The organism is Streptomyces sp. NPDC050264, from assembly GCF_040655895.1.
In the GTDB taxonomy this organism is placed as follows: domain Bacteria; phylum Actinomycetota; class Actinomycetes; order Streptomycetales; family Streptomycetaceae; genus Streptomyces.
In genome coordinates this window covers 179,610-220,418 of record NZ_JBFAKV010000014.1, presented here as the reverse complement: position 1 = coordinate 220,418, position 40,809 = coordinate 179,610, and the positions used below count along the sequence as shown (strand labels likewise).

Annotated in this window: 38 protein-coding genes, 1 pseudogene and 1 riboswitch; of the genes and pseudogenes, 22 read left to right on the top strand and 17 right to left on the bottom strand. The window is 70.0% G+C overall.

All coding sequences use genetic code 11. The features are described 5' to 3' along the window. The first annotated feature begins 666 nt into the window (after positions 1-666). The 9 genes from AB0J02_RS25450 (at position 667) to AB0J02_RS25410 (ending at position 9,891) form a co-directional block, all read left to right on the top strand. Complete coding sequence (locus AB0J02_RS25450) at positions 667-1,287, top strand: alpha/beta family hydrolase (protein WP_363196070.1); 621 nt, start codon at positions 667-669, stop codon at positions 1,285-1,287. A 243-nt stretch (positions 1,288-1,530) separates the two neighbouring features. After that, positions 1,531-2,196 (top strand): RNA polymerase sigma factor SigR, encoded by a 666-nt coding sequence (gene sigR, locus AB0J02_RS25445; protein WP_324771196.1) that lies wholly within the window; start codon positions 1,531-1,533, stop codon positions 2,194-2,196. Continuing rightward, positions 2,193-2,486 carry a mycothiol system anti-sigma-R factor gene (gene rsrA / locus AB0J02_RS25440; protein ID WP_363196055.1) on the top strand — a complete coding sequence of 98 codons (294 nt, stop codon included), beginning with the start codon at positions 2,193-2,195 and terminating at the stop codon, positions 2,484-2,486. Before sigR ends, rsrA begins: the two co-directional genes overlap by 4 nt. Before the next feature lie 175 nt (positions 2,487-2,661). Next, the gene (locus AB0J02_RS25435) at positions 2,662-3,996 is read left to right on the top strand and encodes an HD-GYP domain-containing protein (protein ID WP_363196054.1); all 1,335 of its coding nucleotides are present in this window, start codon (positions 2,662-2,664) and stop codon (positions 3,994-3,996) included. Between the two features lie 59 nt (positions 3,997-4,055). Further along, positions 4,056-5,294: an HD domain-containing protein gene (locus AB0J02_RS25430; RefSeq protein WP_363196053.1), complete on the top strand. Its 1,239-nt coding sequence runs from the start codon at positions 4,056-4,058 to the stop codon at positions 5,292-5,294. A gap of 96 nt (positions 5,295-5,390) precedes the next feature. Continuing rightward, complete coding sequence (locus AB0J02_RS25425; RefSeq protein ID WP_363196052.1) at positions 5,391-6,371, top strand: hypothetical protein; 981 nt, start codon at positions 5,391-5,393, stop codon at positions 6,369-6,371. Between the two features lie 116 nt (positions 6,372-6,487). After that, on the top strand, positions 6,488-7,138 hold the full coding sequence (def, locus tag AB0J02_RS25420) for a peptide deformylase (RefSeq protein WP_363196051.1): 651 nt from the start codon (positions 6,488-6,490) through the stop codon (positions 7,136-7,138). A 348-nt stretch (positions 7,139-7,486) separates the two neighbouring features. Then, positions 7,487-8,524, top strand: coding sequence for a multidrug MFS transporter (locus AB0J02_RS25415; RefSeq protein ID WP_363196050.1), 1,038 nt, complete (start codon positions 7,487-7,489; stop codon positions 8,522-8,524). Then, positions 8,521-9,891: a cytochrome P450 gene (locus AB0J02_RS25410; protein ID WP_363196049.1), complete on the top strand. Its 1,371-nt coding sequence runs from the start codon at positions 8,521-8,523 to the stop codon at positions 9,889-9,891. Before AB0J02_RS25415 ends, AB0J02_RS25410 begins: the two co-directional genes overlap by 4 nt. Positions 9,892-10,078: 187 nt before the next feature. Here AB0J02_RS25410 and AB0J02_RS25405 read toward each other — a convergent pair whose 3' ends face one another. Then, positions 10,079-11,041 (bottom strand): helix-turn-helix domain-containing protein, encoded by a 963-nt coding sequence (locus AB0J02_RS25405; protein WP_363196048.1) that lies wholly within the window; start codon positions 11,039-11,041, stop codon positions 10,079-10,081. A 94-nt stretch (positions 11,042-11,135) separates the two neighbouring features. Here AB0J02_RS25405 and AB0J02_RS25400 point away from each other — a divergent pair, with 94 nt between their 5' ends. After that, positions 11,136-11,321, top strand: a complete 186-nt coding sequence (locus AB0J02_RS25400) for a hypothetical protein (RefSeq protein ID WP_363196047.1) — start codon at positions 11,136-11,138, stop codon at positions 11,319-11,321. A gap of 11 nt (positions 11,322-11,332) precedes the next feature. Here AB0J02_RS25400 and AB0J02_RS25395 read toward each other — a convergent pair whose 3' ends face one another. From AB0J02_RS25395 to AB0J02_RS25370, 6 genes are all read right to left on the bottom strand, one after another. Continuing rightward, the gene (locus AB0J02_RS25395) at positions 11,333-12,358 is read right to left on the bottom strand and encodes a ribonucleotide-diphosphate reductase subunit beta (RefSeq protein ID WP_363196046.1); all 1,026 of its coding nucleotides are present in this window, start codon (positions 12,356-12,358) and stop codon (positions 11,333-11,335) included. Then, a complete protein-coding gene (locus AB0J02_RS25390) occupies positions 12,358-14,718 on the bottom strand; it encodes a ribonucleoside-diphosphate reductase subunit alpha (protein ID WP_363196045.1) in 2,361 nt (786 codons plus the stop codon). Before AB0J02_RS25390 ends, AB0J02_RS25395 begins: the two co-directional genes overlap by 1 nt. 118 nt (positions 14,719-14,836) lie before the next feature. Further along, positions 14,837-14,971: riboswitch (cobalamin riboswitch) on the bottom strand. Between the two features lie 57 nt (positions 14,972-15,028). Then, positions 15,029-16,009 carry a nucleoside hydrolase gene (locus AB0J02_RS25385; protein WP_363196044.1) on the bottom strand — a complete coding sequence of 327 codons (981 nt, stop codon included), beginning with the start codon at positions 16,007-16,009 and terminating at the stop codon, positions 15,029-15,031. Between the two features lie 102 nt (positions 16,010-16,111). Beyond that, on the bottom strand, positions 16,112-17,734 hold the full coding sequence (gene mctP, locus AB0J02_RS25380; protein WP_363196043.1) for a monocarboxylate uptake permease MctP: 1,623 nt from the start codon (positions 17,732-17,734) through the stop codon (positions 16,112-16,114). After that, positions 17,731-18,030, bottom strand: a complete 300-nt coding sequence (locus AB0J02_RS25375; protein ID WP_363196042.1) for a DUF3311 domain-containing protein — start codon at positions 18,028-18,030, stop codon at positions 17,731-17,733. The genes mctP and AB0J02_RS25375 overlap by 4 nt, the downstream gene beginning before the upstream one ends. A 130-nt stretch (positions 18,031-18,160) precedes the next feature. After that, entirely contained in the window at positions 18,161-18,925 is a 765-nt protein-coding gene (locus AB0J02_RS25370; RefSeq protein ID WP_363196041.1) for a GntR family transcriptional regulator, read from the bottom strand. A gap of 385 nt (positions 18,926-19,310) precedes the next feature. Between AB0J02_RS25370 and AB0J02_RS25365 the strand changes: the two genes are divergently transcribed. The 4 genes from AB0J02_RS25365 to AB0J02_RS25350 all read left to right on the top strand — a co-directional run bounded on the left by AB0J02_RS25365 (position 19,311) and on the right by AB0J02_RS25350 (position 24,076). Next, positions 19,311-20,591, top strand: coding sequence for an extracellular solute-binding protein (locus tag AB0J02_RS25365; protein WP_363196040.1), 1,281 nt, complete (start codon positions 19,311-19,313; stop codon positions 20,589-20,591). A gap of 96 nt (positions 20,592-20,687) precedes the next feature. Next, positions 20,688-21,683 carry a sugar ABC transporter permease gene (locus tag AB0J02_RS25360; protein WP_363196039.1) on the top strand — a complete coding sequence of 332 codons (996 nt, stop codon included), beginning with the start codon at positions 20,688-20,690 and terminating at the stop codon, positions 21,681-21,683. Between the two features lie 98 nt (positions 21,684-21,781). Next, complete coding sequence (locus AB0J02_RS25355) at positions 21,782-22,573, top strand: carbohydrate ABC transporter permease (protein ID WP_363196069.1); 792 nt, start codon at positions 21,782-21,784, stop codon at positions 22,571-22,573. Between the two features lie 9 nt (positions 22,574-22,582). Beyond that, positions 22,583-24,076: a glycoside hydrolase family 3 protein gene (locus AB0J02_RS25350; RefSeq protein ID WP_363196038.1), complete on the top strand. Its 1,494-nt coding sequence runs from the start codon at positions 22,583-22,585 to the stop codon at positions 24,074-24,076. A gap of 123 nt (positions 24,077-24,199) precedes the next feature. Here AB0J02_RS25350 and nagB read toward each other — a convergent pair whose 3' ends face one another. Beyond that, positions 24,200-24,985, bottom strand: a complete 786-nt coding sequence (nagB, locus tag AB0J02_RS25345) for a glucosamine-6-phosphate deaminase (RefSeq protein WP_363196037.1) — start codon at positions 24,983-24,985, stop codon at positions 24,200-24,202. Between the two features lie 339 nt (positions 24,986-25,324). Between nagB and AB0J02_RS25340 the strand changes: the two are divergent. Then, positions 25,325-25,597 (top strand): annotated as a pseudogene (locus AB0J02_RS25340) (glucosamine-6-phosphate deaminase); the annotation flags it as partial. 138 nt (positions 25,598-25,735) lie between these two features. On the opposite strand, the gene AB0J02_RS25335 reads toward AB0J02_RS25340, so the two are convergent. Then, positions 25,736-26,488 (bottom strand): SDR family oxidoreductase, encoded by a 753-nt coding sequence (locus tag AB0J02_RS25335; protein ID WP_363196036.1) that lies wholly within the window; start codon positions 26,486-26,488, stop codon positions 25,736-25,738. A 106-nt stretch (positions 26,489-26,594) separates the two neighbouring features. Here AB0J02_RS25335 and AB0J02_RS25330 point away from each other — a divergent pair, with 106 nt between their 5' ends. Continuing rightward, positions 26,595-27,218: a TetR/AcrR family transcriptional regulator gene (locus AB0J02_RS25330; protein WP_363196035.1), complete on the top strand. Its 624-nt coding sequence runs from the start codon at positions 26,595-26,597 to the stop codon at positions 27,216-27,218. Positions 27,219-27,552: 334 nt separating this feature from the next. Next, the gene (locus AB0J02_RS25325; RefSeq protein WP_363196068.1) at positions 27,553-29,019 is read left to right on the top strand and encodes a PAS domain-containing sensor histidine kinase; all 1,467 of its coding nucleotides are present in this window, start codon (positions 27,553-27,555) and stop codon (positions 29,017-29,019) included. Between the two features lie 212 nt (positions 29,020-29,231). On the opposite strand, the gene AB0J02_RS25320 is transcribed toward AB0J02_RS25325, so the two are convergent. Continuing rightward, a complete protein-coding gene (locus tag AB0J02_RS25320) occupies positions 29,232-29,489 on the bottom strand; it encodes a WhiB family transcriptional regulator (protein ID WP_016639615.1) in 258 nt (85 codons plus the stop codon). A gap of 319 nt (positions 29,490-29,808) precedes the next feature. Next, positions 29,809-30,777, bottom strand: a complete 969-nt coding sequence (locus AB0J02_RS25315) for a diacylglycerol kinase family protein (protein WP_363196034.1) — start codon at positions 30,775-30,777, stop codon at positions 29,809-29,811. A gap of 125 nt (positions 30,778-30,902) precedes the next feature. On the opposite strand from AB0J02_RS25315, the gene AB0J02_RS25310 reads away from it, so the two are divergent. Next, complete coding sequence (locus AB0J02_RS25310; RefSeq protein ID WP_363196033.1) at positions 30,903-31,355, top strand: hypothetical protein; 453 nt, start codon at positions 30,903-30,905, stop codon at positions 31,353-31,355. A 106-nt stretch (positions 31,356-31,461) separates the two neighbouring features. Here the strand turns inward: AB0J02_RS25310 and AB0J02_RS25305 are convergent, their stop codons facing one another. From AB0J02_RS25305 to AB0J02_RS25295, 3 genes are all read right to left on the bottom strand, one after another. Then, complete coding sequence (locus tag AB0J02_RS25305) at positions 31,462-32,487, bottom strand: RNA polymerase sigma factor SigF (RefSeq protein ID WP_363196032.1); 1,026 nt, start codon at positions 32,485-32,487, stop codon at positions 31,462-31,464. After that, the gene (locus tag AB0J02_RS25300) at positions 32,484-32,897 is read right to left on the bottom strand and encodes an anti-sigma regulatory factor (RefSeq protein WP_363196031.1); all 414 of its coding nucleotides are present in this window, start codon (positions 32,895-32,897) and stop codon (positions 32,484-32,486) included. The genes AB0J02_RS25305 and AB0J02_RS25300 overlap by 4 nt, the downstream gene beginning before the upstream one ends. 269 nt (positions 32,898-33,166) lie before the next feature. Next, positions 33,167-33,427, bottom strand: coding sequence for a UBP-type zinc finger domain-containing protein (locus AB0J02_RS25295; RefSeq protein WP_363196030.1), 261 nt, complete (start codon positions 33,425-33,427; stop codon positions 33,167-33,169). Positions 33,428-33,478: 51 nt separating this feature from the next. On the opposite strand from AB0J02_RS25295, the gene AB0J02_RS25290 reads away from it, so the two are divergent. Next, positions 33,479-35,077, top strand: coding sequence for a Na+/H+ antiporter (locus AB0J02_RS25290; RefSeq protein ID WP_363196029.1), 1,599 nt, complete (start codon positions 33,479-33,481; stop codon positions 35,075-35,077). Here the strand turns inward: AB0J02_RS25290 and AB0J02_RS25285 are convergent. The 3 genes from AB0J02_RS25285 to AB0J02_RS25275 form a co-directional block, all read right to left on the bottom strand. Next, positions 35,056-35,997, bottom strand: a complete 942-nt coding sequence (locus AB0J02_RS25285; RefSeq protein WP_363196028.1) for a pyridoxal-phosphate dependent enzyme — start codon at positions 35,995-35,997, stop codon at positions 35,056-35,058. The genes AB0J02_RS25290 and AB0J02_RS25285 overlap by 22 nt on opposite strands. Positions 35,998-36,034: 37 nt before the next feature. Further along, the gene (locus tag AB0J02_RS25280) at positions 36,035-36,625 is read right to left on the bottom strand and encodes an N-acetylmuramoyl-L-alanine amidase (RefSeq protein ID WP_363196027.1); all 591 of its coding nucleotides are present in this window, start codon (positions 36,623-36,625) and stop codon (positions 36,035-36,037) included. A gap of 145 nt (positions 36,626-36,770) precedes the next feature. Next, the gene (locus AB0J02_RS25275; protein WP_363196026.1) at positions 36,771-37,004 is read right to left on the bottom strand and encodes a hypothetical protein; all 234 of its coding nucleotides are present in this window, start codon (positions 37,002-37,004) and stop codon (positions 36,771-36,773) included. A 189-nt stretch (positions 37,005-37,193) separates the two neighbouring features. Between AB0J02_RS25275 and AB0J02_RS25270 the strand changes: the two genes are divergently transcribed. The 3 genes from AB0J02_RS25270 to AB0J02_RS25260 all read left to right on the top strand — a co-directional run. Continuing rightward, positions 37,194-38,600: a family 2B encapsulin nanocompartment shell protein gene (locus AB0J02_RS25270; RefSeq protein WP_363196025.1), complete on the top strand. Its 1,407-nt coding sequence runs from the start codon at positions 37,194-37,196 to the stop codon at positions 38,598-38,600. Positions 38,601-38,712: 112 nt separating this feature from the next. Beyond that, on the top strand, positions 38,713-39,909 hold the full coding sequence (locus tag AB0J02_RS25265; protein WP_363196024.1) for a family 2 encapsulin nanocompartment cargo protein polyprenyl transferase: 1,197 nt from the start codon (positions 38,713-38,715) through the stop codon (positions 39,907-39,909). Positions 39,910-40,229: 320 nt separating this feature from the next. After that, on the top strand, positions 40,230-40,809 hold a 580-nt coding region (locus tag AB0J02_RS25260; RefSeq protein WP_363196023.1), incomplete at its 3' end, for a GNAT family N-acetyltransferase.

Genomic DNA, 40,809 nt, shown 5'->3' with positions numbered 1-40,809 from the left:
GTGGCGGGGTACCTCCTTGGCCGGATCGGTGTCGTCGTTTGTTGTATGCCGTAGGCGGGTCGTCCGGCGTGTCGTTCTTGCGGTGTCCTGCGGTGCGCCTGGTCACGTGCTCGCCGTGTTGTGTCGTGGGGCGGGGGCTGTGGCGGGGTACCTCCTCGGCCGGATCGGTGTCGTCGTTTCTTGTACGCCGTAGGCGAGTCGTCCGGCGGGTCGTTCCCGTGATGCCTTGCGGTGCGCCTGGTCACGTGCTCGCCGTGTTGTGTCGTGGGGCGGGGGCTGTGGCGGGGTACCTCCTCGGCCGGATCGGTGTCGTCGTTTCTTGTACGCCGTAGGCGAGTCGTCCGGCGGGTCGTTCCCGTGATGCCTTGCGGTGCGCCTCGTCACGTGCTCGCCGTGTTGTGTCGTGGGGCGGGGCCGTGGCGGGGTACCTCCTCGGCCGGATCGGTCTCGTCGTCTCTTGTACGCCGTAGGCGGGTCATCCTGCGCGAAGTGCCTGCGGTGTCCTGCGGGGGCACCCCGCCACGTCCCCTCCCGTCGTATTGCGGCCGCGAGTGCGTGGGACGTCCGGTTCGGGTGCAGCGCCGTCGGGTGACGCCGCGCCATCCCTGTCGGCCGGCTTCGCCGCCCCGCCCCGCGGGCGTGGGGCAACATGAGCGGGTGAATGTCATCGTGCCTACCGATATCGGCGACGCCCGCGTCACCTGGTGCCCCGCAGAGCAGCCCCGGCTGGTCCTGGCGGTGAGTCACGGTGCGGGTGGGGGGATCGAGGCGAGGGATCTGCAGGCTCTGGGGCGCGTGCTGCCCGGGCACGGAGTGACCGTGGCCCTCGTGGAGCAGCCCTGGCGGGTCGCCGGAAAGAAGGTGGCGCCCGCTCCGAAGACGCTGGATGCCGGGTGGCGCGGCGTCTGGCCCGCGCTGACCGGGCCCGGGCTGCCCGTCGTCGCCGGCGGCAGAAGCGCAGGGGCCCGCGTCGCCTGCCGGACGGCGAAGGAGCTGGGCGCCGCCGCCGTGCTCGCGCTCAGTTTCCCGCTGCATCCGCCCGGTAAGCCGGAGAAGTCGCGCGCCGACGAGCTGCTGGGCGCGGGGGTGCCCACGCTGGTTGTCCAGGGCGGCAACGATCCGTTCGGCAAGCCGGCCGAGTTCCCGGCGGGCGGCGCGTACGAACTCGTCGAAGTTCCTTACGGGGACCATGGGTTCGCTGTTCCGAAGCGCGCCGGGATCGGGCAGGAGGAGACCCTCGGCGTCATCACGGATGCCGTGGTTGCGTGGACTCGGTCACTCGGCTAGCGGGCGGGAATGTTGAGTGCGGGGCGACTGTTGAGCCAAACGTCGGTGACACAGTTCGTACGAGAGGAAGTCCGCCGCATGGGTTCGACCATCTGCCCGAGCCGCGCCACCACTCCTGACCTGGAGTGGAGCGTGCTGAGCGCGGCCAAGACCGCTCCTATTCGGGCGGCGGGCGGACCGGATCGTCGTCTATCCTCCGATTCGAGTGGGATCTCTTTGGGTCCCGCGACGTCGTTGGAGGAGGTGGGTCCGGTCACAGGGACCGACGCAGGGACCGAACACGGCCAGGCGGACGAGCGCCCGGAGAGCGCCGCGGAGCGCAGCGCGCGCTTCGAGCGGGACGCTCTGGAGTTCCTCGACCAGATGTACTCCGCCGCGCTGCGCATGACGCGCAACCCGGCCGACGCCGAGGATCTGGTGCAGGAGACGTATGCGAAGGCGTACGCGTCCTTCCACCAGTTCCGCGAGGGGACCAACCTCAAGGCGTGGCTGTACCGCATTCTGACGAACACCTTCATCAACTCGTACCGCAAGAAGCAGCGCGAGCCCCAGCGCAGTGCCGCCGAGGAGATCGAGGACTGGCAGCTGGCGCGCGCCGAGTCGCACATGTCGACCGGTCTGCGCTCCGCCGAGTCGCAGGCGCTCGACCACCTGCCCGATTCGGACGTGAAGCGTGCGCTCCAGGCGATCCCCGAGGAATTCCGCATCGCGGTCTACCTCGCCGACGTAGAGGGCTTTGCGTACAAGGAGATCGCGGACATCATGGGAACACCCATCGGTACGGTGATGTCCCGGCTGCACAGGGGCCGTCGCCAGCTGCGCGGCATGCTCGAGGACTACGCCCGTGACCGCGGGCTCGTCCCGGCCGGCGCCGGAGAGTCGAACGAAGCGAAAGGCTCGGGCTCATGAGCTGCGGAGAGCCGCACGAGACGGACTGCAGTGAGGTCCTCGACCATCTCTATGAGTTTCTTGATCATGAGATGCCGGACTCCGACTGCACCAAGTTCGAGGTGCACTTCGAGGAGTGCTCCCCGTGCCTGGAGAAGTACGGCCTTGAGCAGGCCGTGAAGAAGCTGGTCAAGCGCTGCTGCGGGCATGACGACGTGCCGACCGATCTGCGGGCCAAGGTCATGGGGCGGATCGATCTGATCCGTTCCGGCCAGGCCACGCCCGACGAGGGCACTTCGCCTCTCGCCTGAGGCGCCGTCGCGGCCTGCGGGCAACTCCCGGACGTTACGCGGGAGTTCGCCGCCCGGTTCACCCGATCGTGCTAATCCGGGGCCTTGCGCCCCGGCAATCCCCGTGATGCCGCCCGGACGGCGCGGACCGCGTCCTATTCTCCGTGAACTGAACGCCACGGGGAGGGAGTCGGGCATGCGGTCGGTACCGCCGGTGGCCTGGGTCTATGTACTCCTGACGGTCGGCGGCGCCCTTGTGTGCGCCGCGCCCGCGGTGTCGCCGGACACCTCATGGCCCGCGGTGGCGCTGCTCGCGTGCGTGTACGCGGGCTGCGAGCAGGTCGGCCGCTGCCGGATCGTCGGCCGGCGTGCTCCCAAGGGCATGGGGACCTTCTTTCCCGTACTCCTTGCAGGAGCGTTTCTGCTGCCGCCCGCGGTCGCCGCGCTCGTCGCCGTGCCCGGCGCGCTGCTCGCCCGCGTCGAACAGCGGCCCGCGGGGCTGCGGAGGCTGTGGCGGGCGGCCCAGCTCGGTCTCGGCATCTGGGCGGCCGCGCGGGTCTTCGGCGCCCTCGGCGGCTCGGCCGCCGTCTCCGGGGCCCGTCTCCCGTACGCGCTCGTGCCCGCGGCCGCCGCCGTGCTCGCCTTCTGCGCCGTTCTCACCGTCCTCGACGGCGGCATCCTCGCCGTCGCCGAGCGCGTGCCGCTGCGGACCGCCTGGCGCGGCCTCTTCGTGCGGTCACTGGCGCCGGTGGCCGTGCACGGGCTCGCGGGGCTGCTGATGGCGGTCCTGTGGACGAGTACGTACGGGCCCGTCGCCTCGCTGCTCGTGCTGTTGCCGATGTACATCTCGTGCTGGGTGTTCGCCCAGTACCAGCGGGAGCGGGCCGCCCACCAGGCGACCATCCGGGCCCTCGTCCAGGCCGTCGACATCAAGGACGGGTACACGCGCGGGCACAGCGAGCGGGTCGGACAGGCCTCCATGATGATCGCCCGGGAGCTGGGGATGGCCGACGAGCGGGTGGAGGTCCTGCGGTTCGCCGGGATCCTGCACGACGTGGGCAAACTCGGGGTGCCGACACGGCTGTTGAGGAAGGACGGCCCCCTCACACCCGAGGAGCGCGAGATCATCCAGCTGCACCCCGAGTACGGGCACGAGATGGTCCGCGGGATCGGCTTCCTCGGCGAGGCCCGCGCGGCGATCCTCCACCACCACGAGCGGCTGGACGGGAGCGGATATCCCTACGGGCTCTCGGGGGCGCAGATCCCCGAGTTCGCGCGTGTGGTCGCGGTGGCGGACGCCTTCGACGCCATGACGTCCACCCGTACGTACTCGCGGGCCCGGCCGGTCGAGGTGGCCCTCGCGGAGCTGGAGCGGTGCGCCGGGTCGCAGTTCGACCCGGCGATGGTGACGGCGCTGGCCCGGGTCCTCGGGCGGGACGGCTGGCACCCCGTGGTCACCGCCGACGAGGCTGTCGTCCCCGTCGCCCGCCCGCAAGGCGTGGCGGCCGTTCCGGGGGCGGCCTCCCGGTGACGGGCTGGGCGCCCGACCCACCGGCACCCGCCGTCGCGGGGCCGGGAACGGCGGCGCGGATGCCCGCTGTCGTGCTCCTCGTCTACGTCGTCGCCGGCGCGGCCACCGTCCTCGCTCTCGGCGACACGGCACGGCACGGGCTCGACGACCGCGGGGTCGCGCTCGCCTTCGGGCTGCTCGTCGTCGTGGGAGAACTGGCCCGCTGGGGCGGCAGCGGGGACCGGGAGCCCGCGCCGCTGGGCGCCGCGGGGGCGCTCGCCTACGCGCTGCTCGGCGAGATGGCCGGGCACCCCACCCAGCACGGTGTGGGGCAGGTCGTCTCGGTCACCGTCGCGGGCGCGCTCATCGGGTGCGTCCCGCATGTGGCCCGCGGCAAGGGACCCCCGCTCGACCACATGGTGCGCCGGGTGCTGACGGTCTCCTTCGCCGCCGTCCTCTTCCAGCCGCTCTACAACCAGGGGAAGTTGGCGCAATGGTTCGGCGACGGGGCGTCCTACGCGCTGCTCGTCGCCGGACTGCTCGCGCTCACCGCGCTGTGCGACGCCGTGCTCGCCGCCGTCATGGCGCACGCCCGTACCCGCTGGCCGTTCGGCCCGCTGCTCCGCGACGAGCTGCGGGCGATGCTCGGGATCGGCTCCGCGGTCTGCGCGACCGGGGCCGTCATGGCGCTCGCCGTCGCCGTGGCCGGGCTGTGGGCGCTGCCCGTCATCAGCCTGCCGCTGCTCCTCACCCAACTGGCCTTCCGGCGGTACGCCGCCGTGCGGGCCACCTACCGGCAGACCATCGCCTCGCTGGCCCGCGCCACCGAGATCGCCGGTTACACCCCGCACGGGCACGCGCTGCGGGTGGCGGCGCTGAGCCGTTCGATCGGCCGGGACCTGGGGCTCTCCGAGCCGGATCTGACCGTTCTGGAGTACGCGGCGCTGATGCACGACATCGGGCAGCTCTCGCTCGTCGACCCGGTCGCCCAGGGCGCGACGGCGGCGCTGCCCACCGCCCAGCAGCGGCGCATCGCCCTGCTCGGCGGCGCCGTCGTACGGCAGACGGGGGTGGACGCCCAGGTCGCCGTGGTGGTCGAGCGGCAGGCCGACCCGTACCGGGAACAGCCGCTCACCGCGCGGATTGTGCGGACAGCGAACGCGTACGACGAGATGGCCAGGGAAGAGGGCCCCCAGGGACCGCTCGCGGCCCTGGAACGGCTGCGTCTGGGCACCGGCCGCGACTACCAGCCCGAGGTCGTCGAGGCGCTGGCCAGGGTGGTCGCGCACCCCGGTCTGAGCCTAGGGTCGGCTGGGTAACCCATGGGTAATGAGCGGGCGTCCGACCGTACGTGGTTGGATGCGAAGAAGAGGGTGTCCGGGGGCACGGGCCTCGAGTATCGGCAGGCGGGAATCGTGAGGATCTTCGGCAAGGGACGGCACCGGCCCTCCGCCTCCTGGCGGCAGGCCACGGATCGTGCGTTCACCCTGATCGGGGACGGTCGGTACGAGGACGCGGGAGCGCTGCTCACCCGCGCCGCCGACCTGGAACCCTGGCTCTCGGAGTCCTGGTTCAACCTCGCGCTGCTGCACAAGTTCCGGCACGACTGGGAGCAGGCGCGCGCCGCGGGGCTGCGCGCCGTCGCGCTGCTCGACCGGGAGACCGGCGCCCCGGACTGGTGGAACGTGGGGATCGCCGCCACCGCGCTGCAGGACTGGCCGCTGGCCCGGCGGGCCTGGCAGGCGTACGGGCTCAAGGTGCCGGGCGGTGCCACGACGGCCGGCGAGCCGACCGGGATGGATCTGGGCAGCGCCGCGGTGCGGCTCTCCCCGGAGGGCGAGGCCGAGGTCGTCTGGGGGCGCAGGCTCGACCCGGCGCGCATCGAGGTGCTGTCGATCCCGCTGCCCTCCTCCGGCCGGCGCTGGGGCGAGGTCGTACTGCACGACGGGGTGCCGCACGGGGAGCGGACGACCGCGGTCGGGAACTCCTACCCGGTCTTCGACGAGATCGAGCTGTGGGCGCCGTCGCCGGTGCCGACCTGGGTGGTGCTCCTCGAAGCCGCCACCGAGTCCGACCGGGACGCTCTGGAGCGGCTCGCGGCCGATGCCGGGTTCGCCGCCGAGGACTGGTCGTCGTCGGTGCGGCTGCTGTGCCGGATGTGCTCCGAGTCGCGGATGCCGTCCGACGAGGGTGACGGGGAGCATCTCGATCCGCACGATCACAGTGAGCCGGGGCATCCCGGTCCGCTGGGGCACCGGACGGACGGGCAGCTGTGGGTGCCGGAGCGGGAGTGCGGGGTGGCCGCGCCGGCCTCGCTGGTCCGGGGGCTGCTGGACGGGTGGGTCGCCGACAGCCCTGATTCCCGGGACTGGCGGGACCTTGAAGAGGTTTGTTAGGCGGGTGACGGTCGCCCGCGGCGGAGCCGCTGACGGGGCGCTCCTGGCGGGGTGCTCCTGACGTCCCCGTACCCTGTTAGCAGTTGCCCCGTTTCCCAGGAAGGCTCATCTCGGTCATGGCCCAGCAGGACACCGATCAGCAGCACGCGGGCGTGCTCCCCGTGGACGACGAGGGGTTCGTCGTCGACACCGAGGACTGCGAGGCGCGTGAGGCGGCCTACCGGGAGCGCGGGACGTCGCGGCCGATCACCGTCGTGGGCAACCCCGTCCTGCACAAGGAGTGCAAGGACGTGACCGAGTTCGACGAGGAGCTGGCCGCGCTCGTCGACGACATGTTCGCCAGCCAGCGCGCTGCCGAGGGTGTCGGCCTCGCCGCCAACCAGATCGGCGTCGACCGCAAGGTCTTCGTCTACGACTGCCCGGACGACGAGGGCGCGCGCCACACCGGCGTCGTCTGCAACCCGGTCCTGCGTGAGCTGCCCGCGGACCAGCGCCGGCTCGACGACTCGAACGAGGGCTGCCTGTCCGTGCCGACGGCGTACGCCGAACTCGCCCGCCCCGACTACGCGGTGGTCACCGGACAGGACGAGAAGGGCAACCCGATCACCGTGCGCGGCACCGGGTACTTCGCGCGCTGCCTGCAGCACGAGACGGACCACCTGTACGGCTACCTGTACATCGACCGGTTGTCGAAGCGTGAGCGCAAGGGTGCCTTGAAGCAGATGGAAGAGGGCACGCCGCGCTACCCCGTGGTCCCCAACGACTGAGCCCCCTGGGGCAGTTGAACGTCAGAGCGGCGCCTGGTCCGGATGTTTCCGGCCAGGCGCCGCTGGCATGTGCCCGCGCATATCCGCGTACGCCCATGTGTGCGAACAGGACCGGCCGCGCGTGAACCATATTCAGTCATGTAAGGGGACGATTCCGGCGGCCAGGGGTAGTGAGGGGAGCAAATCCGTTCCCAGAACGGTCAGTTGTAGTGCTGAATAGAAAGCGCGGGGATACGCAACGGCGCGCGCCCGGCACTACATGAGGGCGTACGTCATCAGGCGGCAGAGAGGGGTTTGTTCGTGCCTGCTTATCCACACACAGCGGTCCCACCGGCGCTGGCGCTTCCGGTGATCGAGGACGCGTTTCCTCGCAATCTGCATCCCTATTGGCCGGAGCTCCAGGAGAAGACGCGCTCCTGGCTGCTCGAAAAACGCCTGATGTCCCCGGACAGGGTGGAGAAATATGCCGATGGACTGTGCTACACGGACTTGATGGCGGGCTACTACATTGGGGCCCCCAACGACGTGCTGGCCGCGATTTGCGACTACAGCGCATGGTTTTTCGTCTGGGACGACCGGCATGACCGCGACGTGATCCACGGAAGGGCGGCCGGCTGGCGGCGGCTCGCCGTCCAGCTGCACGCGGCCACAGAGGCCCCAGAGCTCCACCTGGACCACAAGGATCCACTGGTCGCGGGCTTCGCGGAGAGCGTCGACCGGCTCTACGGCTCGCTGAGCCGGACGTGGAACGCCCGGTTCGCCCGCCACTTCCACGTGGTGATCGACGCGTACGACGAGGAGTTCCGCAACCGTATGACGGGGAAAATCCCGTCCGTCGACGAGTACATAGCGCTGCGCAGGAATACGTTCGCGCACTGGATATGGCTCGACCTGCTGGAGCTGACCGCCCAGCACGAACTCCCCGCATGGGTGCGGAAGAACGAGGCATTCGCGCGTGCGGCGCTCGCCTGCCAGGATTTCGCGGCCTGGTACAACGATCTGTGCTCATTGCCCAAGGAACTCGCGGGCGACGAATTGCACAATCTCGGGATCAGCCTCATCAAGCACGAAGGCTTTTCTCTCAGAGAAGCAATAGCGGAAGTCCGCCGAAGGGTCGAGGGAACCATCGAGGATTTCCTCGCCGCGGAGGCGGAGGTGGAACAGCTCGCGGTCGCCACGGAAAATGTCGGCCCGCACGGAGAGGAACTCGCGCAGGCCCTCAGGTCGTGCGTGGGCAATATGCGGAACTGGTTCAGTTCCGTGTACTGGTTCCACCACGAGTCCGGGCGCTACGCGGTGGACAGCTGGGACGACCGGGCGACGCCTCCCTACATCACCGACGACCAGACGACCGAACAGACGGACCAGGTAGGTGAGTGCGCATGACCGTGGAATCGACCCTGCCGGCCCCGGCACCCGGCACGGACCAGGAGCAGCCGCCGCTCGCCCCCGGAGGCGTGCCGCTGCTGGGCCACGCCTGGAACCTGCTGCGCGACCCGCTCGGCTTCCTCCCGCGGCTGCGGGACGGCGGCGACATCGTCCGGCTGAGGCTGGGTCCGAAAACGGCCTACGCGGTCTGTGACCCCGAACTGCTGGCCACCCTGCTCAAGAGCCCGGACTTCATCGTCGGAGGCCCGCTCTGGGACACGATGGGTGTGCTGCTCGGCAAGGGTGTGGCGACCAGCAACGGGCCGCTGCACCGGCGCCAGCGCCGGGCCATCCAGCCCGCGTTCAGGATGGACAAGATCCACGAGTACGCGACGGTGATGGAGGAGGAGGCGCGGGCGATGGCCGCGCGGTGGAGCGACGGGCAGACCGTCGACATCGCGGCCGAGGTGTTCCGCACGGCCACCCGGATCGTGGCCCGCTCCGTGCTCCAGGTCGAGTCCGCCGACGAGCGGGCCGACCGGCTGAGCGCGGCGCTGCACACCGTGTTCGAGGGGCTGTACCGAAGGATGATCCTGTCCTTCGGCCCGCTGTACCGGCTGCCGTCACCGGCCAATCGGCGATTCGGGAGCGCGTTGGCCGATTTGCATCGTCTCGTCGACGAGATCGTGGCCGAGCGAAGGGCCTCGGGAAGCAATCCGGACGACCTTCTCGCGACATTGCTCGACGACCGCGACGAGAATGGTGAAACCGTCAACGAACAGGAGGTGCACGACCAAGTCGTGTCCCTCGTCGTGGCCGGGGCCGAAAATGTCGCGAAGACCCTGACGTGGGTCTTCCAGCTTCTCGCCGAACACCCCGAAGAGGAAAGGCGGTTGCACACGGAGGTGGTATCCGTGACGGATGGTCGGCCGGTCGCTTTCGGTGACGTCAAAGAACTCGCATATATGCGGAATCTGCTCACCGAGTCGATGCGGATTCGGCCCGCTGTCTGGATATTGACGCGACTTGCCGCGGTCGACACGACACTCGGCGGCTATCGCATTCCGGCCGGTTCGGACATCGTCTACAGTCCGCTGGCGATGCAGCGCGACCCGCGCGCGTTCACCGACCATCTGGCGTTCGACCCCGACCGCTGGCTGCCCGAGCGCGCCGCGGACGTCACGCCGGCGGCGCACGCGCCGTTCAGCGTCGGCAACCGCAAGTGCCCCGGCGACCACTTCAGCATGGCCGAACTGGCGGTGATCCTGGGTACGGTCGTGTCCAGGTGGCGACTGGTGCCGACCCCGGAGACGGACGGCTCCGCGCGGATCGGGATCACGCTCCAGCCGAGGCGCGCCCTGCTGCGGGTGGAAGCGCGCGACTGAGGCCGAGGGCGGGACGGGCGTCCTAGGGTCCTTCCGACGGATCTCCGCGGCGTCGCGTCGCCCGGCACGCACCCTCGCCGCACGGGGCGAAGGGACAGGCGGCTCCGCCACATGACCCTTCGCACCGCACACCGAGGGCACGCACCGAACGCCGCTCCTTCTCCCACGGAGATCCGTCGGAAGGGCCCTAGCCGGCCAGCCGTACCCGGAAAGTCCTGCGGAAGGCGTTGGGTGTGGTGCCCAGCGCCTTCATGAACTGGTGGCGCATCGCCGGCGCGTTGCCGAACCCCGCGCGGTAGGCGATCGCGTCCACCGTCTCGTCGGTGCCCTCCAGCAACTCCTGGGCGAACAGCACGCGTTGGCGCAGAAGCCAGCGGTACGGCGTCGTGCCGGTCTCCTGCTGGAAGCGGCGCGCGAACGTGCGCGGTGACATGTGCGCCCGCGCCGCGAGTTCCTCCACGGTCACCGGCGCGTCCAGGTGCCGCTCCATCCATGCCAGGACACCGCCGACGGTGTCGCAGCGCGTCGCCGGCAGCGGTCGCTCCACGTACTGGGCCTGGCCGCCGTCGCGGTGCGGCGGCACGACCATGCGGCGGGCTATCGCGTTGGCCACCTCGGCGCCGTGCTCGGTGCGCACGATGTGCAGGCACGCGTCGATGCCCGCGGCCGTGCCCGCGGAGGTGATGACCGGGCCCTCGTCGACGTACAGGACATCGGGGTCGACCCGGGTGCGCGGATATCTGACGGCGAGATCGCGCGCGTACCGCCAGTGGACCGCGGTCCGGCGGCCGTCCAGCAGCCCGGCCTCGCCGAGCACGAACACCCCCGCGCACAGGCTGAGTACGCGCGCGCCCCGGTCTACCGCCCGGCGCAGCGCGTCGAGCAGCTCCGGCGGGTAGCTGTCGAACCGTCGCCCCGCCGAGGGGATCGTGATGAGGTCGGCCTCCTCCAGACGTTCCAGGCCGTACGGGGTGGAGACCGTCATACCTGGCACGTGGGTGGTGAGCGAGGGGCCCTCCACGGAGGCGACCGCGAAGTCGTACACCGGCAGGCCCGAGTCGCCCCGGTCGAGGCCGAACACCTCGCAGACGACGCCGAGTTCGAAGGGGTGCACACCGTCGAGCAGCACTGCGGCCACGTTCTTCAGCATGTCCGCCAGTGTGCCGCAGAACTGGCAGTAATTCGAGGGTCAGTGACAGGACTGCCACTGCCGGGCGGGGCCGGGCGGCGGGAGAGTAGAGGACATGAACGCAGCGATGAACTACCTCACCGTCCTCTTCGTCTTCCTTCTCCTGACCGCCCCGTCCCTGTACGGAGCCGCGCACGACCGCCGCGTCGACCGGCAGATCCGGCGGGCGGAGCAGGCACGGCAGGCACGGCAGGACACGGAACTCCGGTCCCGCCGCGCCGAGTTCACCAAGGTCGCCTAGGACTCGTCGTCCTAGAAGTCCTCGTCGAAGCCGACCGAGCCCTCGACCGCGACCTGGTACGCCGAGGGCCGCCGCTCGAAGAAGTTGGTCAGCTCCTGGACGCCCTGCAGCTCCATGAAGGAGAAGGGGTTCTCGGAGCCGTATACGGGCGCGAAGCCGAGCCGCTGCAGGCGCTGGTCGGCGACGCACTCCAGGTACTGCCGCATCGAGTCGGTGTTCATGCCCGGCAGCCCCTCCCCGCACAGGTCGCGCCCGAACTGCAGCTCGGCCTCGACCGCCTCCCGCAGCATGTCGGTGACCTGCTGCTGCAGCGCGTCGTCGAAGAGCTCGGGCTCCTCCTTGCGCACCGTGTCGACCACGTCGAAGGCGAAGCTCATGTGCATCGTCTCGTCACGGAAGACCCAGTTGGTGCCGGTCGCCAGGCCGTGCAGCAGGCCCCGCGAGCGGAACCAGTACACGTAGGCGAAGGCGCCGTAGAAGAACAGGCCCTCGATGCACGCCGCGAAGCAGATCAGGTTGAGCAGGAAGCGGCGGCGGTCCGCCTGGGTCTCCAGGCGGTCGAGCTTCTCGACCGAGTCCATCCATTTGAAGCAGAACTCGGCCTTCTCGCGGATGGAGGGGATCTCCTCGACCGCGTCGAAGGCCGCCGCGCGGTCCTCCGGGTCGGGCAGATAGGTGTCGAGCAGCGTCAGATAGAACTGGACGTGCACGGCCTCCTCGAAGAGCTGGCGGCTCAAGTAGAGCCGCGCCTCGGGGGAGTTGATGTGCTTGTAGAGCGTGAGCACCAGGTTGTTCGAGACGATCGAGTCGCCCGTCGCGAAGAACGCGACAAGCCGGCCGATCATGTGCTGCTCGCCCGGCGACAGCTTCGCGAGGTCGGTGACGTCCGAGTGGAGGTCGACCTCCTCGACGGTCCAGGTGTTCTTGATGGCGTCCCGGTAGCGCTCGTAGAAGTCCGGGTAGCGCATGGGGCGCAGGGTCAGTTCGAAGCCCGGGTCGAGGAGGTTCTTCCCGGTGGCGGGGGTGGTGTCGGACATTACTGGCAGGCCTCGCAGGACTCGGGGTTTTCCAGGGAGCAGGCGACCGCGTCGGTCTCGGGCACGGTCTGTACGGGGACGGTGGAGCGGCCCGCCGCGCGGGCGATGCGCGTCGCGGGGCGCGAACGCAGGTAGTACGTCGTCTTCAGGCCCGACTTCCAGGCGTACGCGTACATCGAGGAGAGCTTGCCGATGGTCGGCGTCTCCAGGAACAGGTTGAGGGACTGGGCCTGGTCGAGGAACGGGGTGCGCGCCGCCGCCATGTCGATGAGGCCGCGCTGCGGGATCTCCCACGCGGTGCGGTAGAGGTCACGGACGTCGTCCGGGATCCAGGTGAAGCCCTGCACCGAGCCGTTGGACTCGCGCAGCGCCTCCCGGGTCTGCGCGTCCCACACGCCGAGCCGCTTGAGCTCGTCGACCAGGTACGCGTTGACCTGGAGGAACTCGCCCGACAGCGTCTCGCGCTTGAACAGGTTGGAGACCTGCGGCTCGATGCACTCGTAGACGCCCGCGATCGAGGCGATCGTCGCGGTGGGCGCGATGGCGAGGAGCAGCGAGTTGCGCATGCCGACGGCGGCGATACGTTCCCGCAGCGCGGCCCACCGCTCCGGCCAGGTCAGCTGGGCGTCGGCGTAGTGGTCGGGGTGCAGGACGCCGCGCGCGGTGCGGGTCTTCTCCCAGGCGGGCAGCGGGCCGTTGCGCTCGGCGAGGTCCGCCGAGGCCTCGTACGCGGCGAGCATGATGCGCTCCTGGATCCGCGTCGAGAGCGCCCTGGCTTGCGGCGAGTCGAAGGGCAGGCGCAGCTTGAAGAAGACGTCCTGCAGGCCCATCGCGCCGAGGCCGACCGGCCGCCAACGGGCGTTGGAGCGGCCCGCCTGTTCGGTCGGGTAGAAGTTGATGTCGACGACGCGGTCCAGGAACGTGACGGCGGTGCGGACGGTCTCGTCGAGCCGCTCCCAGTCGATGTCGCCGGCGGCCGTGTCCACGAGGGCGCCGAGGTTGACCGAGCCCAGGTTGCAGACGGCGGTCTCGCCGTCGTCCGTCACCTCCAGGATCTCGGTGCACAGGTTCGAGGAGTGGACGGTGTGGCCGGGCTCCGCCGTCTGGTTGGCGGTGCGGTTCGCGGCGTCCTTGAACGTCAGCCAGCCGTTGCCGGTCTGTGCGAGCGTGCGCATCATGCGGCCGTACAGGTCACGGGCGGGGATGGTCTTCAGGGCCTTCCCGTCGGCCTCCGCCTTCTTGTACGCGGCCTCGAACTCCGCGCCCCACAGGTCCACGAACTCCGGCACGTCGGCCGGCGAGAACAGCGACCAGTCGGCGCCCTCGGCGACCCGGCGCATGAACTCGTCGGGGATCCAGTGCGCGAGGTTCAGGTTGTGGGTGCGGCGCGCGTCCTCGCCGGTGTTGTCGCGCAGCTCCAGGAACTCCTCGATGTCGGAGTGCCACGTCTCCAGGTAGACGGCGGCGGCGCCCTTGCGGCGGCCGCCCTGGTTCACGGCGGCGACCGACGCGTCCAGGGTCTTCAGGAACGGCACGATGCCGTTGGAGTGCCCGTTCGTCCCGCGGATCAGCGAACCCCGGCTGCGGATGCGGGAGTACGAGAGTCCGATGCCGCCGGCGTGCTTGGAGAGCCGGGCCACCTGGTGGTAGCGGTCGTAGATCGAGTCGAGCTCGTCCAGCGGGGAGTCGAGGAGGTAGCAGCTCGACATCTGCGGGTGCCGGGTGCCCGAGTTGAAGAGGGTGGGGGAGGAGGGCAGGTAGTCCAGGCGGCTCATCAGGCCGTACAGCGCGCTGACCTCGTCGACGGCGCGGGCGCTGTCGTCCTCCGCGAGACCCGACGCGACGCGCAGCATGAAGTGCTGCGGGGTCTCGATGACCGCGCGGGTGATCGGGTGGCGCAGCAGGTAGCGGCTGTGCAGGGTGCGCAGACCGAAGTAGCCGAAGCGGTCGTCGGCCGCGGTGTCGATGAGCGCGTCGAGGCGCGCGGCGTGTACGCGGACGAACTCCGCGGTGCGGTCGGCGATCAGGCCCTCGCGGTGGCCGACGGCGACGGACCCGGTGAAGGAGGTCACGCCCTGCGAGGCGGCCTCGGCGGCGATGGAGAGCGTGAGGAGCCGGGCGGCGAGCCGGGAGTAGACCGGGTCCTCGGAGATCAGCCCGGCCGCGGCCTCGGTGGCGAGTTCGCGCAGCTCGGCCTCGTCGGCGCGGGCGCTGCGGCCGCGCAGCGCTGCGGCGGCCACCCGGCCGGGGTCGGCGCCCCGGAGGTCGGCGGTCAGCTCGGTCAGGGTGCGCAGCAGCGCGGTGCCCGGAGCGTCTTGCGGTGCGGCTGAGACCGGTTCGGCGGGCGGCGCGATGGTCACGTGGGGCTCTCCCTCGCTCGGCTCGGGGCCTGCGGGAAGGAGTGGCTCCGGCGCGCACGGGGCGCCGTCGTCACCGGCCCATTCCGCGAGGCCCGGACGTCGTCGACACCCGGGCCGGACGGCCCGGGTGTGCTGCGGCAGGTCGTCGGACTCACGCGGGCGCCACTTTGGGCGCATACGTTCACCGTTGCGGGACAGTTCCGGATTTGCACCGGATTCCCCTGCGGCTGCAGCGAGAGCGAGCATACATGTTGTGCCGGGCCATCGCGGCAGGCCCACATCTTGTGTCGACCGGGCCCCACGGTGGGAGTCACACGGCCGCGGGCCGCTTCAGCAGCGTGGCCACGAAATCCTCTGTGAAGTTACGCGGGCCGGTGCCCAGGGCGACCCGGCCGCGATGCTTGGCGCGGGCGTTCACCAGGGGCGACTCCGTGTAGTACTCGCGGGGGTAATCGGAGTCGTAGGGGATGAACACCGTCTTGCCGCGGGTGAGTTCGCTCGCGCACTCCACCACGACGGTGCCCTCGGCCGCCGTGATGAACGACTCGTCCGCGCACACGCCGACGGCGAGCGGGTCGTGCAGGGGGGAGCCTCCGGCCTCCTCGTAGGCGCCGAGGTAGAAGCGCATCAGCCGTGCGGTCAGCTCCATGCCGGGACCGGCCGCCTCCAGCGTCGCCAGCTCCGCGGGCCCGAACCGCCAGCCGTGCGTCGCGTCGAGCCCGACCATCGTGTACGGAATGCCGGAGGAGACGACGAGGTCCGCCGCGTCGGGGTCCGCCCACGCGTTGAACTCGGCGACGGGCGTGATGTTCCCGGGTATCTCGGCCGCCCCGCCCATGAAGACGAGCCGCTTCACACGCCGGGCGAAGTCGGGGTCCTCGCTCAGGGCGAGCGCCACATTGGTGAGCGGGCCCGTCGCGCACACCGTCAGCTCGCCCTCGTACTCGCGCGAGAGCCGGAGCAGCGCCTGCGCCGAGGACTCGGTGTGCTCGGGCACGGCCGAGTCGGGCAGTCGCTCGGCGCCGAGTCCCGTGGAGCCGTGGAACTCGCCGGCGGCCGCGTACGGAAGGCGGGTCAGCGGGCGGCCCGCGCCCCGGTGCACGGTGATGTCGCCGTCGATGCCGAAGGCCCGGGCGAGCGCCCGCCCGTTGCGGAAGGTCTGCGTCGCGGGCACGTTGCCGCCGACGGTCGTGTAGGCCTTGAGGTCCCACAGCCCGGTGCCGAGCAGGTATTGCAGCGCGACGGCGTCGTCTATGCCGGGGTCGCTGTCGAGCACGATGGGGGCGGTCATGATTCCTCCGGGGCGGGTGGTGCGAAAGGTGCTGGGTCACGATAAAGGGACGGGCCCCTCCGCAAGGGAGGGGCCCGTCCTTCGGGAGGCGGGGGACGGCCGCTAGTGGCCGCCCGCTCCGACGGTGGGCAGTTCCACCTGTACTCCCTTGTCGCCGGCGTCGGCGGTGTAGTCCGCGGGCGACGTCTCGTCGACGCCCTCCGGAGCCTTCACGGCCTTCAGGACGAAGGTCAGGACCACGGTCACGATCACGTTCATCACGAACGCCGTCAGACCGATGTAGCCGATCTCCCCGATGCCGGGGATCTCGTCCGAGGAGCCGCCGAAGTGCTTCTGCGTCGGCGACGCGACCCCGTACGCGGCGAGCGTGCCGTAGACCATGCCGACCGCCCAGCCGGCGAGCAGCGCCCACCGGTGGAACCAGCGCGTGAACAGACCGCCCACCAGCGCCGGCATGGTCTGCAGGATCCAGATGCCGCCGAGCAGCTGGAAGTTGATGGCGACGGTCTTGTCCATGGTCAGGACGAAGGCGAGCGCGCCGACCTTCACGAGCAGCGACACGAGCTTGGAGACCTTGGTCTCCTGCGCGGGCGTCGCGTCGGGCTTGATGAAGTCCTTGTAGATGTTGCGGGTGAAGAGGTTCGCCGCGGCGATCGACATGATCGCCGCCGGGACCAGCGCGCCGATACCGATGGCGGCGAAGGCGACACCCGTGAACCAGTCGGGGAACATGTTCTCGAAGAGCTGCGGGATCGCCAACTGCCCGTTCTGCACCTTGATCCCGGCCGCGATCGCCATGAACCCGAGCAGCGCGAGCAGGCCCAGCATGAGCGAGTACAGCGGGAGGATCGTGGTGTTGCGGCGGATCACGTTGCGGCTCTTGGACGACAGGGTCGCCGTGATCGAGTGCGGGTACATGAACAGCGCGAGAGCCGAGCCGAGAGCCAGGGTCGCGTAGGTCCACGTGCCCGATTCACCGGGTGCGAGGGCCCCGACGGGTTTCCCTGTCGCGGGATTGAGCTGCTCGAACTTCTTGCCGGCCGCGGCGAAGATGTCGTCGAAGCCGCCCAGCTTGATCGGGATGTAGATGATGGCGACCAGGATCACGATGTAGATCAGGCCGTCCTTGACGAACGCGATCAGCGCGGGGGCCCGCAGGCCCGAGGAGTACGTGTACGCCGCGAGCACACCGAAGGCGATCAGCAGCGGCAGGTCCTTGATGAACCAGTTGGTGCCCTCGCCGCCGCCGACGCCCATCACGTCGAGCACGGCCTGGATGCCGACCAGTTGGAGCGCGATGTACGGCATCGTGGCCAGGATGCCGGTGATGGCGACGGCCAGCGAGAGGCCCTTCGAGCCGAAGCGGCCGCGCACGAAGTCCGACGTCGTGACGTACCCGTGCTTGTGCGAGACCGACCACAGGCGCGGCAGGAACGTGAAGATCAGCGGGTAGACCAGGATCGTGTACGGCACCGCGAAGAAGCCGGACGCGCCCGCCGCGTAGATCGCCGCGGGGACGGCGACGAAGGTGTACGCCGTGTAGAGGTCGCCACCGAGCAGGAACCAGGTGACCCAGGTGCCGAACGAGCGGCCGCCCAGGCCCCATTCGTCCAGCGAGTCGTTCTCGGACCGGCGCCAGCGCGCGGCGAGGAAGCCCATGACCGTGACGGCCACGAAGAAGATGATGAAGACGGTGAGCGCGACACCGTTGACGCCGCCGTTCATCGCTGGCTCCCCGAGGACGATGCGGATGCCGATGCCTTGCGGCCGCGCTGGTCACGCTGCCACAGCTTGTACGCGATCATCGTGAGCGCCGTCGAGATGAGCACCCAGAGCATCTGGTACCAGTAGAAGAACGGGATACCGATGAAGGTCGGGTCGATCTTGGCGTAGGAGCTGACCCAGAGCATCGCCACGAACGGCGCGACGAGGCACAGTCCGATGACGACGCGGACCGGTGTCACCACCGGTCTTCCCACTTCTTGCGCACCTTGTGGCGCGCTTTTCGGCGCATCGGACATTTCGCGGCTCCGTCCCCTCGCTGGCCCAGGTCCCACTTATCTCACGTTTAACGTGCGGGAAATCTAGGCGAGAGTCTTGATCTATGGAAGCCCCGTCCGGATAACGGACGTCAGCGAAATGGCTGACCGCTCAGTCCAGGGGGCGCTTCAGCCGCGCCACGAACTTGTACCGGTCGCCCCGGTACACCGAGCGCACCCACTCCACCGGCTGGCCGGAGCCGTCGATCGAGTGGCGGGAGAGCATCAGCATCGGCAGGCCCACGTCGGTGCCGAGCAGGCCGGCTTCGCGCGGCGTGGCCAGCGACGTCTCGATGGTCTCCTCGGCCTCGGCGAGCCGTACGTCGTAGACCTCGGCGAGGGCCGTGTAGAGGGACGTGTACTTGACGAGCGAGCGGCGCAGGGCCGGAAAGCGCTTGGCCGAAAGGTGTGTGGTCTCGATGGCCATCGGCTCGCCGCTGGCGAGGCGCAGCCGCTCGATGCGCAGCACGCGTCCACCGGCGGTGATGTCGAGCAGCCCGGCGAGCGTGTCGTCGGCGGTGACGTATCCGATGTCGAGCAGCTGCGAGGTCGGCTCGAGACCTTGCGCCCTCATGTCCTCGGTGTACGAGGTGAGTTGGAGCGCCTGCGACACCTTGGGCTTGGCGACGAACGTGCCCTTGCCCTGGATGCGCTCCAGGCGGCCCTCGACGACCAGCTCCTGCAGCGCCTGGCGGACGGTGGTGCGGGAGGTGTCGAACTCGGCGGCGAGCGTGCGCTCCGGCGGCACGGGCGTGCCCGGCGGCAGGGTCTCCGTCATGTCGAGCAGGTGCTTCTTCAGGCGGTAGTACTTGGGCACGCGTGCGGTACGGACGGGCGCCCCGCTCTCGTTCTCCGCACTGCTCACATCGGTGCTCATGCTCCGCCTTCCCGGCTCCTGTGCCGATGCGGCCGACGTACCCATCGGCCACGGCTCACATCGTGGCACGGCTCGCTCCGGGGGACTCCCCGTACGCTCCGTGATCCCTTCTTATACCGTCCGGTGACCGTCTGGTCTAGTCCACGCACCGGACGATGGGAGCGGTCCCGCGGGCGGCCCAACACCCTTGTGGCGCCCGGCGGGTGTCGTTCCGATAACGGACGCACAGACCTTTCTCGGCCACCCTTGACACCTCTATTGGTCTGGGCCAAGCTCCCGGTACTGGTCTACACCATTCACGACCAGGTCCCAGCCCCACAGGTCGTACTCGTCTCAAGTCACCGCGGTGGGCAGGGGGGTTGCTGGCATCCCTGAGGAGGGTGGCGTGAAGCGCAAGCTCATAGCGGCTATCGGTATCGCGGGCATGATGTTCTCGGTCGCGGCATGTGGCGACAGTGACGACAAGTCCGGCAACGCGGGGGCGGACGCCAAGGAGCTGACCGTCTGGCTGACGGTCGACGCCCAGAACAACTGGCCGGAGCTGGTCAAGGCCGCGGACGCCGCGATCGTGAAGAAGCACCCGGGCATCAAGATCAACCACGAGTACTACGGCTGGCCGGACAAGCCCGCCAAGCTCGACGCCGTGCTCGCCACCGACAAGGTGCCGGACGTGGTCGAGATGGGCAACACCGAGATGCTCAGCTACATGGTCAAGGGCGCCCTGGCTCCCGTCGACACGGCGAAGTTCGAGAACTCGGACCAGTGGCTCGACGGCCTCAAGGCCTCGGTGACGTACGACGGCAAGACCTACGGCGTGCCGTACTACGCCGGTGGCCGCATCGCGACCTGGCGCAAGGACATCGCGTCCGCGTCCGGGGTCAAGGCGACGCCGAAGACGTACAAGGAGCTCACCGGCGACCTGGACAAGATCCAGAAGAAGCAGGGTGACAAGTTCAACGCCTGGTTCCAGCCGACGCGCGACTGGTACGCGGCCATGTCCTTCGTCTACGACGCCGGCGGCTCCATCGCCAAGGAGGAGGGCGGGAAGTGGAAGTCCAACCTCTCCTCGCCGGAGTCCCAGAAGGGCCTCACCGAGTTCAAGAACGTCATCGACAAGTACATGCACGGTGACAAGACCAAGGACGAGTCCGACCGTTACATCGTCTACGGCCAGGGCAAGTCGAACATGATCTTCGGTGCGGCCTGGGAGGGCGCGACCTCCGCCGACCCGAAGAACGACAAGACCGGCAAGCTCAAGGACAACCTCGAGAACTTCGTGATGCCGGGTCCGTCCGGCAAGGCGATGCCGGTCTTCCTCGGCGGCTCCGACCTCGCGGTCCCGGTGAAGTCCGACGCGCAGGCCGTCGCCGGCGAGTGGATCAACGCCTTCACCGGCGCCAAGGGCCAGAAGGGCCTGATGGCCAAGGGCAACCTGCCGAACAACAAGACGGACCTCGCGACGATGAAGGCGGACCCCAAGACGGAGGTCCCCGCCACCGCCGCCGAGTCCAACTGGTTCGTCCCGATGGCCCCGGGCTGGGGCCAGGTCGAGAAGGCCCAGGTCCTGCAGACCATGCTGCAGGCGATCGGCACCGGCAAGAAGTCGGTCGCGGACGCCGCGAAGGAAGCGGACGCCAAGATCGACAAGGTCATCAACACCAAGTGACCTGAGCGCGGGACCCCGCCTTCGGGCAGGGTCCCGCCCGTTCGGCTTTGCACAACCGGCTTTGCACAACCTGAGGGACCGCTGAGGAGTGCGCGGATGAGTGCCGCAGACACGACGACCGCCAAGACGCCGCCATCGCGGCCGGCAGCGTCGCCAGAACGGGGAGGCGTGCCCCCGCAGTTGCCACGCAAGAAGCGGCAGAGTGCATCGGCCGCGACGCCATGGGCGCTGCTCGCGCCGTGTCTGCTGATCCTCGTGCTGGTCCTCGGTTACCCGCTGGTCCGCCTGGTCACGCTCTCCTTCCAGAAGTTCGGCCAGTCCCAGTTGTGGGGCTTCCAGGACCCCGAGTCGGTCGGCTTCGACAACTTCTCGGCGATCCTCGGCGACAGCCAGTTCTGGCAGGTCGTCGTCCGCACCATCGTCTTCGCCGCCGGCGCGGTGATCTTCACGATGGTCATCGGCATGCTGATCGCGCTGCTGCTGCAGAAGGTCTCCGGCTGGGTGAAGATGCTCATCAACGTCGCCCTGGTGGCGACCTGGGGCATGCCCATCATCGTGGCGACCACCGTCTTCAAGTGGCTCTTCGACTCCGACTACGGCGTGCTCAACGCCCTGCTGAGCAAGTTGCCCGGCGTCGAGATGGTCGGCCACAACTGGTTCGCCAGCGGCCCCCAGGGCCTCGCCGTGATCATGCTCCTGGTGATCTGGGGCGCCGTGCCCTTCGTCGTCATCACCCTCAGCGCGGGGCTGACCCAGGTGCCCAAGGAGCTGGAGGAGGCCGCGCGCCTCGACGGATCCGGCGCCTGGAAGGTCTTCCGCTACGTCACCCTGCCGATCCTCAAGCCCATCATCGTGATGCTCGCGACGCTCTCGGTGATCTGGGACATGGGCGTCTTCCCGCAGGTGTTCGTGATGCGCAACGGCCACCCCGAGGACGAGTTCCAGCTTCTCACCACCTACTCGTACGACCGGGCGTTCCAGGTCAACGACTACAGCCAGGGCTCGGCCATCGCGCTGCTCACGGTGATCCTGCTCCTTGGCGTCGTCGCCGTCTACATGCGCCAGATGCTCAAGATCGGAGAGGTCGAGTGAGCGCCCCCGCCACCACCGCCCCCGCCAAGGTCCCCGCCGCACCCTCCGCTCCCGCCGCGCCCCCGCGCCGGCGCGGGAAGTCCAAGTTCGGCTGGAACATCGTCGGTCTGCTCGTCTTCCTGATCGCCGGATTCCCCGTCTACTGGATGGTCAACACGGCGTTCAAACCCGCCAAGGACGCCATCGACCCGGACCCGAGCCTCTTCCCCACCGGGTTCACCCTCGACAACTTCCGGCGCGCCCTCGACATCGCGGACTTCTGGGGCCCGGTCATGCGCAGCCTCGTCGTCTCGCTGGTCGTCGTCGTGATCGGCATCGCCGTCGGGATGCTGGCGGCGCTCGCGATCTCCCGGTTCGCCTTCCGCGGCCGCAAGATCGTCATCGTCGCCATCCTCGCCGTGCAGATGGTGCCGCTCGTCGCCATGATCATCCCGGTCTTCCTGCTCCTGAACGACCTCGGTCAGTACGACAAGCTCACGGGCCTGATCATCACGTACCTGACCTTCATCCTCCCCTTCACCGTGTGGACGCTGCGCGGCTTCATCGTCAACATCCCGAAGGAACTGGAAGAAGCCGCACAGGTCGACGGCTGCACCCGCACCGGCGCCTTCATCCGCGTCGTCTTCCCGCTGCTCGCCCCCGGCATGGTCGCCACCTCGGTCTACGGCTTCATCCAGGCCTGGAACGAGTACCTGTACGCCCTCATGCTGATGAGCCAGAAGCACCAGACGGCCACCGTCTGGCTCGCCAACTTCACGACCAAGCACGGCACCGAGTACGCCCCGATGATGGCGGGCTCGACGATGATGGCCGTGCCGATCGTCGTCCTCTTCCTCTTCGTCCAGCGCAAGATGGCCGCGGGCCTGACCGCCGGCGCCGTGAAGGGATAACGCCACCCGATGACCACTGTCACCCGCGGCGTCGACACGCTCACCCGCGACGCGCTCACCGTCCTGCAGCCCGGCTTCGCCGGCACCACCGCCCCCGACTGGATCCTGCGCCGGCTCGGCGAAGGCCTCGCGTCGGTCGGCCTGTTCGGCCGCAACATCCAGACCCCCGACCAAGTAGCCGCGCTGACCGCCCAGTTGAAGGCGGAACGCGGCGACCTCCTCGTCGCCATCGACGAGGAGAGCGGCGACGTCACCCGCCTCGAAGTCCGTACGGGCTCCTCGTTCCCCGGCAACCACGCGCTCGGCGCGGTCGACGACGTGGAACTCACCAGGGGAGTCGCCTTCGAACTCGGCCGGCGGCTCGCCGAGTGCGGCGTCAACCTCAACTGGGCGCCGTCCGCCGACGTCAACGCCAACCCCGACAACCCGGTCATCGGCGTCCGCTCCTTCGGCGCCGACACCGCGCTCGTGGCCCGGCACACGGCCGCGTACGTCGAAGGCATGCAGGCGGCCGGCGTCGCCGCCTGCACCAAGCACTTCCCCGGACACGGCGACACCGGGGTCGACTCGCACCACGACATGCCGCTCATCGACGTCGGCCTCGACGTGCTGCACGCCCGCGACCTCGCCCCGTTCCGCGCGGCGATCGCGGCCGGCAGCCGGGCCGTGATGAGCGCCCACATCCTGGTCCCGGTCCTCGACCCGGACCGCCCCGCGACCCTCTCCCGCCGCATCCTCACAGGCCTGCTCCGCGAGGAACTCGGCTACGACGGCCTCATCGTCACCGACGGCATCGAGATGCAGGCCATCTCCTCGGCCTACGGCATCGAGCGCGGCAGCGTCCTCGCCATCGCCGCCGGGGCCGACGCGATCTGCGTGGGCGGCGGGCTCAACGACGAGGGAACGGTGACCGGACTGCGGGACGCCCTCGTCGCCGCCGTACGCTCCGGCGAACTCCCCGAGGAACGGCTCGCGGACGCCGCCGCCCGGGTGCGCGACCTCGCCGAATGGACCTCGGTCTCGGGCGCGGCCGCACGCGCCGCGGGGGGTGCGCCCCAGGCCGACATCGGCCTGGTCGCGGCCCGCCGTGCGATCACGGTCACGCGCGGCGAGTACGCCCCGCCGGTGACCGGCCCGGTGCACGTCGCCTCCTTCTCGCCCGACGCCAACATCGCGGTCGGCAACGAGACCCCCTGGGGCGTCGCCGCCGAACTCGAACGCCTCCTCCCCGGCACCACCACCGGCTCCTACACCGGCCCGGACGCGGGCGCGGCCGCGCTGGCCGCGGCGGGCGAGCGGCGCATCGTGGCCGTGGTCCGCGACGAACACCGGCACGCGTGGATGGCCGGGGCCCTGGACGCCCTGCTCGCCGCGCGCCCCGACACGGTGGTCGTGGAGATGGGCGTACCGGGGGCTCCGCCACGGGGCGCGCCGCACATCGCCACGCGTGGCGCGGCACGGGTGTGCGGGATCGCTGCCGCGGAGGTCATTGTCGCCGGGTAGCCGGGTAGCCGGGTAGCCGGGTAGCCGGGTAGCCGGTCGGCACGCGGCACAGGGCATACGGAAGGTGCCGGTCACCCCGAGCGGGGGCGACCGGCACCTTTCGTGTGTGCGTAAGCGATCGGCTTACAGTCCCTGCCACTCCGGCTTGTTGACGTACGTGTGCCGGAAGTAGTCCGCGAGCTTCAGCTCGGACGCGGCGGCCTCGTCCACGACGATCGTCGCGTGCGGGTGCAGCTGCAGCGCCGACGCCGGCACGACCGAGGCGATCGGCCCCTCGACGGTCGCGGCAACCGCGTCCGCCTTGCCCTCACCGGTGGCGAGCAGCACCAGGTGCCTGGCCTCCAGGATCGTGCCGATGCCCTGCGTGATGACGTGCCGCGGCACCTGGCTCAGGTCGCCGTCGAAGAACCGCGCGTTATCCGTGATCGTCTGCTCGGTCAGCGTCTTGATCCGGGTCCGCGAGGCGATCGACGAGCACGGCTCGTTGAACCCGATGTGCCCGTCGGTCCCGATCCCGAGCAGCTGCAGGTCGACCCCGCCCGCGCCGGCCAACGCCTTGTCGTACGCCTCGCACGCGGCCTGCACATCCGCGGCGCTGCCGTCCGGACCCATGAACGACTTCTCGTTCAGCCCGAGCGGCTCCACGACCTCGCGCAGCACCGTCGCGCGGTACGACTCGGGGTGCCCCGTCGGCAGCCCCACGTACTCGTCGAGCTGGGCGATACGGGCCTTGGTCGCATCGACCTCACCGGCGCGCACCTTGGCCGACAGGGCCTGGTAGATGGGCAGCGGGGTCGAGCCGGTGGCCACGCCGAGCAACGCGTCGGGCTTGCGCCGCAGCAGCTGGGCCATGGCCTCGGCGATCAGCTCGCCACCTGCCTTGGCGTCCGGAACGATCACAACTTCCACGCTGGGCCTGCCGTTCTGGTCAGAGGAGCCTGAGATGTATGTGGTATAGACCAATCTAGCAGAGCAGACCCACGCGGGTCAGTCCCTCCACGCCCCCGACAAGTCCATGCTCGGCGCTGGGTGGGGGGTCGGCATGTCGGGGGTGGTGTGGGCGGTGCGGGCGGTGTGGGTGATGCGAGTGGTGTGGGTGGGGGAGCGCCCGGGGTCGGGTGCCGGGCGGGGCCTTGATCGGAGGGGCGGGCGCACGATGTTCGGGGCTTGGACTTCGGGGTCCGGGGTCCGGGGACAGGTGCCCGGGGTCAGGGGTCAGGGGTCTGGGTTCGGGTCCGGGGGCGGGGCGCCGTGGTGACGGACGGCCAGGGCGGCCTTGCGCTCCAGCCCGTGCTCGACCGACTGCGCGGGCGCGGCGCCGACCTGATGGTGGTCGGCCCCCGGGCCCAGGTGGACCAGGCCTCCGCCGGATTCGTCCTGCCGACCTCCGAAGTGGCGGAGGAACTGCAGCCGGTCCTGGAAATCCTCCCGCTGCAGCTGCTCGCGTATGAGGTCACCATCGCCCGTGGCCAGGACCCGGACGCCCCGCGCGCCCTCGCGAAGGTCACGGAGACGCGGTAGAGCGCCCTGGCCGAGCGGCCCGGTGGTCCGGTGACCCGGTGACCCGGTGACCCGGTGACCCGGTGACCCGGTGACCCGGTGGTCCGGTGACCCGGTGGTCCGGTGGTCCGTGCGCGCAGGGCCTGGTCCGGCCGGCCGTCAGAGCAGCGAGCCGCCCGTCGCGTCCACCCACTGACCCGTCACCCACCGTCCGTCCGGCGACGCCAGGAACGCCACCACGTCGGCTATCTCCGCCGGCGTCCCCACTTTCCCCAGGACCGAGAGCGCCGCCGCGCCCGACCATGCCTCGTCGCTCGCGCGGAGCCACGGCGCGTTCACGTCCGTGTCGACGATGCCCGGTGCCACCGTGTTCGCCGTGATGCCGCGCGGCCCGAGCACCTTGGCCAGGTACTGGGTCAGCACATCGAGCGCGCCTTTCGTCATCGCGTACGGCATGAGCTCGGGCAGCATCGTCGTGCGCGCGGCGCCGGAGGAGATGTTGATGATGCGGCCGCCGTCGCGCAGCCTCGGTGCCGCGAGCTGGGCGAGGAAGAACGGTGACTTGGCATTGACCGTGAAGAGGCGGTCGAACTCCGACTCCTCGATGTCCTCGAAGGAGCTCGACGTACCGATCCCCGCGTTGTTCACCAGGATGTCCACGCCGTCCGCCTGTGCGTCGAACTTCTCCCACAGATCCCGCGCCGCGCCCGGCGATCCGAGCTCCGCCCCGACGGCGAACGCCGATCCGCCCGCCGCCTCGATCGCGGCCACCGTCTCCTTCGCCGCCGCGTGGTTCACCCCGTAGTGCACGGCGATCCGCGCGCCGTCCCGGCCGAGCCGCTCGGCGATGCCCCGACCGATACCCCGGCTCGCGCCCGTGACCAGTGCCGTCCTGCCCGTGAGTACGCCCATGGCGATGCCCTCCCCATTCCGTAGCAAAATCTGTAGCGGTCGTTATGGAAATGACCGTAGCGCACCGCCGTCCCAGTTTTCTAGTGGGCGCTATAGAATTCACCCCATGGCGACCAAGCAGCGCGGACGGCCCCGTTCCTTCGACCGGGAGACCGCCCTGGAGAAGGCCTTGCGGGCCTTCTGGGAGAACGGTTATGAGGGGACCTCGGTCTCCGATCTGACCCGTGAGATGGGCATCGGCGCCCCCAGCCTGTACGCCGCCTTCGGCGACAAGCGTTCGCTGTTCGAGGAGGTCGTGCGGGTCTACGGCATCACGCACGGTGCCGGGCCCGGCCGCGCTCTGACCGAGGAGTCCACCGCCCGCGGCGCTGTCGAGCGGCTGCTGCGGGAGGCGGCCGACGAGTTCACCGACCCCGACCATCCGCACGGCTGCCTCGTGATCCACGCCGCGACGAACTGCACGACACCCGAGGTCGAGCGGGCCCTGCGTGAGCAGCGCGGTGCCAGCCTTGCCGCGATCGAGGACCGGCTGCGGCGCGGTTCCGCCGCGGGGGAGTTGCCGGAAAGCGCGGACACCGCGGCGCTCGCCCGTTTCGTGGGCGCCGTCTTCCAGGGCATGTCGCAACAGTCGCGGGACGGTGCGAGCAGGGTCGAACTGGAGGCGATCGCCGGCCTCGCGATGGCCGCCTGGCCCGGAGGTGAACCGGCGGGCCCCGGCGCCCGTGAGTAAGGGTGGACACCGTTGTCGGAGGGGGTCCGGACTCGGAGGAAGAGACGACAACAAACCTCCGCCGACGCATAGACATAGGAGAATGGTCTAGTCCACAATGCCTAATGAAGACCTCCGTCCTCCCCGCACAGGAGGACGGACAGAGGACCCGCGCTCTCTGCCCTGACTGCGGCGGATCCTCGATCGGCAGCCGGGAACCGCACACCTGGAAGCCGATGCACCTGAAGGGCTGCGGTGCCAGGGAAAGGGTCGAGGGTCCCTCCCCCCGGCGCCGCGGCCCGTCGGTCTTTTCGGGGCCTTGCCGACCGGCGGGTACGCTCGCCTCGTGCCCTCCATGAACGATCTCGTACGCCAGCACACCGCCCTCGGTGACTCCGACCTCGAGTGGCTCCACCTGCTGGTCTCGGAGTGGCAGTTGCTCTCCGACCTCTCCTTCGCCGACCTCGTCCTGTGGGTGCCCACGCGCGACGGCACGCGCTACGTCTCCGTGGCGCAGATGCGTCCGAACACCGGTCCCACCTCCTACCAGGACGACATGGTCGGGCATCTGGTGCCGCGCGGCCGCCGCCCCATGCTGGACGCCGCGCTCGACGAGGGCCGCATCGTGCGCGAGGGCGACCCCGAGTGGCGCGAGGAGGTCCCGGTACGGGTCGAGTCCATCCCCGTCCGCAGGGAGGGCCGGGTCCTCGGCGTCATCGCCCGCAACACGAACCTGCTGAGCGTCCGCACGCCCTCCCGCCTGGAACTGACCTATCTGCAGTCGGCCTCCGACCTGGCGCAGATGATCGCAGCCGGCTCGTTCCCGTTCCTGGGACAGCAGGTGGACATGGACGCCTCCCCGCGCGTGGGCGACGGCCTGATCCGCCTCGACGCCGACGGAGTCGTCCAGTACGCGTCGCCCAACGCGCTGTCCGCGTATCACCGGCTGGGCTTCCAGGCCGACCTGGTCGGGCACCACCTGGGCAGGACCACGGCCGAACTCGCCCCGTCCCGCGGGCCGGTCGACGAGGCGCTCGCCAAGGTGGCCAGCGGATGGGCGCCGCGGGAGTTCGAGATCGAGGGCGAGGAGGGATCGATCCAGCTGCGCGCGATCCCGCTCAAGCCCAAGGGCGCGCGCATCGGCTCACTGGTCCTGCTCCGCGACGTCACCGAACTGCGGCGGCGCGAGCGGGAGTTGATCACCAAGGACGCGACCATCCGGGAGATCCACCACCGGGTGAAGAACAATCTGCAGACCGTGGCCGCGCTGCTCCGCCTCCAGGCCCGGCGCATTGAGTCGGACAGGGGGCGCGAGGCGCTCGAAGAAGCCGTCCGGCGCGTCGGTTCCATCGCGATCGTGCACGAGACGCTCTCCCAGAACCTGGACGAGCGCGTGGAGTTCGACGAGATCGCCGACCGGGTGCTCGCCATGGTCGCCGAGATTTCGCCGGGCCAGGTGACGGGCCGTCGCACCGGCCGCTTCGGCATCCTGGACGCGGAGGTGGCGACTCCGCTGTCGATGGTCCTGACCGAAGTGCTGCAGAACGCGCTGGAGCACGGCTACCGCCAGGGGGACACCGGCGCCGTGGAGGTCTCGGCCGTGCGCGGCGGCACCAGCAAGGATGCGCGCCTACTGATCACTGTTCAGGACGACGGGGTCGGCCTGCCCGAGAACTTCGATCCGAAACGGGCCGGCAACCTGGGGCTGCAGATCGTACGTACGTTGGTGGAGGGCGAGTTGGGCGGAACGTTCGACATGGTGCCCGCACCCGAGCGCGGCACGCGGGTCATCCTGGACATTCCGGTACCCCCTCACAAGTAGACCCGCGTACAGGCGCGTAGACGTCACGCAGACGCAAACAGCAGTGAGCCCCGGACCGTTGAACGGTCCGGGGCTCACTGCTCGAGTTACTCGGGTCATGTCCCGGGCTGAGCCTGGGGGAGCATCGGTGGTACTGCGCGCTGCGGCTCGGGGGCGGGAGATGCGTACTCGCTGTACGCGCCGCCGGGCTCAGGCTCGAACGGGGTGGGGAATCAGGCGGATGCCTGACGGGCCCGGTTGCGAGCGGCGCGGCGCTTCATTGCGCGGCGCTCGTCCTCGCTGAGGCCACCCCAGACGCCGGAGTCCTGGCCGGACTCGAGCGCCCACTGCAGGCACTGCTCCATGACGGGGCAGCGGCGGCAGACGGCCTTGGCTTCCTCGATCTGCAGCAGCGCGGGACCGGTGTTGCCGATGGGGAAGAACAGCTCGGGGTCTTCCTCGCGACAAACGGCGTTGTGACGCCAGTCCATGGCTGCTACCTCTCCTTGGTATTACGTGCGGGTTGCTTGTGAATGTGAACGCTTTCACGAATCCCTCAACAAGTGAAGGGACGAACGTCACATCTGCGACGGGTGTCCGTTGCTTTGAGGAGGGGATTCGGGCTCTCTGTGGGGCCGATGTTGCGGGCCGTCCCGAGCGCCATGTAGAGATTCGCAAACCTCGGCGGCGGATACAACCCCTTCAGGAAAGTTTTTTTTGATTCCTCGGTGTCGGCTAGGTCACAGCCGTACTTCTATGGGGTGGAGCCTGGCCCAAACGTTCGAGATAAAGGACTTTGGGCCCTTCCACTCACACAATCACACGCAGTGCACGGCGTACGCCTGTGAACGTCACGCTCGTGCGGAGTCCCAGGTGGTCGCCGTCCATCTGAAGGGGCAGGGGCGCCTTCGAATGCAAGGTGAAGTCGGTGAGGTCATGGAGCGTAACCGCGTTCTTACCGTGCGGTCCGCGCTCGGGTGACGAGGTCAGCAGCTGGGTGCCGTACCGGGCCACCGCGGGAGTCGACAGTTTCTTGAGTCCTAGCACGTCAAGGCCGGTGTCGAAGGACGCCCGGGGCGTCGGATAGAGCGGCCGATTGCCGAGGAAGGACCACGGCGAGGTGTTGCTGACTATGGAGACGACCAGATCGGTGACCGGGTCCTCGTCCGGCCGTTCGAGCGTGATCGTGCCGTGCCGGCGGTCGGCCTCGCCGAGGAATTGGCGTACGACCTGTCGCACATACAAGGCATGCGTCGAACGCTTGCCCCGCTCGCGCTGCTGCTCGACCCGGCCGACGACCCCCGCGTCGAACCCGAGACCCGCACTGAAGGTGAACCACCGGGACGGGACCGCCTCGTCCTCCGTGCCCACAGTGCCCGCGGCAAGACCCAGACCCACCGTGCGCTCACGGCCCTCTCGCAGGGCGTCCAGGAGCTGCCCGGTGGCCTCCACGGGCTCGTTCGGCAGACCCAGGGCGCGGGCGAAGACGTTCGTGGAGCCGCCGGGGACGACCGCGAGGCCCGGCAGACGGTCGAGGTCGGGGCCGTGGTGCAGCAGCCCGTTCACGACCTCGTTGACCGTGCCGTCGCCGCCGAGGGCGACGACCAGCTCGACGTCCTTGCTCTCGGCGGCCTGGCGGCCCAGGTCGCGGGCGTGGCCGCGGTACTCCGTGGTGACGGCCTCGAGCTTCATCTCGCTCGCCAGCGCGTGGATCAGGACATCGCGCGTGCGCGCACTGGTGGTGGTTGCCGCTGGATTGACCACAAGAAGTGCACGCATGCGATGCAGGGTACCTAGCGGCCTTGATCGGGCCCAGACCGAGGTAGGCGTCGGGTAAGCGTCCGCAGGGTCGGGGCCGGGATGCGCGCTGCGGGGTACGGCCGGGCGGGGGCTACCCTGCAAAGGTGACCTCAGAGCAGAATCCCGCCCCCGAGAACGCCACAGAAGACGGCCCGCGTCCCGGTCGGCTGACCGCCGCGGCGGCCCTGGCCGGACTCGAAGGAGCCGCGCTCGTCGCCGGCGGCGTCTCCCTGCTGGTCGCCGGGATCGGTGGGCACCCCGACAACGCGGAGCAGGCCGTCACCGGCGGTGTGACCCTGATCGTGCTCGCGCTGCTGCCCCTGCTGGCCGCGCGCGGGCTGCTGGCCCGCAAGGCCTGGAGCCGCGGCCCCGCGATCATCACGCAGATCATGGCGCTGCCGGTCGCCTATACGTTGCTGCAGGCCGACAGCATGGCCATCCCCGGCGGCATCGCGCTCGCCGCGGTGGCGATCGCCGCGCTCGTCCTGCTGGTCAATCCGGCGACCACGCGCGCGCTGGGCATCCGCGCACCGGGCAGCGCACCGCAGTCCAAGTAGGCGCAGAAGCAGGAACATGAAGGCGCCCGGTGCGGTGAACGCACCGGGCGCCTTCATATGCGTACGTCTGCTTACGTATGTGCACGTCTGCCTGCGTTCTCGGAGGTCACTCCTCGACGAGGAGTTTCTCCCGCAGCTGAGCCAGCGTGCGGGCCAGGAGGCGCGAGACGTGCATTTGGGAGATGCCCACCTCCTGGGCGATCTGCGACTGCGTCATGTTCCCGAAGAAGCGCAGCAGCAGAATGCGCTTCTCGCGCGGCGGAAGGTCCTCCAGGAGCGGCTTGAGGGACTCGCGGTACTCGACGCCCTCCAGCGCCTCGTCCTCGGCGCCCAGGGTGTCGGCGACCGCCGGGGACTCGTCGTCCGTGTCCGGGACGTCCAGGGACAGCGTGGAGTACGCGTTGGCCGACTCCAGGCCCTCCAGGACCTCTTCCTCGGAGATGGCCAGCTTCTCGGCCAGTTCGTGGACCGTGGGGGAGCGGCCGTGCAGCTGGGACAGCTCCGCCGTCGCCGTGGTCAGGGCCAGGCGCAGCTCCTGCAGGCGGCGCGGGACGCGCACGGCCCAGCCCTTGTCGCGGAAGTGCCGCTTGATCTCGCCGACGACCGTCGGGGTCGCATACGTGGAGAACTCCACGCCGCGCTCCGGGTCGAAGCGGTCGACGGACTTGATCAGGCCGATCGTCGCGACCTGGGTGAGGTCGTCCAACGGCTCCCCGCGGTTGCGGAAACGGCGCGCCAAGTGCTCGACCAGGGGCAGGTGCATGCGCACGAGCTGATTGCGCATCTCCGCGTACTCCCGGCTGCCGTCCGGCAGGGTGCGCAGCTCGATGAACATCGCCCGTGCGCCGCTGCGGTCCCGCGGGTCGTGCCGGCCCTGCTGCTCACCGTGTCGCTCGTGGTCGCTCATCAATCCCGCCCGTCGCGCGTCCGATCCCCCGGGCTTCCCGCGAAGCCCGGTCCCGGAAGTCGGCGCTGCCTGCTGTGGCGCGTCGGCCGCCGGGTCCTCCGGGTGCGGCCGGGCCTGCTGCTCGGGGATGCCGGCGGTCACCCGGCGCACCCCCGTCGTGCCGTCGGCCGGTAGATCCCGTGTGCCGCGCTTGTCGTCCCGCACCGGACCGCCCCCGTTCATCACGCCGGGCCGGGGCCCGCGCCGCGCTTCTTGTAGAGGCTGATCGAGACGGTGTTGTCATCGGCCACTGTGGAGTCGACCTGGCCCGCGAGGGCCGACAGCACGGTCCATGCGAAGGTGTCGCGCTCCGGGGCCCGTCCGTCGGTGGTCGGGGCGGAGACCGTCACCTCCAGGGAGTCGTCGACGAGCCGGAACACGCAGCTGAGTACGGAGCCGGCGACGGCCTGCTGAAGCAGGATCGCGCAGGCCTCGTCGACCGCGATGCGCAGGTCCTCGATCTCGTCGAGGGTGAAGTCCAAACGCGCTGCCAGACCGGCCGTGGCCGTCCGCAGCACCGACAGGTAGGCACCCGCAGCCGGCAGCCGGACTTCCACGAAGTCCTGATTCCCGGGCTCGCCTGCGATCTGGGACACCCTCACCTCCAAGGTGGTACAAGCACTTTCGGGCTCCGGGGGTCCTCCCCCGGGTGATGCGCCACATATATCTGCGGTGACGCTACCGCGCGCCCGACTTTCCTGTCCCGGGGACCCCGGCCCAGTGCTGTCGCTCATCACTCATAGTAAGCCTACGGGTACGGACAGTGGCTAGGGGGCGTGCGGACCCAATTGGAAAGAGCGGGCGCCGGGTTGACGTACCCAGGCGGTCGCCGGTCGAACCCCGGCACGGGTGTGGATCGGCCGTCTCAGACGAGGAACGCGTCCACGAAGCACCAGCGCCAGCTCTCACCAGGCTCGAAGGTACGCATCACGGGATGGCCGCTCTCCTTGAAGTGCTCCGTCGCGTGCTTGTACGGCGAGGAGTCGCAGCAGCCGACGTGGCCACAGATCAGGCACAGCCGCAGTTGCACAGGGTGACTGCCCACGGCCAGACACTCCAGACAGGTCTCGCTGAGCGGAGCGGGCTCGGGGTGCGGCAGCGCGTCGACATGCGGGCACTCGTTCATGATGGCCAGGTTACGACGGGCGGGGGCGAATAGGACGGCGGAAGGCAGGCCATGGACGTATTGCCACTGGTGGGGTTGATCGCGGCGAGCGCCGCGGTGGCGGGGGCGGCACGCAGGACACCGGTGCCGGCACCGCTCCTTCTGGTCGCGGCGGGTCTGGCGGCCTCCTATGTGCCGTGGATCCCGCAGTACGCGCTCGACCCGCACATCGTGCTGCCGCTGATCCTCCCGCCGCTGCTGCACACCGCCGCCCTGGAGAGCTCCTATCTGGACCTGCGGGCCAACATCCGGCCCGTCGCCCTGCTTTCGGTGGGCTACGTCCTGTTCGCCACGGTGGCGGTGGGCTGGCTCGCGTACCAGCTGATCCCGGACCTGCCGCTGACCGCCGCCCTCGTCCTCGGCGCGGTGATCGCGCCGCCGGACGCGGTGGCGGCGACCGCGATCGCGCGAAGGGTGGGGCTGCCGTCGCGGCTCACCACGATCCTTCAAGGCGAATCGCTGGTGAACGACGCGACCGCCATCACCGCCTACAAGGTGGCGCTCGCCGCTGCCGTGGGTGAAGGGGCGAGCTGGGCGGGCGGTATCCAGGAGTTCCTGATGGCGGCCGTCGGCGGTGTCGGGGTCGGCCTGTTGCTGATGGTGCCGCTGCACTGGCTGCGCAAGCGCCTCACCGAGGCCGTCCTCCAGAACACGCTCTCTCTGCTGATCCCCTTCGTCGCCTACGCGGCCGCGGAACAGGTGGGTGCCTCCGGGGTCCTCGCCGTCGTGACCGTGGCCCTGTACCTGGGGCACCGTTCCTGGCAGGTCGACTTCGAGACGCGGCTCCAGGAGGCAGCGGTGTGGAAGGTCGTCTCGTTCATCCTGGAGTCGTCGGTCTTCGCCCTCATCGGCCTTCAACTGCGCGTCGTCCTCCAGGACCTCGGTGAGTACAGCGTCGCGCAGGCCGTCTGGTACGCGATCGGGGTGTTCGTCCTCGTGGTCGTGGTCCGCTTCGTGTGGTCGTATCCCGCCACATATCTGCCGCTGTACGTGTCGTCCCGGATCAGGCACCGGGAGAGCGACACCGACTGGAAGCGTCCGCTGATCGTGAGCTGGGCCGGGATGCGCGGAGTGGTCTCCCTGGCCATCGCGTTCTCCATTCCGCTCGTCACGGAGGACGGTGACCCGTTCCCCGCGCGCAACCTGGTGCTCTTCCTGACGTTCACCACCGTCATCGGCACCCTCGTCGTGCAGGGGCTCAGCCTGCCGCCGTTGATCAAGGCCCTGAAGCTGCCGGGGCGCGACGTGCAGGCCGAGACGCTCGCCGAGGCGCAGGCGCAGAGCGTCGCCTCCACCGCCGCGGAGGAGCGCGTGGACGAGTTGATGCGGGACGAGCGCAACGGCCTGCCGCGGCCCCTCCAGGACCGCCTGCACACCGTCCTGGAGCGGCGCCGCAACTCCGTGTGGGAACGCCTTGGCCAGCTCAACCCGGTGACCGGGGAGTCCGCCGACGACACGTACCGCAGGCTCGCGCGGGAGGCGATCGCCGCCGAGCGCGAGGTCTTCGTACGGATGCGGGACGAGCGGCGGATCGACGACGAGATGATGCGGACCCTGCTGCGCAAGCTCGACCTGGAGGAGGCCGCCGCCTACCGCGAGGTCGACGACTGAGCGTCCTGGAAGGGTGCCCCCGTGACGACGGCCGCCAGCGTCGTGCCGGGAGCGAACGCGCCCTCTTCGGTGAGAGTGGCAAGTGCGTACAGCATCTTGGCCACATAAAGCCGCTCGACCGGAAGACCGTGACGTCGCTCGAAGTCGTCGGCGAACGAGGACAGCTCGGCGGGCACGCGCGCGTAGCCGCCGAAATGGAAGCGGTCCTCCACCCGCCAGGTGCCGCGGGGGCGGCCGAATGCCGCCTCTTGCAGAGCGCGGACGTCGGCCTCCAGGAAGCCGCCCTTGAGGACGGAGACGCCGATGGCGCGCTGGTCGGGGGCGAGCCCCGCGGCAAGGCCCGCGAGGGTGCCGCCCGTGCCGCAGGCGACTGCGACGACATCGGCGCGGCCGCGCAGTTCACGGCCGAGGTCCGCACAGCCCTGGACCGCGAGGGAGTTGCTGCCGCCCTCCGGGACCAGGTACGCGTCAGCGGCGCCGGCGGCGTCGAGAAGCGCGGCGAGGACCTCCGGGTCGCTCTTCTTCCGGTAGGCCGATCTGTCGATGAAGCGCAGCCGCATGCCGTCGGCCGCGCAGCGCGCCAGGGAAGGGTTGAGCGGGTGGTCGGCGAGTTCCTGGCCGCGGACGATGCCGAGGGTGGGTACGTCCAGCAGACGACCGGCGGCTGCCGTGGCCCGTAGATGGTTCGAGTAGGCGCCGCCGAAGGTGACGAGGGCGCGGCCCCGCGCCACCGCCAGGTTCGGCGCGAGCTTGCGCCACTTGTTGCCGATCAGGTCCGGGTGGATCAGGTCGTCGCGCTTGAGGAGCAGGCGCACGCCCCGGCCCGCGAAGCGGTCGTCGTCGACCGCGATGAGGGGCGAGGGCAGGTGGGGGCGCAGATCGGCCGTGGTCGGGCGGGGCACCCGGCCATTGTCGGACATCTGTCCGGGTGCCCGCCGCCGCACGCGTCGTGGTGCGTTACTTGAGCCGGTCGTGGATGCGCGCGCGCATCGACGCCATCGTGAAGCCCTTCGGGTCGATCTTTCCGGGCTGCCACTCCAGGTGACCGATGACCGAGCGCTCCGTCCAGCCGTGGTGGCGGCAGATCGCCGCGGCCGCCTTCTCGATCGCCTCCAGCTGAACCGCCGGCCACGGGTCGTCCCCATCGCCGAGGTTCTCGCACTCGAAGCCGTAGAAGTGACTGTTGCCGTCCGTGTTCGCCTCGTTGTCGTGCGGCAGCGCCTTCTCCGCGATCACGGCGCGCAGCACGTCGTCGTCGCCGAGCCCCGCGTGGTTCGCCCGCCCGTAGCCGACCAGATGGACCCGCCCGTCCTTCGTGATGACGCCGTGGCACAGCGGCCCCGGCAGATCCGAGTGTCCGTCACGGCAGATACGGACCGTGCTCTCGCTGCCCGAGGTGACGGTGTGATGGATCATCACACCGTTCAACGGACCCCAGGAACCCTTGGTGTTGCGGTTGTGGTGCTCCCAGTCGCCGACTTCGACCACCGTGAGCCCCTCGTCCTTGAGAGCGGCGAGAAAACTGCTTGCGGACATGGGTGGGGCCATGGCCGCCTCCTTTGCGAGGCACGACGGCCGCCGATCGCGTGCCGTCTCGTACGCCTTGCTTGTACCCAGAACTGGCGCGCAGGGACTACTCGTTCGTATTCCGTGCGAGCTGTTCCGGACATCGGTCGGCGGCGGCCCCACCATTTCAGCCGTGCAGGAACCCGTCCCCGTTCGTCGCGATGTGTGCTTCGAGGGCCTGCAGCGCCCGCTGCGTGGCGTCCGGGCTGCCACTGCCCTTGCGCTCCTCGTAGTACGCCGCGCCCAGCTTCTTCAGCAGGTCGCCGCCGGCGCGCTGCGCCTGCACGTCGTCCAGCTTCTGCTTGCCCTGCGTCAGGCCGCGCTGCGCCTGCTCTTTGGCACGGTCCAGGAAGCCCGCCATGGTCGTCTCCTCATATCCGCTGTCGGCCGTTTCCCGATCAACGCATGCCGAGATCGCCGAGTTCCGAAAAACGCGGCCCATGCCCCGTCCGGACGAGATCCATTCCCGCTCTTTTGTGTAATGGCGCGAGCACGCTCCGTGCTGGGAGTCTTGCTCGGGCAGGTCGGTTCATGATCGGGAGGGCATTTCATGTCGGTAGGCGAAGAAGTCCGCACGGAGCAGTCGGGGTCGCAGAAGAGCCTCGGCACATCCGCCGCGCGGAATCTGGCCACCACCACCAAGTCCGCACCGCAGATGCAGGAGATCAGCTCCCGCTGGCTGCTGCGGGCGCTGCCCTGGGTGGATGTGCAGGGCGGTACGTACCGGGTGAACCGGCGGTTGAGCTACTCGGTCGGTGACGGGCGGATCGAGTTCATCAAGACCGGGGACCAGGTCCGGGTCATTCCGGCGGAGCTGGGGGAGCTACCGGCCCTGCGGGGCTTCGAGGACCCGGAGGTGCTGGGCGAGCTGGCCCAGCGGTGCACGCAGCGGGAGTTCGCGGCCGGTGAGGTGCTCGCCTCGTTCGGCAGCCAGGCGGACGAGGCGTTCCTGCTCGCGCACGGCCGCGTGGAGAAGATCGGGTCGGGACCGTACGGCGACGACGCGGCGCTCGGCGTCCTGGCCGACGGCGCGTACTTCGGAGACCAGGCACTGCTCGACCCGGAGAGCATCTGGGAGTACACGGCACGTGCGGTCACCGCGTGCACGGTGCTCACGCTGCCGCGCCGCGACCTGGAACAGATCGCGGAGCGGTCCGAGACGCTGCGCGACCACCTCCAGCAGCTCCGCTCGGTTCCGTCGCAGCGGGCCAACAAGTACGGCGAGAAGGAGATCGACCTCTCCGCGGGGCATGTGGGCGAGGCCATGCTGCCGGGCACGTTCGTCGACTACGAGTCGGCGCCGCGCGAGTACGAGCTGAGCGTCGCGCAGACCGTGCTCCGCATCCACACGCGCGTGGCCGACCTGTACAACCAGCCGATGAACCAGACGGAGCATCAGCTCCGCCTCACTGTCGAGGCGTTGAAGGAGCGCCAGGAGTACGAGCTCGTCAACAACCGGGAGTTCGGCCTCCTCAACAACTGCGAATACGACCAGCGTCTGCAGCCGCACGACGGTGCGCCCACCCCGGACGACATGGACGAACTGCTCAGCAGGCGGCGCGGCTCCAAGCTGTTCCTGGCGCACCCGAAGGCGATCGCCGCGTTCGGCCGGGAGTGCAACAGGCGGGGTCTGGTCCCCGAGAGCATCGACGTGGGCGGGCACCGCATCCCGACCTGGCGCGGTGTGCCGATCTACCCGTGCGGCAAGATCCCGGTCTCGGAGGCGCGGACCACGTCCATCATCTGCATGCGTACGGGGGAGGAGGAGCAGGGCGTCATCGGGCTGCGGCAGTCCGGCATCCCGGACGAGATCGAGCCGAGCCTGTCGGTGCGGTTCATGGGCATCAGCGAGCAGGCGATCATCTCGTACCTGGTGACCACCTACTACTCGGCGGCGGTCCTGGTGCCGGACGCCGTCGGGGTCCTGGAGAACGTCGAGATCGGCCGGTGGCAGTGACGTCCCGCCCCCGGTATGTCGTGTCCCCGCCCGAAAGGGCGGGTACACCGCAGGGGAACGCGCCCAGTAACAGCGGAACCGCCACCGTCCGCGCCCTCTCCGGGGTGAGTCCATGACGCAGACGACGCAGACGCGAGTGGCAGCAGAGAACGGCGGGCCGAGCACGGTGCGCGCGGGGGCCCTGCCCGCGCCGGCCGGGGCCGACGGCGCGGGCGGGGACGGGCAGGAGGCGGGGGAAAGGCGGGCGACTCGGGAAAGCCAAGAGGCACAGGAGGGCCAGGAGGGTCAGGAGGCGGTGGCGATCCTTGCGCAGGCCAGGGCATCGGTCGACCCCGAGTTGCGCCGGGCCGTCGAGGCCCTGCCCGAGCCCATTCGCCGCGTCGCCCTCTACCACTTCGGCTGGCAGCACGCGGACGGCACACCCGCGGTGGGGAGCGCGGGCAAGGCCGTGCGGCCCGCCCTCGTCCTGGCCGCGGCGCGGGCCCTAGGCGGGCGGCCCGAGGGGGCGGTGCGGGCGGCGACAGCCGTCGAACTGACCCACAACTTCACCTTGTTGCACGACGACGTGATGGACCGGGACACCACGCGCAGGCACCGGCCGACCGCGTGGACCGTGTTCGGGAGCGCCGACGCGATCCTGACGGGTGACGCGCTGCACGCCCAGGCCCAGCGCCTGCTCGCCGAGGACCCGCACCCGGCGGCCCCGGCCGCGGCGGCCCGACTCGCCGCGTGCGTCGTGGAGTTGTGCGCGGGCCAGTCCACGGATGTGGCCCTGGAGCGGCGCGACCCGGGGGAGGTGACGCTGGAGGAAACCCTGGCCATGGCGGAGGCCAAGACCGGGGCGCTGCTCGGCTGCGCGTGCGCGGTCGGCGGGCTGTACGCGGGGGCGAGCGAGGCGGAGGCCGCGGCGCTGGACGCGTTCGGGCGGGCGGCGGGGCTCGCCTTCCAGCTCATCGACGACGTGATCGGCATCTGGGGCGATCCGGCCCGCACCGGCAAGCCGGCCGGGGCCGACCTGGCCGTCCGCAAGAAATCCCTGCCGGTCGTCGCGGCGCTTGCCTCCGGCGGCCCGGCAGCAAGGGAATTGGCCGCGCTGTACGGGCCGGTGGGCCCAGGAAAGGAGGGCGAGGCCGAGTTGGAGGCGATCGCGCTGGCCGTCGAGCGGGCGGGCGGGCGCGACTGGGCACAGGCTCAGGCCGCGGACGAGATGGCGCGGGCGCTGCACCAGTTGGCTGAGGCGGTGCCGGTACCGGAGGCGGCGGACGGCCTGCTGTCCCTCGCGGAGTTCGTGACGCGGCGCGGTCACTGAGGGCGCCGCCCGGGTGGTGGGCGGCACGGCCAGGGGCAAGGGGCTGGGCGGGGTCGCGGGCGCGGGAGGCCGCGGGTACGGGGGAGGCCATGGGTACGGGGAGATCGCTCCCTGGGCCTAACCGCCAGCCAGCGCGGCCCAGTTGGACGTGCCGCCCACTCGCAATGGTGAGATGAATCGGGTCGTTGAGGTGGCCGAGGTGCTCGACCAGGAGGTAAATGCGGTGCGCGGCAGCTGTGTTCGCGTAGAGGGGTGATCGCTTAGGCTGCCGACGACTCGACGGGGAGCCCGTAGAGGCGGACGGAGCAGGGGGATCCAGGGTGGGCGTGGGGATTCGGCGGGCCGGGGAGAGCGACCGGGACTTTGTCGTGGGGCTGCTCGACGAGGCGTTCATGGACGATCCGGTCAGCAGCTGGGTGTTCCCCGGCGAGGAGTACCGGCGCGCCCGGCACGGGGGCCTGATGGGGGCGTTCACCGACGCGACGTTCGCCGAGGGGTACATAGACCTCGCGGAGGACGGAGGGGCCGTCGCGCTGTGGATGGACGTGCCGGATGAGCCGCACCAGGACCACGACAGAGCCGAGGAGGACGGAGCCGAGGAGGACGGGCCCGCGCAGGTGCGCGCCGCCGTCGACCCCGACAACGAACGGATCGAGCAGATAGCCCGGCTGACGGAAGCCGCGCACCCGGTGGGCCGTGCACACGTCTACCTGTGCATGATCGGTGTGAAGCCGGACCGGCAGGGCGAGGGCCTGGGCACCGCGCTGATGGCACCGGTCCTGGAGCGCTGTGACAGCGAGGGGCTGCCCGCCTATCTGGAGGCGAGCAACGCGCGCAGCCGCGCCCTGTACGAGCGGCTCGGCTTCGTCTTCACCGGTACCGCGATCGAGCTGCCGGACG

Coding starts and splice junctions, on each gene's coding strand:
- AB0J02_RS25410 (WP_363196049.1), top strand. CDS start 8,521: ATGACCGTGGAATCGACCCTGCCGGCCCCGGCACCCGGCACGGACCAG.
- AB0J02_RS25375 (WP_363196042.1), bottom strand. CDS start 18,030: ATGTCCGATGCGCCGAAAAGCGCGCCACAAGGTGCGCAAGAAGTGGGA.
- rsrA (WP_363196055.1), top strand. CDS start 2,193: ATGAGCTGCGGAGAGCCGCACGAGACGGACTGCAGTGAGGTCCTCGAC.
- AB0J02_RS25265 (WP_363196024.1), top strand. CDS start 38,713: ATGACGCAGACGACGCAGACGCGAGTGGCAGCAGAGAACGGCGGGCCG.
- def (WP_363196051.1), top strand. CDS start 6,488: ATGGCCCAGCAGGACACCGATCAGCAGCACGCGGGCGTGCTCCCCGTG.
- AB0J02_RS25295 (WP_363196030.1), bottom strand. CDS start 33,427: ATGAACGAGTGCCCGCATGTCGACGCGCTGCCGCACCCCGAGCCCGCT.
- AB0J02_RS25315 (WP_363196034.1), bottom strand. CDS start 30,777: ATGCGTGCACTTCTTGTGGTCAATCCAGCGGCAACCACCACCAGTGCG.
- AB0J02_RS25395 (WP_363196046.1), bottom strand. CDS start 12,358: ATGTCCGACACCACCCCCGCCACCGGGAAGAACCTCCTCGACCCGGGC.
- AB0J02_RS25330 (WP_363196035.1), top strand. CDS start 26,595: ATGGCGACCAAGCAGCGCGGACGGCCCCGTTCCTTCGACCGGGAGACC.
- AB0J02_RS25325 (WP_363196068.1), top strand. CDS start 27,553: ATGAACGATCTCGTACGCCAGCACACCGCCCTCGGTGACTCCGACCTC.
- AB0J02_RS25435 (WP_363196054.1), top strand. CDS start 2,662: ATGCGGTCGGTACCGCCGGTGGCCTGGGTCTATGTACTCCTGACGGTC.
- AB0J02_RS25335 (WP_363196036.1), bottom strand. CDS start 26,488: ATGGGCGTACTCACGGGCAGGACGGCACTGGTCACGGGCGCGAGCCGG.
- AB0J02_RS25385 (WP_363196044.1), bottom strand. CDS start 16,009: ATGACCGCCCCCATCGTGCTCGACAGCGACCCCGGCATAGACGACGCC.
- AB0J02_RS25430 (WP_363196053.1), top strand. CDS start 4,056: ATGCCCGCTGTCGTGCTCCTCGTCTACGTCGTCGCCGGCGCGGCCACC.
- AB0J02_RS25270 (WP_363196025.1), top strand. CDS start 37,194: ATGTCGGTAGGCGAAGAAGTCCGCACGGAGCAGTCGGGGTCGCAGAAG.
- AB0J02_RS25285 (WP_363196028.1), bottom strand. CDS start 35,997: ATGTCCGACAATGGCCGGGTGCCCCGCCCGACCACGGCCGATCTGCGC.
- mctP (WP_363196043.1), bottom strand. CDS start 17,734: ATGAACGGCGGCGTCAACGGTGTCGCGCTCACCGTCTTCATCATCTTC.
- AB0J02_RS25320 (WP_016639615.1), bottom strand. CDS start 29,489: ATGGACTGGCGTCACAACGCCGTTTGTCGCGAGGAAGACCCCGAGCTG.
- AB0J02_RS25405 (WP_363196048.1), bottom strand. CDS start 11,041: ATGCTGAAGAACGTGGCCGCAGTGCTGCTCGACGGTGTGCACCCCTTC.
- AB0J02_RS25350 (WP_363196038.1), top strand. CDS start 22,583: ATGACCACTGTCACCCGCGGCGTCGACACGCTCACCCGCGACGCGCTC.
- AB0J02_RS25360 (WP_363196039.1), top strand. CDS start 20,688: ATGAGTGCCGCAGACACGACGACCGCCAAGACGCCGCCATCGCGGCCG.
- AB0J02_RS25400 (WP_363196047.1), top strand. CDS start 11,136: ATGAACGCAGCGATGAACTACCTCACCGTCCTCTTCGTCTTCCTTCTC.
- AB0J02_RS25275 (WP_363196026.1), bottom strand. CDS start 37,004: ATGGCGGGCTTCCTGGACCGTGCCAAAGAGCAGGCGCAGCGCGGCCTG.
- AB0J02_RS25290 (WP_363196029.1), top strand. CDS start 33,479: ATGGACGTATTGCCACTGGTGGGGTTGATCGCGGCGAGCGCCGCGGTG.
- AB0J02_RS25280 (WP_363196027.1), bottom strand. CDS start 36,625: ATGGCCCCACCCATGTCCGCAAGCAGTTTTCTCGCCGCTCTCAAGGAC.
- AB0J02_RS25370 (WP_363196041.1), bottom strand. CDS start 18,925: ATGAGCACCGATGTGAGCAGTGCGGAGAACGAGAGCGGGGCGCCCGTC.